Origin of the sequence: Bradyrhizobium sp. 154, assembly GCF_023073875.1 — a bacterium.
Taxonomy (GTDB): domain Bacteria; phylum Pseudomonadota; class Alphaproteobacteria; order Rhizobiales; family Xanthobacteraceae; genus Bradyrhizobium.
The window spans coordinates 1-56,790 of record NZ_JADPKG010000076.1 but is presented as its reverse complement, the minus strand read 5'-3'; the positions used below and the strand labels follow the sequence as shown (position 1 = coordinate 56,790).

The following is a 56,790-nucleotide window of genomic DNA, read 5'->3' as shown; positions in this document are numbered from 1 at the left end:
CGCGGGCCGTTGCCGTAAATGTTATCGCCGATGATCGGCCAGCCGGTCGCGGCCGAATGCACCCGCAATTGGTGGGTCCGGCCGGTCACCGGTTCCATGGCGAGCCAGGCGAGGCCCGCGCCCCGGCCCATCACCTTCCAATTGGTGATCGCCTTCTGCCCTTCGGGATCCGGCTTCTGCCACCATCCGCGCTCGGCATTGAGGCGGCCGAGCGGCATGTCGATGGTGCCTTCATCTTCATCAGGGCCGCCCTCGACCACGGTCCAGTAGGTCTTGCCGATCTTGCCGTGCTTGAACAGCAGGCCGAGCGAGGCGGTGGCTTTGCGATGGCGGCCGAGCACGAGACAGCCTGAGGTGTCCTTGTCGAGCCGGTGAGCCAGCACCGGCGGCCGCGGCAGACCGAAGCGCAGCGCGTCGAAGGAGGCTTCGAGGTTCGCCCCGCCCTTGGGGCCGCGATGCACCGGCAGGCCGGCCGGCTTGTCGATGACCAGCATCAAGCCGTCGCGATGGAGCACGCGGGCCAAAATCTCATCAGCGGTCAATTCGGGAACATCGAGCAATTGCAAGACTTTCGTTTAATCGTCGGAACGGCTAACACACCCCCACCATGAACGATACCTCCGAGACCCCCAAGCTGAGCTGGTGGCGCCGCCTGTCCGACGGGCTGAAGCGCACCTCGTCCTCGCTCGGGACCGCGGTCGCCGATCTCGTCACCAAGCGCAAGCTCGATCGCGCCATGCTCGACGACATCGAGGACGTGCTGCTGCGCGCCGATCTCGGCACGCAAGTCGCAGTGCGGATCGCGGATGCCGTCGGTACGGGGCGCTACGACAAGGCGATCTCGGCGGACGAGGTCAAGGACGTGGTCGCCACCGAGGTCGAGAAGGTGCTCGCGCCGGTGGCGAAGCCGCTCGAGATCGATGCGGGCAAGAAGCCGTTCGTCATCCTCGTGGTCGGCGTCAACGGCTCCGGCAAGACCACCACCATCGGCAAGCTGTCGCAAAAATTCGCCTCCGAAGGCCGCAAGGTGATGCTGGCTGCCGGCGACACCTTTCGCGCGGCGGCGATCGAACAGCTCAAGGTCTGGGGCGAGCGCACCAAGACGCCGGTCATCGCCGGCGCGCAAGGCTCGGATTCGGCGAGCCTTGCCTTCAGCGCGCTGACGGCAGCAAAGGAGCAGAGCGCCGACGTCCTCCTGATCGACACCGCGGGTCGGCTTCAGAACAAGGCCGAACTGATGAACGAGCTCGAGAAGGTCGTGCGCGTCATCCGCAAGGTGGATGCCACCGCGCCGCATGCGGTGCTGCTGGTGCTGGATGCCACCGTCGGCCAGAACGCGCTGTCGCAGGTCGAGGCCTTTCACCGCACCGCCGGGGTCACCGGCCTCGTGATGACCAAGCTCGACGGCACCGCGCGCGGCGGCATCCTGGTGGCGCTGGCGGAAAAATTCAAACTGCCGGTGCATTTCATCGGCGTCGGCGAGGGCGTCGACGATCTCGCGCCCTTCACCGCGCGCGATTTCGCCCGCGCGATCGCCGGAATCGAAAGTTGAGAATGGACAAGACCCAGCCGCATCCGTTGTTCAAGCTTGCGACCGAGCTCGGTCCGCTGCTCGTGTTCTTCTTCGTCAATGCCAGGTTCAACCTGTTCGCCGCGACCGGTGCCTTCATGGTGGCAATCGTGGCGGCGATGGCCGCGTCCTATATGGTGACGCGGCACATCCCGATCATGGCGATCGTGACGGCCGTGATCGTGCTGGTGTTCGGCACGCTGACCCTGGTGCTACACGATGAGACCTTCATCAAGGTCAAGCCGACCATCATCTACGGCCTGTTCGCCGCGATCCTCGGCGGCGGCCTGCTGTTCGGCCGCTCCTTCATTGCCGTGATGTTCGATCAGGTGTTCAATCTGACGCCGCACGGCTGGCGCATCCTGACGCTGCGCTGGGCGCTGTTCTTTGCCGGCATGGCGGTGCTGAACGAGATCATCTGGCGCACCCAGAGCACGGACTTCTGGGTGAACTTCAAGGTCTTCGGCGTGACGACGCTGACCATGATCTTCGCCGTCGCCCAGTTGCCGCTGACCAAGCGCTACCACCTTGCGCCGGCGTCGCTGGAAGCGAGCGAGGCCGAGGCGGGAGATGTGAGCAAGGGCTAGGGCGAAACGTCGCCCCACGTACCGCTGTCATTCCCCGCGCAAGCGGGGAATTCAGTACGCCGCGGCTTCTCCGTATACTGCTGACGTCTCTGGAATACTGGATCGCCCGATCAAGTCGGGCGATGACAGTTGAGTGTGTCGCACGAGAGCGCGGAGCTAGCTCCCCGCTTTCAACGCCTTCTCCAGCTGCGGCAATAACACGGTGCGCAGATTGTCCGGCGTGATCGGTCCAACCAGCTTGTAGACGATGGTGCCCTCGGGGCCGACGACGAAGGTCTCCGGCACGCCATAGACGCCCCATTCGATCGAGGCGCGGCCGTTGGCGTCCACGCCGACGCGGCTGAACGGGTTGCCATAGCGCCCGAGGAAGCGCCGCGCGTTGTCGGCCGCGTCCTTGTAGTTGATGCCGACGAGCTGGAAGCGCTTGTCCTTGGCGAGCTCGGTCAGCAGCGGCGCCTCGTCATGGCAGGGCACGCACCAGGACGCCCAGACGTTGACGAGGCTGACCTTGCCCTTGAACGCGGCGGGATCGAGCCCCGGCACCGGCGCATTGTCAGCCTGCAATCCTTCGAGCGGCGGCAGCAGGGTTTGCGGCGCAGGCCGTCCGATCAGCGCGGACGGAATCCGCGAGGGATCGCCGCTGCCGAGCCGAAACCAGAACAGCAGGGCCAGCGCGATGAAGGCGATCAGCGGCAGCACCATCAGGAAGGTGCGACGCTGCTGCGTCGCCTGGCTCGATGGATTGCTCATGATCTGTCCGTCGCGCTGCGGCCGGAGCGGCGGGTAACGCCGCTGCGATCGAGCTCGCGCAGGCGCGCAATCTGGCTGCGGTAGTCGAGCATGACCCAGCCGATCAGGAGCACGACCACGAGGGCCGCTGCGGCATAGGACATCACGATGAACGACGCGTATGGGCCGAGCGTTATCATCACGCAGCCCCAGCTTCTTTTGACGCGTTTTCTTCACGCGAACCGGCGCTTAACTCGCTCGAAAACGCGACGCGGCTCGCCTGCACCATCTGCAGGGAGCGGACACGGCGGCGCAGGATCTCGTTGCGCATCGCAGCTAAGTGCAACGTGACGAACAGCAGCGTGAAGGCGATCGCCATCACCAGCAGCGGGATCAGGAACGATTTGTCGAGTGCCGAGCCGCCGATGCGCATCACCGAGGCCGGCTGATGCAGCGTGTTCCACCAATCGACGGAAAACTTGATGATGGGCAGGTTGATGGCGCCGACCAGCGTCAGCACCGCGGCGGCGCGTGCCGCGCGCGAGGGATCGTCGACCGCGCGCCACAGCGCCATCAGGCCGAGATACATCAGGAACAGGATCAGCACCGATGTCAGCCGCGCGTCCCATTCCCAATAGGTGCCCCACATTGGCCGTCCCCACAGCGAGCCGGTGAGCAGCGCGAGGAAGGTGAAGGCGGCGCCGATCGGCGCTGCCGCTTTGGCGGCGACATCGGCGAGCGGATGCCGCCATACCAACGTGCCCAGCGAGGCGATGCTCATGACGCCCCACACGAACATCGAGAGCCAGGCATTGGGCACGTGGATGAACATGATCTTCACCGTCGCGCCCTGCTGATAATCGTCGGGCGCAAGCGCTGATTGGTACAGGCCGATGGTGAGCAGGATGACGGTCGCAGCCGCAAGCCACGGCAGCAGGCGCGCTGTTAGTGCGAGGAACCGCGTGGGATTGGCGAGGTCGATCAGCGTCATGGTTATTGTGATAATGATCCGGGAGCGCTCAGGCAATCAGCACGAAAGTGCGTCGCGAGAGTTGATGGGGGTCAAGGTGAGGCGAGCTCATCTCAGTCGAGTCCATGCCGCAGGCTCGCCGCCGCCGCGAAAGGGCCGACGACGAGGCTGACCAGCGACACTGCGCAGAGGATCGAGAACGGCGCGCCGAACGTCATGGGACCGACGATCACCGCCTGCGAGGCCGCGACCCCGAAAATCAGCACCGGAATCGACAGCGGCAGCACCAGCACGGCCATCAAAAGCCCGCCGCGATGCAGCGTCACCGCCAACGCCGCGCCGATCATGCCGGTGAAGGTGAGCGCCGGGGTGCCTGCCAGCAGCGTCAGCGCCACCGCGCCGGTTGCGACCATGTCGAGGTTGAGCAAAAGGCCGAGCACCGGGGTTGCGACAATCAGCGGCAGGCCGGCGGCCAGCCAGTGCGCCAGCGCTTTCGCAGCGCAGGCCAGTTCCAGCGGCGTCCGGCTCATCGTGATCAGGTCGAGCGAGCCGTCCTCATGATCGGCCATGAACAGCCGGTCCAGCGTGAGCAGGCTCGCCAGCAGCGCACCGAGCCACAGGATGGCCGGCCCGAGCCGCGACAGCAGCGCCAGATCCGGGCCCACCGCGAACGGCATCAGCACCACCACGGTGAGGAAGAACAGCACGCCAATCAATGCCCCGCCGCCGACGCGAAGCGCGATCCGGATGTCCCGGCGGATGAGCGCGGCAAGGGCGGTCATGGGGGGCTTCCTTCGAGGCCGCGCCCATGCATGGCCGGCTGGCGCCACGGGCAAACTGCGCTCCCTCCCCCCTTGTGGGGGAGGGCTGGGGAGGGGGGTAGCCCCGGGCGGGATGCTCGTCGGAAGCGAACTGCGGGCAACAGAGCGCTCGCCACTTCAACGCTAGAACCGAAAGGCCGCGCCGTGTGGCACCCCCCTCCCGGACCCTCCCCCACAAGGGGGGAGGGAATGGAGAGAGCCGTGCCCAGCCGCTCGGAAAGCTGAGGGTCGGGTCCGATCACGCCATACCCCCGATCCGCAGCTCGCGCGAGTCGATCCCCAGCGGGGCGTGGGTGGCGGCGATGATGAGGCCGCCGCTTGCCAAGTGCTCTCGCATCAATCCGGAAAACATGTTCTGACCGCCGGCATCCAGCGCCGTGGTCGGCTCGTCCAGCAGCCAGACCGGGCGGCGCACCGTCAGCAGCCGGGCCAATGACAACCGGCGGCGCTGGCCCGCGGAGAGGAAGGCGGCCGGCAGGTGGGTGGCGTGGTCGAGGCCGACCTTGGTGAGGCTCTCGGCGGCATCGCAGCGCTCGCCGCCGAGAAAATCAGCCCAGAATGCCAGATTTTCCGTCACACTCAGCGCCGGCTTCAGTGCATCGCGATCGCCGAGATAATGGCACTGCTCCGGCAGCGTCAGCTCGCCATCGCCCCCGTCCAGCGCGATCGTCCCGCCGGCCGGAATGAGCAGGCCGGCGATCAGCCGCAGCAGCGAAGTCTTGCCCGATCCGTTGCGGCCGACGACCGCCAGGGCTTCGCCCGAGGCGGCCGCAAAATCGAGGCTGGCGAACACCTCGCGTCCGCCCCGCACGCATCTGAGTCCGCTGCCGGAAAGCCGCATCTCGCTTCGTTTCAACCCGCTCAAAGCCGGGCCTCAGGAAATCTTGGGGTAGCGCATGGGAATTTTTGGCTCGCGAATTGCTGCGGCACGATTGTGGCTGTGGCGGCGCGGTTAGAAAGCTTCTATAAGCCCGGAACTACTTGATGCAGCAACTCAACCTGCCCCTGCAAGCGGCCCAGCCTGATACGCTGACGGTGTTAAAATACCCTGCCGGGTATAACTAGCAATTGGGATTCCTACATGACCTCGCTCGACAGCTTCAAATGCAAAAAGACCCTCAAGGTCGGCGCCAAGACCTATGTCTATTACAGCCTGCCCACGGCCGAGAAGAATGGTCTGAAGGGAATTTCGAAACTTCCCTATTCGATGAAGGTCCTGCTCGAGAACCTGCTGCGCAACGAGGACGGCCGCTCGGTCAAGAAAGAAGACATCGTCGCCGTCTCGAAATGGCTGCGCAAGAAGTCGCTGGAGCATGAGATCGCATTCCGCCCGGCGCGCGTCCTGATGCAGGACTTCACCGGCGTGCCCGCGGTGGTCGACCTCGCCGCGATGCGCAACGCGATGCAGAAGCTCGGCGGCGAGCCGGAGAAGATCAATCCGCTGGTCCCCGTCGATCTCGTCATCGACCATTCCGTGATCGTGAACTTCTTCGGCGACAACAAGGCTTTCGGCAAGAACGTCACCGAGGAATACAAGCAGAATCAGGAGCGCTATGAGTTCCTGAAGTGGGGCCAGAAGGCGTTCTCGAACTTCTCCGTCGTGCCGCCCGGCACCGGCATCTGCCACCAGGTCAATCTGGAATATCTGGCCCAGACGGTCTGGACCAAGAAGGAAAAGATGACGGTCGGCAAGAAGACCGGCACCTTCGAGGTCGCTTATCCCGACTCGCTGGTCGGCACCGATTCCCACACCACCATGGTCAACGGCCTGGCCGTGCTCGGCTGGGGCGTCGGCGGCATCGAGGCGGAAGCCTGCATGCTCGGCCAGCCGCTGTCGATGCTGCTGCCCAACGTCGTCGGCTTCAAGCTGAAGGGCGCGCTGAAGGAGGGCGTCACCGCGACCGACCTTGTGCTGACCGTGACGCAGATGCTGCGCAAGCTCGGCGTCGTCGGCAAGTTCGTCGAGTTCTTCGGCCCCGGTCTCGACCATCTCTCCGTCGCCGACAAGGCGACCATCGCCAACATGGCCCCTGAGTATGGCGCGACCTGCGGCTTCTTCCCGGTCGACGCCGCCGCGCTCGACTATCTCAAGACCTCCGGCCGGGCCTCGGCGCGCGTTGCGCTGGTGCAGGCCTATGCGAAGGCGCAAGGGCTCTTCCGCACCGCCAAATCGCCCGACCCGCTGTTCACGGAAACGCTGACGCTCGACCTCGGCGACGTCGTGCCGTCGCTGGCCGGCCCGAAGCGCCCCGAAGGCCGCATTGCGCTGCCCACGGTCGCGGAAGGCTTTTCGCTCGCGCTCAGCAGCGAGTACAAGAAGGCCGAGGAGCCTGCGAAGCGCTTCCCCGTCGAAGGCAAGAATTTCGATCTCGGCCATGGCGACGTCGTGATCGCCGCGATCACCTCGTGCACCAACACCTCGAATCCGAGCGTCCTGATCGGGGCCGGCCTGCTCGCACGCAATGCGGCAGCGAAGGGCCTCAAGGCGAAGCCGTGGGTGAAGACCTCGCTTGCCCCGGGCAGCCAGGTAGTCGCGGAATATCTCGCCAATTCCGGCCTTCAGGCCGACCTCGACAAGGTCGGCTTCAACCTGGTCGGCTTCGGCTGCACCACCTGCATCGGCAATTCCGGTCCGCTGCCGGAGGAGATCTCGAAGTCGATCAACGACAACGGCATCGTCGCGGCCGCCGTGCTCTCCGGCAACCGCAATTTCGAGGGCCGCGTCTCGCCGGACGTGCAGGCGAACTATCTGGCCTCGCCGCCGCTGGTCGTCGCCTACGCGCTCGCGGGCAGCGTGACCAAGAACCTCGCCACCGAGCCGCTCGGCGAAGGCAAGGACGGCAAGGCGGTGTACCTGAAGGACATCTGGCCGACGACGAAAGAAATCAACGCCTTCATGAAGAGGTTCGTGACCGCGTCGATCTTCAAGAAGAAGTATGCCGACGTGTTCAAGGGCGACACCAACTGGCGCAAGATCAAGACGGTCGAGAGCGAGACCTATCGCTGGAACATGAGCTCGACCTACGTGCAGAACCCGCCATATTTCGACGGCATGAAGAAGGAGCCGGAGCCGGTCACCGACATCGTCGAGGCGCGCATCCTCGCCATGTTCGGCCACAAGATCACCACCGACCACATCTCGCCGGCCGGCTCGATCAAGCTCACCTCGCCCGCGGGCAAATATCTCAGCGAGCACCAGGTGCGCCCTGCCGACTTCAACCAGTACGGCACGCGCCGCGGCAACCACGAAGTCATGATGCGCGGCACCTTCGCCAACATTCGCATCAAGAACTTCATGCTGAAGGGCGCCGACGGCAACATTCCGGAAGGCGGTCTGACCAAGCACTGGCCCGACGGCGAGCAGATGTCGATCTACGACGCCGCGATGAAGTACCAGGAAGAGAAGGTGCCGCTGGTGGTGTTCGCCGGCGCCGAATATGGCAACGGCTCCTCGCGCGACTGGGCCGCAAAGGGCACGCGCCTGCTCGGCGTTCGCGCGGTGATTTGCCAGAGCTTCGAGCGCATCCACCGCTCGAACTTGGTCGGCATGGGCGTGCTGCCGCTGACCTTCGAGGAGGGCACCTCGTGGCAGTCGCTGGGTCTCAAGGGCGACGAGAAGGTCACGCTGCGCGGCCTCGTCGGCGACCTCAAGCCGCGCCAGAAGCTGACCGCCGAGATCGTCTCCGGCGACGGTTCATTGCAGCGCGTTTCGCTGCTTTGCCGCATCGATACGCTGGACGAGCTCGACTACTACCGCAACGGCGGCATTCTGCACTACGTGCTGCGCAAGCTCGCGGCCTAAGCGCGGATTTGTGAACGATGGCTCACTGCGAAGTGAGTAGAAGCCTGAACGAAGGCGGCCTATCAAAAGGCCGCCTTCGCGCGTTTGCGGCACGTTTCGGATGGGCCCGGCCGGTGGAAAACCTCCTCCTGGACGGTTGCCTGGAAGGACGAATGTGCCGCGCCCCGTAAGACTACGGTGACCATCAGGCGATAAGATTCCCTCTCACAAGCAATGGTGTGCGGCGTTCGACATGACAACAATGACGGCTTCTCATCCGGTTTCACGTTGGTCCAGTGCCCTCTGGTCGGGTGCTCTCGGCATCTGTGCGATCGTCGCCGTCATCCGCCCCGCCGAGGCTGATCCCCGCGCCGTTGTCGAATTGTTTACCTCGCAGGGTTGCTCGTCCTGTCCGCCCGCCGACAAGATCATCGGCGATCTGTCCAAAGATCCCTCGGTCATCGCGTTGAGCATGCCGATCGACTATTGGGACTATCTCGGCTGGAAGGACACGCTGGCGGATTCACGCTTCTCTGCACGGCAGCGTGCCTACTCGCGCGTGCGCGGCGACCGTGAGGTCTACACGCCGCAGGTCGTCGTCAATGGCTCGACCCATGTCATCGGCAGCGATCGGACCGGCATCGAGAATGCAATCGGTAAGACCGACAAGGGCACGGGAGTGATGAGCGTGCCGGTGACGATGTCGCTTGCGGGCAAGCAGATCAACGTCTCGGTGGCCGGGAGCAACGAGCCCACGGTCTCGCATGGCGAGGTCTGGATCTGCTCGATCGCCAAGTCGGTGCCCATCACGATCACCCGCGGCGAAAATCGCGGACAGCAGGTCACCTATCACAACGTCGTACGCAACCTGCTGAAGGTCGGCGACTGGACCGGCCGTCCGGAAAGCTGGACGGTGCCGATCGAGAATCTCACGCGCGATGGCGTCGACGGCGCGGTGGTCTATGTCCAGGATGGCAGCCGAGAGAAGCCGGGCCCGATGCTGGGCGCGGCGTACACGTCGCTGCACTGATTTCTTGGCGTCGTACTCTGCTTTCAATCCTCATGGTGAGGAGCGCGCCCTTGCGCGCGTCTCGAACCATGAAAGGCCCCCCGCTGATGCAATGGGCCTCCATCCTTCGAGACGCCGCGCAAGAGCGCGGCCTTCAGGATGAGGAGAGACAGCTTTTGTGCGGATCATAGAGTGCGAATCAGAGACAAGTTCGCAGGACCAGGAACATCCCGATCCAAACAAAAAAGGACCAACTTGCGTTGGCCCTCCTTGCCGTGCGTACAGACCCGATCCTGTCGACCCCGGGGGGCTGGGGGCTGAGGAATCCGGAACCGAAGGACCGGGTCAACGCACGTAAGTCTTTTCGCAATGCAGGGCGGCAGTCGCTAGGCGGAAAAGCGGCGATACTATGATTCCTGCTAACGATGCCGTGACGGTTTGCCGCGACAGAGTTCCACCGCTGCGTGTGTTCGGATCCGCAACCGATTCCATTGGTTGAGCAAGGGAGCCCCTTGCGGCGCGGTACGGTTGGCGCGATCATGCAATTGTCATGAGCGCAGTTCCCGGGACGGTCTTCGGGGATGCGGGGTCATGTCGCGCGATCAGGAGGCGCTTCCCATGAGTCTGATGTCGGAGGATGCCGCTCCGAGCGAGCAGCGCGCGGCGACGCGCCCCGCCGCTGCGACGCCGCTGCCGAACCGGGTGACGTTCAACCGCCTCGAACTGCACCGGATTCTCAATCTCTATGGCCGCATGGTCGCCGACGGCGAGTGGCGCGACTACGCCATCGACTTCCTGAAGGACCGCGCCGTGTTCTCGGTCTATCGCCGCGCCTCGGAAGTGCCGATCTATCGCATCGAGAAGGACCCGCGGCTCGCGCGCAAGCAGGGCATGTACAGCGTGATCTCGGCGACCGGCCTGATCCTGCGCCGCGGTCACGAGCTCGAGCGCGTGCTGCTGGTGATCGATCGCAAGCTGGCGGTGGTGTAGGCGGCGTCGGGTGGGCGCAACGCGCCTACTTCCCCGGCACCGTGCTTGCACCCTCGCCGAGGGCGCGCTGCATCATCACCGTATCGAGCCAGCGGCCGAATTTCAGCCCGACATTGGGATGCGTGCCGATCATCTTGAAGCCGCTCTTGGCGTGAACGCCGATCGAGCCGGCATTGGCGGAATCGCCGATCACCGCGATCATCTGCCGAAAGCCGCGCGCCTCGCATTCGGTGATCAGCCGCTCCAGCAGCAGAGAGCCGACACCGCGGCGGTGGAACGAGGGATCGAGATAGATCGAATTCTCCACCGTGAAGCGGTAGGCCGGCCGCGGCCGGTAGGCACCGGCATAGGCATAGCCGGCGACGCGACGATCAAGGATCGCCACGAAATAGGGATAGCCGCCGTCGATCAGTGCGCGATAGCGGCGCGTCATCTCGGCAACATCGGGCGGCTCCAACTCGAACGTCGCGGTGCCCTCGCGGACGGCCTGCTGGTAAATGGCGGTGATGGCGGGAAGATCGGCCTCGAGCGCGGGCCTGATTTCGGGTGCGGACATGGCGGCAAGATTAGAGCCTTCCCGCGGCCGCTGGAAGAGGGCAGGGCTGCTTCCCAGCCGTCATTGCAGGCGCAGCAGCCTCGATCTTCTCCGCTGTCATGCCCCGCCTAGTGCGCAATTGCGCACGGGGGCGGGGCATCCAGTACGCCGCGGCTCCTCGGCTTATCACGAACGTCTCTGGATACTGGATCGCCCGCCGGAGCCCGTCATCGGGCCCGCCAAAGGCGAGACCCGGTGGCGGGCGACGACACCGGGTATGTGACGACATCTGCCCCAAACAAAAACCCCGGCCTTTCGGCCGGGGCTGATGTCGTTCTCTCAGCCTATCGCTTAATCGCGCTGGCCGAGGAGCTGCAACAGCAGCGTGAACAGGTTGATGAAGTTCAGGTACAGCGATAGCGCGCCGGTGATGGCCGCACGCTCTGCGATGTCACCGCCGGCCGAGGCGTAGCCGTAGATGTAGTCGTTCTTCAGCCGCTGGGTATCCCAGGCGGTGAGGCCCGCAAACACCAGCACGCCGACCACCGACACGATGAACTGCAGCATCGAGCTCGCCAGGAACAGGTTGACCAGGCTCGCGATGACGATGCCGATCAGGCCCATGAACAGGAACGAGCCCATGCCAGTCAGGTCACGCTTGGTGGTGTAGCCGTAGAGGCTCAGCGCACCGAAGGTGGCTGCGGTGATGAAGAACACCCGCACGATCGAGGTGTGCGTGAACACCAGGAAGATCGACGACAGCGAGATGCCCATCAGCGCCGAGAAAACCCAGAACAGGATCTGGGCAGTCGAGGGTGCCAGACGGTTGATGCCCGCCGAGATCACGAACACCATCGCGAGCGGCGCCAGCATGAACAGCCACTTCAGGGGGCTCACGAACATCGCGTAGCCGAACGGCGTCAGGAACAGCTTGCCGACGCGGACGGCTTCCGGCGTCGGGACATCCGTCACGGCGGCCATGTAGACGCCGAGCGCCGCCAGGCCCGTGATGGCCAGGCCAATGCTCATGTAATTGTAGATGCGCAGCATATAGGCGCGCAGGCCGGCATCGACCGTCGCGGCGTCAACACGCCCGGCGGCCCTGCCGAAAGGAGAAGCGTAGTTACGGTCTAGGTCCGACATGGTCGAATTCCCGTTGGTTGGTCCGGTCCGGCACGAGGGTCGCCATGCCGCCGGTTCGTCAGTTCTATCTCGGATACCGATGCCAGCCGACTAAATTCTGGCTCACAATCGGGGCTCCGAACCCACTCGATATGTGGGAAACTAACACATTCACCGCAACCGTCCACGCGCGGCCGAATGTCGCCCTCGGCCACAATCCTGACGGGAGGACGTGGTTAACCGCAGGAATCGTGCGATTCCGCTCCCGCGCGGTCAGCCGCTACCTTTTGTCACAAATTCCGCAACACCGTCGCGGGCTTTTTGTTCAATGCCAGCAACGTGCCGGCGAGCCCGAGCCCGACCGTGACGACGAGCGCGGCCGCGACCACGCCGGCCGCGCTGCCGGCCTGCCAGACGAAACTCAGCGTCATCAGCCGCGTCACGATCATCCAGGCCGCGATGCTGCCGGCGATCACGCCGAACAAGGCGGTGGCGAGCCCGATCAGGAGGTATTCGAGTGCATAGGCGCCGAGCAGCCGCAGCCGCGTCGCGCCCAGCGTCTTCAGGATCACCGCATCATAGACCCGGTGGCGATGACCAGCGGCGAGCGCCCCGCCGAGCACCAGGATCGCCGAGATCAGGGTCACGGCGCTGGCGCCGCGGATCGCCAGCGCCAGGTTGGTCACCACCGAGCCGACCGTCTCCATCACCTCGCGCACGCGCACGCTGGTCACCATCGGATAGGCATCCGCCACCTGCTTGATGATCTGGCCGTCGCCCGCAGCATTGCCGTCGGCTTCAGTCAACGTTGCGATATGGGTATGCGGCGCGCCCTTGAAGGCGTTGGGCGAGAACACAAGGACGAAGTTGATACCGAGGCCCTGCCAGTCGATGGTGCGCAGATTGCCGATTTTAGCCGGGATGTCGCGGCCGAGCACGTTGACCACGACCTCGTCGCCAAGCTTGAGGCCGAGACCGTCAGCAATCTTCTTTTCCATCGAGACCAGCGGCGGGCCGGAATAGTCGGCGCTCCACCATTCGCCCTCGACCACCTTGGAACCCTTCGGCAGCTCGCCGGTGTAGGTCAGGCCACGGTCGCTCTGCAGCACCCATTCGGAATCGGTGGAGGGCTTGAGCTCCTCGGCGCGCAACCCGCGCGCGCCGACGATGCGGCCGCGCAGCATCGGCACGTCCTCGACCTTGGCGCCGGGAGCGATCTGGCGCAGATAACCGTCGAACTGCTCGGCTTGCGCGCTCGGGATGTCGATGAAGAAGAACGATGGCGCCTGATCGGGGAGCGCGGCCAGAAACTGCCGACGCAAATTGCCGTCGATCTGGGTGATGGTGACAAGCACGGCGAGCCCGAGCCCCAGCGACAGCACGACGGACGGCGTCAGCGCGCCCGGCCGGTGGATGTTGGCGATGGCGAGCCGCAGCATCGGCAGCTGCGTTCGCGGCAGCCGCCGAGCGATGGCCATCAGCAAGGCGGCGATGCCGCGCAGCAGGGCGAACACGACGATGGAGGACGCCACGAACACCGCGGCGATGCGCTTGTCGAATGAGAGACCGATCACGACGGCAACGAGCAGGACGATCACAACGCCCATGAACACGAGGTAGCCCAGGCGCGGCCGGTGCCATTCGGAGCTGATGGTGTCGCGGAACAGCGCGGCCACGGGCACGTCGTGGACGCGGCCGAGCGGCCAGAGGCCGAAGGCCAGCGCGGTGAGCAGGCCATAGATGAAGGACAACGCGAGCTCGTCGGCATGCACGGCCGGCACGACCGGCAGCGGCAACAGCTTGCCGAACAGGCCGACGATGGCGAAGGGCATCGCGGCGCCGAGCGCAAGGCCGATCGCCGAGCCGATCGCAGCGAGCAGGATCACCTGCGCGAGATAGATGCCGAACACGTCGCGGCCCGTGGCGCCGACGGCTTTGAAGGCCGCGATCACCTCGAGCTTCCGGTCGATATGACTCTTCACGGCATTGGCAACCCCGACGCCGCCGACCAGCAGCGCGGCGAGCCCGACCAGCGTTAGGAATTGGGTGAAACGATTGATGTTGCGCTCGAGCTGCGGCGAGGCGTTGGAGCGGCTGCGGATCTCCCAGCCGGCCTGCGGCGCGGCATTGCGCGCATCGGTGATGAAAGTCTCGGTGGCGCGTTCGTTGTTGGCGGCGTCAGGCAGCTTCACCCGGTAGACCCAGCGAACCAGGCTGCCCGGCTGGATCAGGCCGGTGGCGTGCAGGCCCGCCTCGCTGATCAGGAAGCGCGGGCCGAAGCCGATGCCGCCGGCGAGCTTGTCCGGTTCGGCCTCGACGGTGCTGCGGATCTCGAACGTCGCCGAGCCGATGGTGACGCGGTCGCCGGTCTTGAGCGACAGCCGCGCCAGCAGCGTCGGATCGGCGGCAGCGCCGAACGCGCCGTCGCGCATCGCCAGCAGCTCGGACATCGGCAGCGGCGGCGCAAGTTTCAGCTGGCCGAGCATCGGATAGCTGTCGTCGACCGCCTTCATCTCGACCAGCGCCAGCTTGCCGTCCGTCGAGCGCGCCATGCCGCGCAAGGTCGCGGCGGTCGACACGGTGCCGCGCGAGCGCAGGAAGGCGACTTCTTCCGGCTTGGCCTCGCGCTGGAACAGCACGAACGAAACGTCGCCGCCGAGCAGGGTGCGGCCTTCGCGGGCAAGACCGTCGGAGAGGCTCGCCGAGACCGAGCCGACGCCGGCGATCGCCATCACGCCGAGCGCGATGCAGGCGATGAAGACGTAGAAGCCGCGCAGGCCGCCGCGCAATTCGCGCAATGCGTAGCGCAGCGAGAGCGCGACGCCATTAGGCCTCGCCAACGGTTCGGCAGCCGTGCTCATGCCGGCGCAGTCTGGGTGTCGATGCGCCCGGAGCGCAGGCGGATCACGCGATCGCAGCGGTGCGCGAGCGAGGAATCGTGCGTGACCAGCACCAGCGTCATGCCGCGCTCGGCATGCTTGCTGAACAGGAGATCGACGATCTGCTGTCCGGTGGCCTCATCCAGATTGCCGGTCGGCTCGTCGGCGACGAGGATGGCGGGATCGGGCGCCAGCGCGCGCGCGAGCGCAACGCGCTGCTGCTCGCCGCCGGAAAGCTGCGTCGGATAATGATGCAATCGATCGCCGAGCCCGACCGATTGCAGCTCCTGCGCCGCACGCCTGGCGGCGTCCGGATTGCCGGCGAGCTCGAGCGGCACCGCAACGTTCTCCAGCGCCGTCATGGTCGGGATCAGATGGAAGGATTGGAAGACGATGCCGACCTGGCGGCCGCGGAAGCGGGCCAGCGCGTCCTCGTCGAGGGCATTGAAAGGCGTACCATTGACCACCACCTCTCCGCTATCAGGACGCTCCAGCCCGGCCATCACCATCAGCAGCGTGGATTTGCCCGAGCCTGACGGGCCGATCAGGCCGATCGTTTCGCTGCGGCCCACACGCAGGCTGATATCCTTGAGGATGTGAACGCGTGCCGCACCCGTGCCCAATGAGAGATTGACGTTGGAGATGGCGATGGTGTCCGGCGCGGTGCCGGCGAGCGAAGAGGTTTCGATGCGAGTGTCCATGGTCCGGTCATATGGCAACTCCGCTGGCGCGGTCGAGAGGCGTTACGGATTGTTCATGCACATAGCCGTGTTGATGCTCGCTTTGATGACGGTCGTCACGACGGCTTCGGCCGGGGGGCAGAAGCCGATCAAGCTCGTCGTGCTGGGCGATTCCTTGAGCGCTGGTCTCGGCCTGCCGGCCCAGGAGGCATTCCCGACGAAACTCCAAAAAGCCTTGCAAGCCAAAGGCATAACGGTCGACATGGTCAATGCCGGGGTGTCCGGCGACACCTCCTCCGGCGGCCGCGATCGGCTGGACTGGTCGGTGCCTGAAGGAACCGAGGGCGTCATCGTCGAACTCGGCGCCAACGACGCGTTGCGGGGCATCGATCCCGATTTGACGCGCGCCGCGCTCAGCGACATCATCCAGCGGCTCAAGGGACGCAAGATCGCGGTGATGCTGTGCGGCATGCTGGCGCCGCCGAATTACGGCGCAGATTATGCCGCGCGCTTCAATTCGATTTATCCGGATCTGGCGAAGAAATTCGACGTGCCGCTCTATCCGTTCTTTCTCGACGCCGTCGCCGCCGACGCCAAGCTCAACCAAGCCGACGGCATCCATCCGACCGCGGGCGGCGTCGACATCATCGTCGACAGGATCATGCCTACGGTGGAGGCATTCATTGGCACGATCGCTGAGCAACGGCGTTGAAAAGCAGGCAATGCTAACCGTAATTCCCAGGGTTTTACCGGGGTGAGGTTGGCCAAGCTTCGCAGAGTCACACAACTGCGATAGGAATCAGGGTACCGGTGATTCGTCGCCGGCTCTAATTTGGATACCGTCCTTGCCTTGAGGGCTGTACCCAAGCATCGGGAGTGCGAAACGATGCCGCGTTTGTTCACGGGTCTGGAAATTCCGGCCGAGATCGGCCAGTCGCTTTCCAACTTGAGGGGCGGCCTTCCCGGCGCCCGCTGGATCGATCCCGAAAATTATCACGTCACCTTGCGCTTCATCGGCGATATCGACGGTGTCTCCGCCAACGAGATCGCCTCGATGCTGTTTCGCGTCGACCGCAAGCCGTTCGAGGTGAAGGTGCAGGGCCTCACGAGTTTTGGCGGCCGCAAACCGCGGGCAGTCGTTGCGACGATCGCGCCGAGCAAGCCGCTGATGGAATTGCAGGCCGAGCTCGAACGGATGATGCAGCGGATCGGTCTCGACCCTGAAGGCCGCAAGTTCATCCCGCATGTCACGCTGGCCCGGCTGCACGACGCCTCCGATCGCGACGTTGCCGACTATCTCTCGCTGCGCGGCTACTTCCCGAGCAAGGCGTTCATGGCGGAGCGTTTTGTTCTCTTCTCATCCCGCGCCTCCACCGGCGGCGGCCCGTATGTCGTCGAGGACGCCTACGAGCTGTGTGCGTAGGTCGCTCTTGTGCCCCGGCCGTAGAGCCGGGGCCCCGCGCTCCGCGTTGAACGAAATTTGGCGATGAACGAAACAGTGGGTCCCGGCCCAGCGCGTCCGGGACACGAATCCGCATACCCCGTCCACCAATTCACGGCTTGCAATTTCCGTCCTTCTCTGGCGGAAAGGGCCATGCTCTCGACCCCCAGTTCCTCATTCCGCGAAGCCTATCAAGCCCAGATCGCCTCCGGGGCGATCGAGCCTGATGCCGCGCAGGCCGAAATCGCCGAAGCCTATGCAGCGCTCGACCAGCGGCTCGCGGCTTACAAGCCCGCGCGCAAGCAGGGTCTGCTCAGCCGCCTGTTCAGCAGCGACAAGGACGAGGCGCCGCGCGGACTCTACATCCATGGCGAGGTCGGCCGCGGCAAGACCATGCTGATGGACCTGTTCTTTCAGCATTCCTCGGTCGAGCACAAGCGCCGCGCGCATTTCCACGAGTTCATGGCGGAGGCGCATGAGCGCATCTACGATTATCGCCAGAGCATCGCGCGCGGCGAGATCGCCGACGGCGACGTCATCGCGCTAACCGCGAGTGCGATCTTCGAGGAGAGCTGGCTGCTCTGCTTCGACGAATTCCACGTCACCGACATCGCCGACGCGATGATCCTCGGCCGTCTGTTCGCAAAATTGTTCGAGCTCGGCACCGTCGTGGTCGCGACCTCGAACGTCGCGCCCGACGATCTCTACAAGGGCGGCCTGAACCGGTCGCTGTTCCTGCCCTTCATCAAGCAGATCACCGATCACATGGACGTTGCGCGGCTCGACGCGCGCACCGATTTCCGCCTGGAGAAGCTTCAGGGCGTGCCGATGTGGCTGACACCGGCAGATGCCGATGCGGATGCCGCGCTCGACCGCGCCTGGTCGAAGATGAGCGGCGGCGCCAGATGCAAGCCGCGCGACATCTCAATCAAGGGACGCATCCTGCACGTACCATGCTCGGCCCATGGCATCGCGCGATTCTCGTTCGCCGATCTCTGCGAGAAGCCGCTTGGGGCATCGGACTACCTCAGGCTCGCGCAGGACTATCACACCATCCTGGTCGACCATATTCCAGTGATGGACGTCTCTCAGCGCAACGCCGCCAAGCGCTTCATCACGCTGATCGACACGCTCTATGACAATGCGGTGAAGCTGATGGCCTCGGCCGATGCCAACCCGATCGCGCTGTACCTTGCGACCGAAGGCAACGAGGCCAACGAGTTCAACCGGACCGCGTCACGCCTGATCGAGATGAGCTCGGAATCCTATCTGGCGTTGCCTCACGGCCGCAAAGATTCCACCGCCAGCGGCTCGACCAAGGGTCTGGTAGAGACTTAAGTCCTATTTCTATCCTCCGGTCATTCCGGGGCGCGCGCCAGCGCGAACCCGGAATCTCGCGCTACAATTTCGAGATTCCGGGTTCGCCCGCGCAATGGCGCAGGCGCCCCGGAATGACGGCTTAGAGGCTGCTGGCCGGAATCGCGGCAAGCTCGACAATTGGGCATCCACCGACTTGAACGGGGGAGGCGAAAGGGATAACCACCCGTCTCAGTTTTCCCTCCTTACGTGTCTAAAGGACAGGCTCACATGGCGCGCGACAAGATTGCTTTGATTGGCTCCGGTCAGATCGGCGGAACGCTGGCTCACCTCATCGGCCTGAAAGAACTGGGCGACGTCGTGATGTTCGACATCGCCGAGGGTGTGCCGCAGGGCAAGGCGCTCGACATTGCGCAGTCCTCCCCGGTCGACGGTTTTGACGCGCATTATGCCGGTGCGAACTCCTACGAGGCGCTCGACAACGCAAAGGTCTGCATCGTCACCGCCGGCGTGCCGCGCAAGCCCGGCATGAGCCGCGACGACCTCCTCTCCATCAACCTCAAGGTCATGGAGCAGGTCGGCGCCGGCATCAAGAAGTACGCCCCCGACGCCTTCGTCATCTGCATCACCAACCCGCTCGACGCGATGGTCTGGGCACTGCAGAAGGCCTCGGGCTTGCCGCACAAGAAGGTCGTCGGCATGGCCGGCGTGCTGGATTCGGCACGCTTCCGCTACTTCCTGGCCGATGAGTTCAACGTCTCCGTCGAGGACGTCACCGCCTTCGTGCTCGGCGGCCATGGCGACACCATGGTGCCGCTGGTGAAGTACTCCACCGTCGCCGGCATCCCGCTGCCCGACCTCGTCAAGATGGGCTGGACCTCGCAGGCGCGTCTCGACGAGATCGTCGACCGCACCCGCAACGGCGGCGCCGAGATCGTCAATCTGCTCAAGACCGGCTCGGCCTTCTACGCCCCGGCGGCGTCCGCGATCGCCATGGCCGAGAGCTATCTGAAGGACAAGAAGCGTGTGCTGCCCTGCGCCGCCTACCTGAACGGCGAGTACAGCGTGAAGGATATGTATGTCGGCGTGCCCGTCGTGATCGGCTCCAAGGGCGTCGAGCGTGTGGTCGAGATCGAACTCGCCGGCAAGGACCGCGAGGCCTTCGACAAGTCGGTCGGCGCGGTGCAGGGCCTCGTCGCCGCCTGCAAGAAGATCGCCCCCGATCTTCTCGGCCGCTAAGCGCCAGCAATTCCCGCCGAAGTCCGAAAACCGGTCTTCGGCGGTTCCGTTTCCGGGGCCCGCGCATCGTGCCGGGCTTTCCGGTTCGGCAGTCCAGAGATCTCGAAGTCAAAGAATCCGGGTTGCAGTTCCTGTGGTATATGGTATGCCAGCCACAAGACTGAGGTGGGCCCTTGAGGTCACCGCCCGCGGGTTCAGGGAGCGACCATATGAATATTCATGAGTACCAGGCCAAAGCGCTGCTGAATGAGTTCGGCGTGCCAATTTCCAAGGGCGTGCCCGTCCTCAAGCCGGCCGACGCGGAAGCCGCCGCCAAGGCGCTGCCGGGTCCGGTCTGGGTCGTGAAGAGCCAGATCCATGCCGGCGGCCGCGGTAAAGGCAAATTCAAGGAAGCCAGCGCCGGCGACAAGGGCGGCGTCCGCATCGCCAAGTCGGCCGCCGAGGTCTCCGAATTCGCCAAGCAGATGCTGGGCGCGACGCTGGTGACCGTGCAAACCGGTCCCGCCGGCAAGCAGGTCAACCGCCTCTACATCGAGGACGGCTCCGACATCGACAAGGAATTCTACCTCTCGATCCTGGTCGATCGCGAGACCTCGCGCGTCTCCTTCGTGGTGTCGACCGAGGGCGGCGTCAACATCGAGGAGGTCGCGCACAACAGCCCTGAGAAGATCGTCACCTTCTCGGTCGATCCCGCGACCGGCGTCATGGGCCATCACGGCCGCACGGTGGCGAAGGCGCTGAAGCTATCAGGCGATCTCGCCAAGCAGGCCGAAAAGCTCACCGCGCAGCTCTACGCCGCCTTCGTCGCCAAGGACATGTCGATGCTGGAGATCAACCCGCTGGTCGTGACCAAGCAGGGCCAGCTCCGCGTGCTCGACGCCAAGGTCTCGTTCGACGACAACGCGCTGTTCCGTCATCCCGAGGTGCTCGCCCTGCGCGACGAGACCGAGGAAGATGCCAAGGAAATCGAGGCGTCGAAATACGACCTGAACTACGTCACCCTCGACGGCAACATCGGCTGCATGGTCAACGGCGCCGGTCTCGCCATGGCGACGATGGACATCATCAAGCTCTACGGCATGTCGCCGGCCAACTTCCTCGACGTCGGCGGCAGCGCCAGCAAGGAGAAGGTCGCGGCCGCCTTCAAGATCATCACCGCGGACCCCAACGTGAAGGGCATTCTGGTCAACATCTTCGGCGGCATCATGAAGTGCGACGTGATCGCCGAGGGCGTCACAGCCGCCGTCCGCGAGGTCGGTCTCAGCGTGCCGCTGGTGGTGCGCCTCGAAGGCACCAATGTCGAGCTCGGCAAGAAGATCATCCGTGAATCCGGCCTGAATGTGGTGCCGGCCGACAATCTCGACGACGCCGCGCAGAAGATCGTGAAGGCCGTCAAGGGAGGCTAAGGTCATGGCCCAGGACCATCTCGCCGCATCATCTCCGCTCCCCGAGCACGCGCGCCTCGCCGCGTTTGCCGGCGAATGGGATGGTGAAGAGATGGTCTTCCCGTCGCGCTGGACGGAGGGCGGACCGGCCACCTCTCACGTCGTCGCGCGGTTGGAGCTCAACGGGTTCTATCTGATCCAGGACTCGGTCCAGATGCGCGACGGCAAGCAGGTCTTCGCCACTCACGGCATCTTCACCTACGACCGCGACGATCGGACCTACAAATTGTTCTGGTACGACTCGCTCGGCTACACGCCGCCCTCGCCCGCCTCCGGCGGCTGGGTCGGCAAGACCCTGACGCTGGTGCGCGGCTCGCTCCGCGGCAATGCGCGCCACGTCTACGAGATCATCGACGACAATTCCTATTCGTTGAAGATCCAGTTCTCGCCGGACGCGGAAGGCTGGGCCGACGTGCTCACCGGCGTCTACCGCCGCATCCACTGACCTCTCACTCGTTAGTTCGCGAAAGCAGACCTCATGTCCATCCTGATCGACAAGAACACCAAGGTCATCTGCCAGGGCTTTACCGGCAAGAACGGCACCTTCCATTCCGAGGCCGCGATTGCCTATGGCACCAAGATGGTCGGCGGCACCTCGCCGGGTAAAGGCGGCGCGACGCATCTGGGCCTGCCGGTGTTCGATACCGTGCGCGAGGCGCGTGAGAAGACCGGCGCCGATGCGTCGGTGATCTACGTGCCCCCGCCGGGCGCGGCGGACGCGATCTGCGAAGCCATCGATGCCGAGATTCCGCTGATCGTCTGCATCACCGAAGGCATTCCGGTCGTCGACATGGTGCGGGTGAAGCGCTCGCTGATCGGTTCCAAGTCGCGCCTGATCGGGCCGAACTGCCCGGGCGTCATGACCGCGGGCGAGTGCAAGATCGGCATCATGCCGGCCAACATCTTCAAGACCGGCAGCGTCGGCATCGTCTCCCGCTCCGGCACTTTGACCTATGAAGCCGTGTTCCAGACCTCCCAGGAGGGCCTCGGCCAGACCACTGCCGTCGGCATCGGCGGCGACCCGGTTAAGGGAACCGAGTTCATCGACGTGCTGGAAATGCTGCTCGCCGATCCCAAGACCGAGTCGATCATCATGATCGGCGAGATCGGCGGTTCCGCCGAGGAGGACGCCGCCCAGTTCCTCAAGGACGAGGCCAAGCGCGGCCGCAACAAGCCGATGGTCGGCTTCATTGCCGGTGTCACCGCACCTCCCGGCCGCCGGATGGGCCACGCCGGCGCGATCATCTCGGGCGGCAAGGGCGACGCCGGTTCCAAGACCGAAGCGATGAAATCGGCCGGAATCCTGGTCTCTCCGTCGCCCGCACGCCTTGGTCATACGCTTGCCGAAAAGTTGAAGGGGTAATTCACTTCTTCGTATTTTTCCGGGCGAAGTTTCGCAGCAAATAGGGTAAAGGGTGCCTGTCGCGCCGAGCCTCTGCCGGGAGCTCGGCGCCAGCGCCGTTTGTTATGCGCGAACCGAAATCGCCAGGAACTCCAGTATGTCTCGCCAGGACGCGAACGCAGCCTTTGCCCTCTCATCCTTTTTGCAGGGCACCAACGCCACCTACATCGACGAAATCTACGCCCGCTACCAGAAGGATCCGTCCTCGGTCGACCCCGAGTGGCAGGAGTTCTTCAAGAGCCTGAATGACCAGCCCGGCGACATCAGCAAGAACGCCGAAGGTCCTTCCTGGGAGCGCGCCAACTGGCCGCTGACCCCGCAAGACGAGCTGACCTCCGCTCTCGACGGCAACTGGGCCGAGGTCGAGAAATCGGTCGGCAACAAGATCGCCGCCAAGGCGCAGGCCAAGGGGGGCGGCCTATCTTCCGCCGACCTGCTCCAGGCCACGCGCGACTCCGTCCGCGCCCTGATGCTGATCCGCTCCTACCGCATGCGCGGCCACTTCCATGCCAAGCTCGATCCGCTCGGCATCGAAGCCCCGCGCAATCGCGAAGAGCTCGACCCGCGCACCTACGGCTTCAGCGAAGCCGATTTCGACCGCAAGATCTTCCTCGATCACGTGCTCGGTCTCGAATACGGCACGCTGCGCGAGATCACCGCGATCTGCGAGCGCACCTACTGCCAGACCCTCGGCGTCGAGTTCATGCACATCAGCAATGCCGCGCAGAAGGCCTGGATCCAGGAGCGCATCGAGGGGCCGGACAAGGAGATCTCGTTCACCCGCGAAGGTCGCCGCGCCATCCTGATGAAACTGATCGAAGCCGAAGGCTTCGAGAAATTCTGCGACACCAAGTTCACCGGCACCAAGCGCTTCGGCCTCGACGGCGGTGAATCGCTGATTCCCGCGCTGGAGCAGATCATCAAGCGTGGCGGCAATCTCGGCGTGAAGGAGATCGTGCTGGGCATGCCGCATCGCGGCCGCCTCAACGTGCTGACCCAGGTGATGGGCAAGCCGCACCGTGCACTGTTCCACGAATTCAAGGGCGGCTCGGCCAATCCCGATGCAGTCGAAGGCTCCGGGGACGTCAAGTATCACCTCGGCGCCTCCTCGGACCGCGAGTTCGACGGCAACCGCATCCACCTGTCGCTGACGGCGAACCCCTCGCATCTCGAGATCGTCGATCCCGTCGTGCTCGGCAAGGTCCGCGCCAAGCAGGACCAGCACGGCGATCCGCCGGATATGCGCATCTCCGTCATGCCGCTGCTGATGCACGGCGACGCGGCGTTCGCTGGCCAAGGTGTCGTTGCCGAATGCTTCGGTCTGTCGGACCTGAAGGGCTACCGCACCGGCGGCTCCGTGCACTTCATCGTCAACAACCAGATCGGCTTCACCACCTATCCGCGTTACTCGCGCTCGTCGCCCTACCCGTCAGACGTGGCGAAGATGATCGATGCGCCGATCTTCCACGTGAACGGCGACGATCCGGAAGCGGTCGTGTTCGCGGCCAAGGTTGCTACCGAGTTCCGGCAGAAATTCCACAAGCCCGTCGTTATCGACATGTTCTGCTACCGCAGGCATGGCCATAACGAGGGCGACGAGCCGGCCTTCACCCAGCCGGTGATGTACAAGAGGATTGCCGCCCATCCCTCGACGCTGGAGCTCTACTCGCGGCGTCTGATCAGCGAAGGCGTGATCACCGAGGGCGAGGTCGACAAGGCCAAGGCCGACTGGCGCGCCCGGCTCGATGCCGAGTTCGAGGCCGGCACGTCCTACAAGCCGAACAAGGCCGACTGGCTCGACGGCAAATGGGCGGGCTTCAAGATCGCCGACCAGGAAGAGGATGCGCGCCGCGGCGTCACCGGCGTCGACCTGCCAATCCTCAAAGACATCGGCCGGAAGATCACCAAGGTGCCGGACGGCTTCCGGGTCCACCGCACCATTCAGCGTTTTCTGGAAAATCGCGCCAGGGCGATCGAGAACGGCGTCGGCATCGACTGGGCGACCGGCGAGGCGCTGGCGTTCTGCACGCTGCTTCACGAACACCATCACGTCCGCCTGTCCGGACAGGATTCCGAGCGCGGCACGTTCTCGCAGCGTCACTCCGTCCTGATCGACCAGGAAGACGAGAGCCGCTACACGCCGTTCAACCATCTGGGCACCGAGCAGGGCCATTACGAGGTCATCAACTCGCTGCTGTCTGAAGAGGCCGTGCTCGGCTTCGAATACGGCTATTCGCTCGCGGAGCCGAACACGCTGACGCTGTGGGAAGCCCAGTTCGGCGACTTCGCCAACGGCGCGCAGGTCGTGTTCGACCAGTTCATCTCCTCGGGCGAGCGCAAATGGCTGCGCATGTCCGGTCTCGTCTGCCTCTTGCCGCATGGCTATGAGGGCCAGGGACCGGAGCACTCCTCGGCACGTCTCGAGCGTTATTTGCAGATGTGCGCCGAAGACAACATGCAGGTGGTCTATCCGACCACGCCGGCGAACTACTTCCACGTGCTGCGGCGTCAGCTCCACCGCGAGATCCGCAAGCCGCTGATCATGATGACGCCGAAATCGCTGCTGCGCCACAAGCGGGCGGTGTCGCGTCTCGAGGAGCTGGCGAAGGGCACGACTTTCCACCGCATCCTCTATGATGACGCCCAGATGCTGCCGAACGAGGCGATCAAGCTCGTCCCTGACGACAAGATCCGCCGCATCGTGCTCTGCTCCGGCAAGGTCTATTACGACCTCTATGAGGAGCGCGAGAAACGCGGAATCGACGACATCTATCTGATGCGCGTCGAGCAGCTCTATCCGGTGCCGCTGAAGGCGCTGGTGGCCGAGCTGTCTCGCTTCAAGAAGGCCGAAGTGATCTGGTGCCAGGAAGAGCCCCGCAACATGGGAGCCTGGCACTTCATCGAGCCCTATCTGGAATGGGTGCTGAACCAGGTGAACGGCGCGAGCCGGCGTCCGCGTTATGTCGGTCGTGCCGCCTCGGCCGCGACCGCCACGGGTCTGATGTCCAAGCATCAGGCGCAGCTGAAGGCGTTCCTGGACGAAGCACTGAGCTGAACTTTTTGAACTGTGTCATGCCCCGCCTCGTGCGCGACTGCGTACTGGGGTGGGGCATCCAGTACGCCGTGTCGTCCGTGCAGCATACGCACGCCCGGTTTGCTGGCTGGCTTGCTTTTCGCAGGCGATGACATCCGCACTTATGACCGCATTGGCGATCTCCTTAAGGAAAAGACCATGACTGAAATTCGTGTGCCGACGCTCGGCGAATCCGTCACCGAGGCCACCATCGGCCGCTGGTTCAAGAAGGCCGGCGACCCCGTCGCCGTGGACGAGCCCTTGGTGGAGCTCGAGACCGACAAGGTCACCATCGAGGTCCCGGCGCCCTCCGCCGGCACGCTGAGCGAGATCATCGCCGCCGATGGCGCGACCGTTGCAGTCGGTGCGCTGCTCGGTCAGATCACGGAAGGCGCAGGTGCTGCAAAGCCGGCCGCTGCTGCCGCGAAGCCCGCCGCTGCTGCTCCTGCGGCCGCTGCCGCCGCTCCTGCAGCAGCCTCGGCCGCGAAAGCGCCGCCGGCCGATGCGCCGCTCGCCCCCTCGGTGCGCAAGCTGTCGGCCGAGACCGGCATCGATGCCTCGACCGTTCCGGGCTCCGGCAAGGACGGCCGCGTCACCAAGGGCGACATGCTCGCCGCGATCGAGCGTGCGGCGTCCGCGCCGACCCCGGTCAACCAACCCGCCGCCGCCGTGCAGGTGCGCGCGCCGTCGCCGGCCGATGACGCCGCCCGCGAAGAGCGCGTCAAGATGACCCGCCTGCGCCAGACCATCGCGCGCCGCCTCAAGGACGTGCAAAACACCGCCGCCATGCTCACGACCTTCAACGAGGTCGACATGACCAACGTCATGGCGCTGCGTGCCCATTACAAGGATGCGTTCGAGAAGAAGCATGGCGCCAAGCTCGGCTTCATGGGCTTCTTCACTAAGGCCGTCGTGCAGGCGCTGAAGGACATTCCCGCCGTCAACGCCGAGATCGACGGCACCGACCTGATCTACAAGAACTACTACCACGTCGGCGTCGCCGTCGGCACCGACAAGGGTCTCGTCGTGCCCGTGGTGCGCGACTGCGACCACAAGTCGATCTCCGACATCGAGAAGAGCATCGCCGATTTCGGCCGCCGTGCCCGCGACGGCCAGCTCAAGATCGACGAGATGCAGGGCGGCACCTTCACCATCACCAATGGCGGCATCTACGGCTCGCTGATGTCGACCCCGATCCTGAACGCGCCGCAGTCCGGCATTTTGGGCATGCACAAGATCCAGGAGCGGCCGATGGTCGTCGGCGGCAAGATCGAGGTCCGCCCGATGATGTATCTGGCGCTGTCCTACGATCACCGCGTCATCGACGGCAAGGAAGCCGTGACCTTCCTGGTCCGCGTCAAGGAGAGCCTGGAAGATCCGGCACGCCTGGTGCTCGATCTCTGATTCCCGTTGCTCTGCGAGCGCCGTCGCCATTCGCGGCGGCGCGTGTCGAACCATGGAGGCGCGCATGACGGATAAGGTCGTTGTCATTACCGGCGGCAGCCGCGGCATCGGGCGGGCGACCGCGCTTGCGGCGGCCGCGCGCGGCTTCCGCGTCGTGGTCGGCTATGCCAGCAACAAGATTGCCGCGGACGAGGTGGTCGCGCAGATCGAGGCTGGTAACGGCAGTGCCATCGCCGTGAAATGCGATGTCGCGGAGGAAAGCGATATCCTCGAACTGTTCAAGCAAGCCGACAAGTTCGGCACGCTCGGCGCGCTCGTCAACAATGGCGGCATCGTCGGCAAGAGCGGCGTGCGCGTCGACGAGATGTCGGCCGAACGCATCCAGCGCGTGATGGCCGTGAACGTCACCGGCTCCATTCTCTGCGCGCGCGAGGCGGTGAAGCGGATGTCGACCAGGCACGGCGGCAAGGGCGGTGTCATCGTCAACCTGTCATCCGTCGCGGCAAAGCTCGGAGCACCCAACACCTACGTCGATTACGCCGCGTCCAAGGGCGCGGTCGATTCCTTCACCGTCGGCCTCGGCTATGAGGTCGCAGGCGAAGGCATCCGCGTCGCCGCGATCCGCCCCGGCCTGATCGACACCGAAATCCACGCCGCCGGCGGCGAGCCCGACCGCGCCCATCGCCTGGCCCATCTGGTGCCGATGAAGCGCGTCGGCACCGCCGAGGAAATCGCCAACGCCATCGTCTGGCTGATCTCGGACGAGGCCTCCTACGTCACCTCCGCCATTCTCGATGTGTCCGGCGGGCGCTGACACATTCTCATCACGCTCATCACGCTAAACCTACGGGACTTTCTCTCATGGCTACCTACGATCTCGTCGTCATCGGCACCGGACCGGGCGGATATGTCTGCGCGGTGCGTGCAGCCCAGCTCGGCATGAAAGTCGCCGTGGTCGAAAAGAACGCTACCCTCGGCGGCACCTGCCTCAATGTCGGCTGCATGCCCTCCAAGGCGCTGCTGCACGCGTCCGAGATGTTCGAGGAAGCCGGCCATTCCTTCGCGAAAATGGGCGTGAGCGTTTCCGCGCCGAAGCTCGATTTGCCGGCGATGATGAACTTCAAGCAGCAGGGCATCGACGGCAACGTCAAGGGCGTCGAGTTCCTGATGAAGAAGAACAAGATCGACGTGCTCCAGGGCACCGGCAAGATTTTGGGGACCGGCAAGGTCGAAGTCTCCGCCGACGGCAAGTCGCAGACAGTCGAGACCAAAAACATCGTGATCGCCACCGGCTCGGACATCGCGCGTCTCAAGGGCATCGAGATCGACGAGAAGCGCATCGTGTCCTCGACCGGCGCGCTGTCGCTGGACAAGGTGCCCGGCAGATTGCTGGTTATTGGTGCGGGCGTGATCGGGCTCGAACTTGGCTCTGTGTGGCGCCGGCTCGGATCCGAAGTCATGGTGGTCGAATTCCTCGATCGCATTCTGCCCGGCATGGACGGCGAGGTCGCACGGCAATTCCAGCGGATCCTTGAAAAGCAGGGATTTGCATTCAAGCTGGGTTCGAAGGTCACCGGCGTCGAAGCCAACAGCAAGGCATTGCTCGCGAAAATCGAGCCGGCCGCCGGCGGTGCCGCCGAGACCATCGAGGCCGATGTCGTTCTGGTCTGCATCGGCCGCACGCCCTACACTGACGGGCTCGGCCTGAAGGAAGCCGGTGTCGCGCTCGACGCACGCGGCCGCGTCCAGATCGATCCGCACTTCGCCACCAGCCTGAGGGGCGTGTACGCCATCGGCGACGTGGTTGCAGGCCCGATGCTCGCGCACAAGGCCGAGGATGAAGGCGTTGCGGTTGCAGAGATCATTGCGGGCCAGGCCGGCCACGTGAACTACGAAGTCATTCCGGGCGTCGTGTATACCACGCCGGAAGTATCCTCCGTCGGCAAGACCGAGGAGGAACTGAAGCAGGCCGGCGTCGCCTATACCGTCGGCAAGTTTCCCTTTACCGCCAACGGTCGCTCCAAGGTCAACCAGACCACTGACGGCTTTGTGAAGATTCTCGCAGATGCGAAGACCGATCGCGTGCTCGGCGTGCACATTATCGGCCGCGAAGCCGGCGAAATGATCCATGAAGCGTGCGTTCTCATGGAGTTTGGTGGCAGTGCGGAGGATCTCGCCCGCACCTGCCACGCCCACCCGACCCGCTCGGAAGCGGTCAAGGAAGCCGCGCTTGCGGTCGGCAAGCGGGCCATCCATATGTAGTCCAAGGCCCGAGCCGAATCGGGCGGGACAACACATGCTGCGCCGCCTTCTTCAACCGGTCTGGGTCCTGCTTGCGATCGTCTTCCTGATCGAAGCCTGGCTGTGGGACCATCTCGAGCCGATCGTTGCAAAAGTCGTCGCGGCGATCCCGCTCGCGCGCTTCAAGCAATGGCTGACGGAGCGCGTCGATGCGCTATCGCCGGCCATGACGCTGATCGTGTTTGCGGTCCCGATCATCCCGCTGTTTCCGCTCAAGCTGGTCGGCCTGTGGCTGCTCGCGCACGAATACTGGACGAGCGCGGTGTTCACCATCGTCTTCGCGAAGATGCTCGGCCTCGGCGTCACCGCCTTCGTGTTCGACGTGACGCGCCCCAAACTGTTGGAGATGCACTGGTTCGAGCGGCTCTACGAACTGGTGTTGAAGGTGCGCGCCAAGGCCGCCGCGCTGGTCGACCCGGTCAAGCGGCGCATCCGCGAGCTGATCGCCGGCAACGGCGAGGGATGGTCCTCCCGCACTCTCCGCCTGATCCAGCGCTTCCGCAAAAGCGTGCACGAAGCGCGATAGCTGCTCGCCTCATATTCGGTGCCATCTCCACAGACTCACTGTCATTGCCCGCGAAGGCGGGCAATCCAGTATCCAGAGACGTCGGTGATTGAACCGAGACGTCGCGGCGTACTGGATGGCCCGGTCCCGTCTCCGCCAAGGCTACGCCGGGGCCACAAGGGTACTCGGCCGGCCGGAGCTTTAGCCAAGGCGGCAAGCCGGGGCATGACAGCGGAATGTGTGGCGACGGATTCGCTGCGCCATCGTCACGCGCCGCCCTCAATGCAAATGCAATAGATGCGGCCACCACAGGCCGAGCGCGGTCATGATCAGACCGGCAATCGTCAGCACGCCACTGACATAGGCGAGCGCGAACATGCCGGTGATGATGGTGGCCGAGGCCAGCACGATGCCGATCTGGAAGGCGGCCGAGGCCAGCTCGAAGTGATGGTACTTCGCGGTCGCCTCGTCGCGATCGTGCTCGGCATGCTTGGCCTTCTCGGCGAGCTGCTCGGTGCCCTCGCCGGTCTCGGGCTCGGAGCGGTAGCGCTGCGCGGTCTTGGTCCAGTCGTCGACCTGTTTCTGCACCGTCGCCTTCATGGCCTCGTCGGTCGTGCCGCCCAGCGTCAGCTTGCCCTGTTCTGCCGCGGTCACCACCACGGTGCGGCGGATGCTCTTGGCCTGGAAGAACGCCCAGAGATTGGCAGCCTCGACGTTCTTGCTGATCGATTCGGTCTGGGCGCCCTTGCCCAGCGTTTCCGAGATCGCCAGGAACAGCGCCAGAACCGCGATCAGGAGCGCGATCTTCTTGTTCGAGCCGGACGCGTGTTCAGCGTGCTCGGCATGCTCCATGCTTTCATGTGCGCTCATGATGTCCCTCCTGCCTCGGTTCCCCACGATTGACCGAACCGCGTGCGCCGCGCAAGAGGCAAGCACGTTATGACGTCAGTGTGTCAGCGCCGCGGATGCGCGCTGGCATAGACTTCGAGCAGCCGCTCGGAATCGATGCCGGTATACACCTGTGTGGTCGAGAGCGAGGAATGGCCGAGCAATTCCTGAATCGCGCGCAGATCGCCGCCGCGCGAGAGCAGATGCGTGGCGAAGGAATGGCGGAGCGCGTGCGGGGTGGCGCTGTCGGGCAGGCCGAGCGCGCCGCGCAGCCGCTCCATCGCGAGCTGGATGATGCGGGGGCTCAAGGGCCCGCCGCGCGCGCCGACGAAGATCGGGCCCTCGGGGGGCAGCGGATACGGGCACATCGCAACGTATTCCTGCACCAGCGCGAGCACGTTTTGCAGCACCGGCACCATGCGGGTCTTGTTGCCTTTGCCGGTGACGACGAGCACGTCGCCCTCGCCCGGTCGCGGCACCTCGCGACGCTTCAGGCCGAGCGCTTCGGAGATGCGCAGGCCCGAGCCATACAGCAGCGCCATCACCGCAGCATCGCGCGCCAGAATCCAGGTCTCGCGTTCCTCGCCGGCGCGCTCGTCGGCATCGGCAAGCCGTTTGGCCGACGCCATCGGCAGCGGCTTTGGCAGGCTTTTTGCGACTTTCGGCGCGCGGATCGCGGAGAGCGCGCCGACCTTGCCCTTGCCTTCGCGCTCGAGGAAGCGGCCGAACGAGCGCAGGCCTGCGAGCGCGCGCATCAGCGAGCGACCGGCAATATCGTCGGCCCTGCGCATCGCCATGAAGGCGCGCACATCAGTGGCTTCCAGCGCGGCGAAGCGCTCAAGCGTGACGCGCTCGCCCCAATGGGAGCAGAGGAAATCCAGGCATTGCCGCAAGTCGCGGCCATAGGCCTCCAGCGTCTTCGGCGACAGCCGCCGTTCGGCGCCGAGATGCGACAGCCAGCGCGCCATCTCTTGCGCGACCGAGGGATCGGCGCTGGCGAGTTCGATGGATGGGGCGGCCGCTTTGCTCATGCACTCTGGACGTGGTGATTCCGCACAGTATATCGCATCACACCCGTTTATCGTTCGCTAAGGCCGCCCCAGGGCGCTAGCCTTGAGGCGTCCTAAGGTTCCGATTCTCCCTCCAAGCCAGCTCATGGATCATTCGTCGCGCAGCACGTCCGCCCCCGCCACTGCGACCCGCATGGTCGACGTGCTGGTGCCGGTCGCGCTCGACCAGACCTATTCCTACAAGGTGCCGCGCGGGATGGAGCTGAAGGCCGGCGATCTCGTCGGCGTGCCGCTCGGGGCGCGCGAGGTACTGGCCGTGGTCTGGGCCGAAAACGCCAATCCCGATCCGCGCCTGCATAACCGTCTCAAGGACGTCAGCGAGAAGCTCGACATCCCGCCTTTGAAGGGCGAGCTGCGCGCGGTCGTCGATTGGGTCGCCAATTACACGCTGAGCCCGCGCGGCATGGTGCTGCGCATGTGCCTGCGCATGGGCGAAAATCTCGGCCCTGAACGGATGCGCGCCGGCGTGCGGCTGGTTGGCGATCCGCCGAAGCGCCTGACGCCGGCGCGGCAGCGCCTGATTGCGGTGCTGTCGGACCGGCTGCTGCACGGCAAGTCCGAGGCCGCCAAGGAAGCGGGCGTCTCGGCCGGCGTGATCGACGGCCTCGTCGACGAAGGCACGCTCACGGTCGAACCGATGCCGCCGCCTCCGCCGCCGCCGGCACCCGATCCGGATTTTGGCCGGCCGGATTTCACACCGCTCCAACGCGCGGCGGTCGATACGATGCGCGCGCTCGCGGCCAACGGCACCTTCCACGTCGCGCTGCTCGACGGCGTCACCGGCTCGGGCAAGACCGAGGTTTATTTCGAAGCCGTGGCGGAAGCCATTCGTCGCGGAAAACAGTCGCTGATCCTGATGCCGGAGATTGCGCTCACTGGCCAATTCCTCGACCGCTTCGCGCAGCGCTTCGGCGTTCGGCCGCTGGAGTGGCATTCGGAGCTGACGCCGCGCACCCGTGCGCGCAATTGGGCGGCGATCTCCGCGGGCAGCGCGCCGGTCGTGGTCGGCGCGCGCTCGGCGCTGTTCCTGCCTTATGCCAATCTCGGCCTCATCGTCGTCGACGAAGAGCACGACCAGGCCTACAAGCAGGACGATGGCGTGCATTACCACGCCCGCGACATGGCGGTGGTGCGCGCGCATATCGCCAAAATACCGGTCGTGCTGGCCTCCGCGACGCCCTCGGTCGAGTCCGAGGTCAATGCGCGCAAGAACCGCTATCAGCGCATCGCGCTGCCCTCGCGCTTCGGCGGCCAGCACATGCCGCATATCGAGGCGATCGATCTCCGCCGCGAGCCGCCGGCGCGCGGCCGCTTCATCTCGCCCCGGCTTGCGGGCGAGATCAAGATCGCGATCGAGCGGCGCGAGCAGGCTCTCTTGTTCCTCAATCGCCGCGGCTATGCGCCGCTGACGCTGTGCCGTGCCTGCGGCCATCGCTTCGCCTGCACCATCTGCGATGCCTGGCTGGTCGATCACCGCTTTCGTCAGCGCCTCGTCTGTCATCACTGCGGTTTCTCGATGCCGCGCCCGCACGTCTGCCCGAACTGCTCTGCGGAGGAATCGCTGGTCGCCGTCGGCCCAGGTGTCGAGCGCTTGCAGGAGGAGGCGGCCGCGCTGTTCCCGGACGCGCGCACCATGGTGCTGTCGAGCGATCTCATCACCTCGATCGAGACGATGCGCAGCGAGCTTGCCGAGATCGCGGAGGGTCGTGTCGACATCATCATCGGCACGCAGCTCGTCGCGAAGGGGCACAATTTCCCGCGGCTCAATCTGGTCGGCGTGGTCGATGCGGATCTCGGCCTCTCCAACGGCGACCCGCGCGCGGCAGAGCGCACCTGGCAATTGCTCAACCAGGTGATAGGCCGCGCCGGACGCGAGCAGGGCCGCGGCGTCGGCTATCTCCAGACCCACCAGCCCGATCATCCCGTGATGAAGGCGCTGATCGCCTGCGACCGCGAGGCCTTTTACGACAGCGAGATCGACCTGCGCGAGAAGACGCTCTATCCGCCGTTCGGCCGGCTCGCCAGCCTGATCATCTCGGCAGGCGACCGGCCGAGCGCGGAAGGCTTTGGCCGCTGCCTGGTGGCGCTGGCGCCACGAGACGAGCGCGTGGTGGTGCTGGGGCCGGCGGAAGCACCGCTCGCGGTCATCAAGGGCCGCTACCGCTTCCGCATCCTGGTGAAATCGGCGCGCGGCTTCGATCTGTCGGATTATCTGCGGAACTGGCTCGCCGTGTGCCCGAAGCCGACGGGCAATCTCAAGCTCGAGGTCGACGTCGATCCGCAGAGCTTTTTGTAGGCGCTGTGCGCACTCTTTCCACGTCGTTGCGAGGAGCGAAGCGACGAAGCAATCCAGAGTCTTCCCGCAGAAAATTTTCTGGATTGCTTCGCTGCGCTCGCAATGACGGCGCGGGAGGGGTGCGCGCCTCCACCCTCGTTGCGCGCCCCAGAATGACGGCGACGCCAACAAAAAAGCCCGCGGTCCCCCAAGACCGCGGGCTTGCTTCACGCGCGCATCAAACTGATGAAAACTGCGCGGCTGAGATGAGGCGCTGGTTCGCGCGTTAGGAGACGACTTCCGCGGTGACGCGGCCGACGCCGGCGCCGGTCAGGCCGATGGCGCGGGCAGCGCCGGTGGAGAGGTCGAGCACGCGGCCGCGAATGAACGGGCCGCGGTCATTGATGGTGACGATGACGCTCTGCCCGCCATGGGTGACGCGCAGCTTGGTGCCGAACGGCAGCGAACGGTGCGCGGCGGTCATGGCGTTCTGGTTGAAGCGCTGGCCCGAAGCAGTCTTGCTGCCGGATTCGTTGCCATAATAGGAGGCGATGCCGGAGAAGCTGCGGCCCGTGCCCGACGACGGCGTCATCGACGCATTGGCGTTGCGCCAATCGGAGCTCGCGTTGGTATCGTTCTGGGCGTGGTGGCGGTGATGATGATGGTGATGCCGGTGATGTCTGGATTTGGCGGAAGCCTCGGTGGCAGTTCCACCGATGAAGAGAGTTGCGGCAACAAAAGCGATCGCCGTGCGCGGCCGGGTCGCAAAGCCCAGCGTCTTCAAAGACAGCATTTAGTGGTCCCTAAGCTAGTATTGCCACATATGTGGCTAGTGGAGCCCCCATCAGTTTGTGAGCGGTATGGCGTTTCCTTTCGCAATGCGGCGTGAATTGGGCAGTAAATCCGCTCTGTGTCGTCATGAAACATCTTGTTACCTGTGCCGATATTCGGTCGATGTTCCGCAATCCTTTGTTTTATCAATTCATTAACTAATCGATTACTTGGGAATACTGTAAAATGAAGTCATTTCCGCCAGCGTTTAGAATTGGGTAAGTATTCGGCTCATGGAACTGACGCGGCGGGATTCACGCCTTAGCGATCCGTGTTCATGGCCGGTATGCGCTAAGGGCAGGAACGAATGGGTGCCGAGCCGCCGCGAGGCTCACGGCAATTCCGTGATGCGGGAGCTCATCGTCACGCCATCGTGGCGTGCGACGAACTGGCGACAGATCCTCATGCCTTTAATTTGGCGTCATGTTGCACCTGCGCGCCTGCTATGTTAGCAAAGCCGCGATTTTAACGAGCCCGGCACCTCCCGTGCTGTTCGAAAAATCGAAGTCCCGCTTGAATTCCAAGGGCTTGGATCGCTAGGCGCCGCTTCGTGGCGACGGTTTTTCCCTTGCGAGTTTGACAGCAAAAAGAGCGCGTCTGTGGCTGCAGAAGATACGTCCGTTTCCGGTGTGTCCGGCCGTTATGCAACGGCCTTGTTCGAACTGGCCCGCGACCAGAAAGTGGTCGACGAAGTCAAAGCCGATCTTGAGAAATTCGAGGCCCTGCTGACCGAGAGCGCCGATCTCAATCGCCTCGTCCGCAGCCCGGTGTTCGCGGCTGACACCCAGTCCAGGGCCTTGTCGGCCGTCCTGACCAAGGCCGGCATCGCCGGCATCTCCGCCAATTTCCTGAAGGTGCTGACCGCCAACCGCCGCCTGTTCACGGTGTCGGACGTCATCCGCGCCTACCGCGCCCTCGTCGCCAAGTTCAAGGGCGAGACGACGGCCGATGTCACCGTCGCGGAAACGCTCTCGGGCAAGAATCTCGACGCCCTCAAGGTTGCCCTGAAGTCGGTGACCGGCAAGGACGTCGCGCTGAACGTGAAAGTCGATCCCTCGATCATCGGTGGCCTTGTCGTCAAGCTGGGCAGCCGCATGGTTGATAGTTCGCTTCGCACCAAACTCAATTCGATCAAGCACGCGATGAAAGAGGCAGGCTGATGGACATCCGCGCCGCGGAAATTTCCGCGATCCTCAAGGACCAGATCAAGAATTTCGGCCAGGAAGCTGAAGTCTCCGAAGTCGGACAGGTGCTGTCCGTCGGCGACGGTATCGCCCGCGTCTACGGTCTGGACAACGTCCAGGCCGGTGAAATGGTCGAGTTCGAGAACGGCACCCGCGGCATGGCGCTGAATCTGGAGACCGACAACGTTGGTGTCGTTATTTTCGGTGCCGACCGCGAGATCAAGGAAGGCCAGACCGTCAAGCGCACCCGCGCCATCGTGGACGCGCCGGTCGGCAAGGGCCTGCTCGGTCGCGTCGTCGACGCGCTCGGCAATCCCATCGACGGCAAGGGCCCGATCCAGGCCGACAAGCGCATGCGTGTCGACGTCAAGGCGCCCGGCATCATTCCGCGCAAGTCGGTGAACGAACCGATGGCGACCGGCCTCAAGGCGATCGACGCGCTGATCCCGATCGGCCGCGGCCAGCGCGAGCTGATCATCGGCGACCGCCAGACCGGCAAGACCGCGATCGCGCTCGACACCATCCTGAACCAGAAGCCGCTCAATGCGCAGCCGGACGAGAACATCAAGCTGTACTGCGTCTACGTCGCGGTCGGCCAGAAGCGTTCGACCGTTGCCCAGTTCGTGAAGGTGCTGGAAGAGCAGGGCGCGCTCGAATACTCGATCGTCGTCGCCGCCACCGCCTCGGATCCGGCACCGATGCAGTACATCGCGCCGTTCACCGGCTGCACCATGGGCGAGTACTTCCGCGACAACGGCATGCACGCGGTCATCATCTATGACGATCTGTCCAAGCAGGCCGTCGCCTACCGCCAGATGTCGCTGCTGCTGCGCCGCCCGCCGGGCCGCGAAGCCTATCCGGGTGACGTGTTCTATCTGCACTCCCGCCTGCTCGAGCGCGCGGCGAAGCTGAACAAGGACCAGGGCTCGGGCTCGCTGACCGCGCTGCCGGTCATCGAAACCCAGGCCAACGACGTGTCGGCCTACATTCCCACCAACGTCATCTCAATCACTGACGGCCAGATCTTCCTGGAAACCGATCTGTTCTTCCAGGGCATCCGTCCTGCGGTGAACGTCGGTCTGTCGGTGTCGCGCGTCGGCTCCTCGGCTCAGACCAAGGCCACCAAGAAGGTCGCCGGCAAGATCAAGGGCGAGCTCGCGCAGTACCGCGAAATGGCGGCGTTCGCGCAGTTCGGCTCCGACCTCGACGCCTCGACCCAGCGCCTGCTCAACCGCGGCTCGCGTCTCACCGAGCTCCTGAAGCAGCCGCAGTTCTCGCCGCTGAAGATGGAAGAGCAGGTCTGCGTGATCTGGGCCGGCACCAACGGTTACCTCGATCCGCTGCCGCTCAACAAGGTGCGCGCGTTCGAGGACGGCCTGCTCTCGCTGCTGCGCGGCAAGCACGTCGACATCCTCAACGTGATCCGCGACAGCCGCGATCTCTCCGACGACACCGCTGCCAAGCTGAAGTCGGTGGTCGAGGGCTACGCGAAGTCTTTCGCATAAGAAGGCCGTCAGGGCCGGGCTAAGGCGCGAAGCGCGTCTTCGCATCTAAAGTCCCGGCCAATCCACGCCTTCGCGTGGGTTATGAAGACGTGGATGCCCCGGGACAAGCCCGGGCATGACGATTGGGATAGGCTAGCGGCTTGATCGTAAGGGTCGAACCGCCGGGGTGAACGAAGAATGGCGTCACTTAAAGACATGCGCGTCCGCATCGCCTCCACCAAGGCGACGCAAAAGATCACCAAGGCCATGCAGATGGTCGCGGCGTCGAGATTGCGCCGCGCCCAGCAAGCGGCCGAAGCGGCGCGGCCCTATGCCGACAAGATGAGCGCGGTGATCGCCAATATCGCCAGCGCCGCCGCGGGCTCGCCCGGCGCGCCGGCATTGCTGGCCGGCACCGGCAAGGACCAGGTTCACCTGCTGCTCGTCTGCACCGGCGAGCGCGGCCTGTCCGGCGCCTTCAACTCCTCGATCGTGCGCCTGGCGCGCGAGCGCGCGCAGGCGTTGATCGCGCAAGGCAAGGAAGTGAAATTCTTCTGCGTCGGCCGCAAGGGCTATGAGCAGCTCCGCCGCCTGTTCGACAAGCAGATCGTCGAGCACATGGATCTGCGCAGCGTCCGCCAGCTCGGCTTCATCAATGCCGAGGACATCGCCAAGAAGGTTCTGGCGCGTTTCGACAACGGCGAGTTCGACGTCTGCACGCTGTTCTACGCGCGCTTCCGTTCGGTGATCGCGCAGATCCCGACCGCCCAGCAGATCATTCCGCTGACCGTGGAAGAAAAGGCGGCGAACGCGCCGGCGACATCCTATGAATACGAGCCGGAGGAGGACGAACTCCTCTCCCGCCTATTGCCGCGCAATATCGCGGTGCAGATCTTCCGCGCGCTGCTCGAAAACAATGCCTCGTTCTACGGCGCGCAGATGAGTTCGATGGACAACGCCACCCGCAACGCCGGTGAAATGATCCGCAAGCAAACCCAGATCTACAACCGAACCCGTCAAGCCCAGATCACCAAGGAGCTGATCGAGATCATCTCCGGCGCCGAGGCGCTCTGACGCACCAATTAAACGACGGTCGTTCAAGTACAGAATTTCGAAGGAGAGCTTCATGGCTACAGCAGCTAACCCGGTCGGTCGCGTCACCCAGGTCATGGGCGCCGTCGTCGACGTTCAGTTCGAAGGCCACCTCCCGGCCATTCTCAATTCGCTGGAAACCAAGAACGGCAATATCCGTCTGGTACTCGAAGTTGCGCAGCATCTCGGCGAGTCCACCGTGCGCACGATCGCGATGGACGTGACCGAAGGTCTGGTGCGCGGCCAGGAAGTGACCGACACCGGCCAGCCGATCGCGGTTCCGGTGGGCGCCGGCACGCTCGGGCGCATCATGAACGTGATCGGCGAGCCGATCGACGAAGCCGGCCCGATCCAGTCGGAAGGCAAGCGCGCCATCCACCAGGAAGCGCCAACCTACACCGATCAGTCGACCGAAGCTGAAATTCTCGTCACCGGCATCAAGGTCGTCGATCTCTTGGCCCCGTATGCGAAGGGCGGCAAGATCGGCCTGTTCGGCGGCGCCGGCGTCGGCAAGACCGTGCTGATTCAAGAGCTGATCAACAACGTCGCCAAGGCGCACGGCGGTTACTCCGTGTTCGCCGGCGTCGGCGAGCGGACCCGCGAGGGCAACGACCTCTATCACGAGTTCATCGAATCCAAGGTCAACGCCGATCCGCACAATCCGGATCCGAGCGTGAAGTCGAAATGCGCGCTGGTGTTCGGCCAGATGAACGAGCCGCCGGGCGCCCGCGCCCGCGTCGGCCTCACCGGTCTGACTGTCGCCGAGCACTTCCGCGACCAGGGCCAGGACGTGCTGTTCTTCGTCGACAACATCTTCCGCTTCACGCAAGCCGGCTCGGAAGTGTCGGCGCTGCTCGGCCGTATTCCTTCGGCGGTGGGTTATCAGCCGACGCTCGCCACCGATATGGGCGCGCTGCAGGAGCGCATCACCACCACGCAGAAGGGCTCGATCACCTCGGTGCAGGCCATCTACGTGCCGGCCGATGACTTGACCGACCCGGCGCCGGCGACCTCGTTCGCGCATTTGGACGCCACCACCGTGCTGTCGCGCGCGATCTCGGAAAAGGGCATCTACCCCGCGGTCGACCCGCTCGACTCGACCTCGCGCATGCTCTCGCCGCTCGTCGTCGGTCAGGAGCACTACGACACCGCGCGCCAGGTCCAGCAGGTGCTCCAGCGCTACAAGTCGCTGCAGGACATCATCGCCATTCTCGGCATGGACGAGCTCTCGGAAGAGGACAAGCTGACGGTGGCCCGTGCCCGCAAGATCGAGCGCTTCCTGTCGCAGCCGTTCCACGTCGCCGAAATCTTCACGGGTTCGCCGGGCAAGTTCGTCGACCTCGCCGACACCATCAAGGGCTTCAAGGGCCTGGTGGAAGGCAAGTACGACCACCTGCCGGAAGCTGCCTTCTACATGGTCGGCACCATCGAAGAAGCCGTCGAGAAGGGCAAGAAGCTCGCCGCTGAAGCGGCTTAAGCATTCTCATCTCGTCATCGCCGGGCTTGACCCGGCGATCCATCGAGAGCGTTTTGATGGATGGACCCGCGGGCCAAGCCCGCGGGTGACAAGCGGAAAAAACGGATAGCTCATGGCCACCTTTCACTTCGATCTCGTCTCTCCGGAAAAGCTCGCCTTCTCGGGCGAGGTCGACCAGGTCGACATCCCCGGCGTCGAGGGTGACTTCGGCGTGCTGGCGGGACATGCGCCGGTCGTCGCTGCGATCCGCCCCGGCATTCTCACCGTGACCACGGGCGGCAGGCACGAGAAGGTCATCGTGCTCGGCGGCCTTGCCGAAGTCTCTGAAAGGGGCCTGACTGTGCTCGCCGACGTCGCGACGTCGCTGGCCGAGCTCGATCGTGCGCAGTTCGCCGAGACGATCGCGGAGATGGAAGAGAATCTGAAGGAGCACGAAGGCAGCGAGCTCGATCACGCCATCGAGCGGCTGGACCACTTCAAGAGCATCCAGCACCAGCTCAACTCCACGGCTATGCACTAAGCCCCGGGGCACTGCTCCGGGGCTCAAGCCTAGAATTCGTGAACAGATTCAGCGCTCGTCACACCGTGGCGGGCGCTGAAGCTTTGCTGCACCGCGCCGTGCGCGCCTAGTTTAGCTGGCCCAATGCCGACGCAAATCGCGAAGGCACCGATGACGCCGCCGAGTGCCACGCGGCGATGGCGCCGATGTCGGCACCTTCACCATTCGATTGCGCTTTGCTGCCGATTCTACCCGACACTTCAAAGGCTTCACACTAACCACAGTGCATCGCGCCGAAGGTGCTCGGCTACTGTGCATGGGGTTGTTTTCGCAGTTTTAGTTTCCGAACCCCGCAAACTGCCGTGCCACGGCGCGGTAGACGTCGCGGCGGAACGGGACCACGAGGTCGGCGACGCGGTCGAGGCGCTCCCAGCGCCAGGCGTCGAATTCCGCCGGCTGGCCGTTCCGCGGCGTCAGCGGATCGATCTCGTCGTCACGCCCGGTGAAGCGCAGCGCGAACCATTTTTGGCGCTGGCCACGGAATTTCGCCAGCCGGTGCGTCTGCGGTCCGTCGTAAGGTGGGAATTCGTAGGTGAACCAGTCGGTCTCGCCGAGATAGTCGGCGCTGACGACGTTGGTCTCCTCCCAGAGCTCGCGCATCGCCGCATCGCGCAGATTCTCGCCCTCATCGACGCCGCCCTGCGGCATCTGCCAGTCGAGTCCCGGCAGGATGATCTCGGGCCCGTCGCCCTTGAAGCGGTGGCCGATCAGCACGCGGCCATTGGCGTTGAACAGGGCGATGCCCACATTGGGGCGGTAGGGCTTTTCCGTCACGCGTGCATCTTTCGCTGTCACTCCGCGCGATGGATTAGCACCGAACCTGGAACGGCAACTCGAATTATTGATCCGCCAGCGCGGAAAATTCCATCACCACGCGTTCATAGACCGGACGCTTGAACGGGATGATCAAGCCCGGGAGGTTCTTCATCGGCTCCCAGCGCCAGCTCACGAACTCGGCCTTGTGGCCGCCACCGCCGGGCTTTTCGACATTGATCTCGCTATCCTTGCCGGTGAAGCGCACCGCGAACCATTTTTGGCGCTGGCCGCGGTAGCGGCCCTTCCAGGTGCGCCCGGCCACCGTGCGCGGAATGTCGTAGGTGAGCCAGTCCGGCACCTCACCGAGCCGCTCGACCGAGCGCACGCTGGTCTCTTCATAGAGCTCGCGCTTGGCGGCTTCCCAGGTGTCCTCGCCGGGATCGACGCCGCCCTGCGGCATCTGCCAGACATGGGCGTCGTCGACATGCTCGATGCCGCCGGCGCGGCGGCCGATGAACACCAGCCCCTTCGTGTTGATCAGCATCACACCGACGCAGGTCCGGTAGGGCAGATCCTCGTAACGCGCCATTCCGCCAGACCCCTCGCATGCTGTTGTCGGTAGGACCTGATGCGGCCCGCCGGGCACCCGTGCCGTACCAATTCGTTGATTTAGCTGGATTTTGATTTCAGCATCGCGGTTGTCAATGGCACCAAAAGGATACCCCGGTCGCCCAATGTCTTGGTCCAGACGCCGATGCGCTCGATCGAGACGGGCAGGGCCGAGGCAGTGCCGACAGCGGCGCCGCGCTCGCGCGCCGTCGCTTCGAGCTTGTTCAGGGCGCGGTCGATCTCGGTCGGCGTCGGCACCACGTCGATCGCGATGTCGCCCTTCCCGAACGGCATCGCTTGGTTGGCCGCGGCCTGGGACGCGATACTGCGGGGTGAGGAGCCGTCGTCGAAGAAGCCGAGCCCGCGCTTGGCCGCTTCGCGGATGATCGGCTGCATCGCCGGCTCGGTCGCGATGAAGCGAGCGCCCATGAAATTGGTGAGGCCGGCATAGCCTTGCATCCGGCTCAGGTGCCAGTACAGGCGGTCCATGTTCTGATCGGTGCTGAGCGAGGTCAGCAATGTTTGCGGCCCGGGATCGTTGTCGGGGAAGTCATAGGGCTCCATCGGGATCTGGAGGAAGACCTCGTGGCGCTGGGCGCGGGCCCGCTCAGCAAGCTTGCCAGGGTCGGACCCATAGGGTGTGAAGGCCAGCGTCACCGCAGGCGGCAGCTTCATGATCGCATCGGTGGTCTTGGCGGCGCCGACCCCCAGGCCGCCGATCACGATGGCGACCACCGGCATCTTTGCGGCCTTGGCGCGGTCGGCATCGGCCGCGTAGACGTTGAACGGCTTCAAGTCCCCGGCGACCACCGGGATCATGCCGTAGCGCGACTTCTCCAGCAGTTTTGGTTCGATCCCGGCCATAACAGGCGGCGGTGCCGAAGCCGCCCCGCCCTTGTCGGTGGCCTCGCCAGCGCCGATCACGACGTCATGGCGTGCGCCGGTGGAGCCGTCGATCATGGTGACGGTCTTCTGCTCACTGGGAGCGGCCTGCTTCGGCGTCTCCTTGGTCCTGCTGTCCTGACCGTGGCCGGCGGCGGCCGGCTTCTCTTCGGTAGCCTTGTCCGCTGTCTTGTCCGTTGTTGTGTCCGTTGTCTTGGGCTCGCGGATCGCGATCCGCATCATCGGCTCGCCGCCGAGCGGATCCTTGTTGAAGATGGCGAAGCCGGCAAAGGTGACCAGGAACAGGAGAAGCAGGACGGCAAGCAGCTGCATGGCCGTAAACGGCAGCCGCAGCCGGCGTTTCCGGCGCGGCTTGTCCTGTCCGAGCGGGGCGCTCAGATCATCGGCCGTTTCAGTCATGCGCGATCCCGAATCACTCGCAACGACGATACCACGCCGAGGTCAAGCGGCGGCAGGCCGGGATCGGCCGGGGGCATCAGGAGTTCCAAGCAAAAAGGGCGGCTTTTGCAGCCGCCCTTTGCAAGAAGTTCGTGTGAGCCGATTCTAGTTCGCCGCTTTGGGCTTGTCGGCGGCGGCCTTGTCGCCGCCCGGCGTCGGTGCGGCCGAGGCGCTGTTCTTGATGCCGTGGAGCAAATCGTCGGCAAGCTTGAGCGCCTTGTCGTCCTTGGCGTCCGGCGGGACGTAGGACTGCGAGCCGGTCTTCTCGTCGCCATCGTTCTTGAGGTGGCCGCGCAGCGACGCCTCGCCCTTGGTGTCGGTGCGGGACTTCAGCTCGTCCGGCACGTCCTGAAGCACTTCGATGTCCGGCACGATGCCCTTGGCCTGGATCGACTTGCCCGACGGCGTGTAGTAGCGCGCGGTGGTCAGCCGCAGTGCGCCGTTGCCGCTTCCGAGCGGAATGATGGTCTGCACCGAGCCCTTGCCGAACGAGCGCGTGCCGACGATGGTCGCCCGCTTGTGGTCCTGCAGCGCGCCGGCGACGATCTCGGAGGCCGAGGCCGAGCCGCCATTGACCAGCACGATGACCGGCTTGCCCTTGGTGAGGTCGCCCGCATGCGCGGTACGGCGCTGGGTCTCCTCGGCATTGCGGCCGCGGGTCGACACGATCTCGCCCTTCTCCAGGAAGGAGTCGGAGACGGTGACCGCTTCCTCCAGCAGGCCGCCCGGATTGTTACGGAGATCGATGATGTAGCCCTTCAGCTTGTCGCCGATCTGGTTCGAGAGATTGCCGATCTCGCGCTTCAGGCCTTCGGTGGTCTGCTCGTTGAAGGTGGTGATGCGGATATAGGCGATGTCGTCGGCTTCGACGCGCGCGCGCACCGAGCGCACGCGGATGTTGTCGCGCACCAAGGTGACGTCGAGCGGATTGTCCTGGCCCTTGCGGATGATCTTGAGCTTGATCTTGGTGTTGACCGGACCGCGCATCTTCTCGACCGCCTGGTTCAGGGTCAGGCCCTGCACCGCCTCGTCGTCGAGATTGGTGATGATATCGTTGGCCATGATGCCGGCGCGCGAGGCCGGTGTGTCGTCGATCGGCGAGACCACCTTGATCAGGCCGTCTTCCATCGTGACCTCGATGCCGAGGCCGCCGAACTCGCCGCGGGTCTGCACCTGCATGTCACGGAAGCTCTTGGCGTCCATGTAGCTCGAATGCGGATCAAGGCCGGTCAGCATGCCGCTGATCGCGGATTCGATCAGCTTGGTGTCGTCGGGCTTCTCGACATAGTCGGAGCGCACGCGCTCGAAGACGTCGCCGAACAGATTGAGCTGGCGATAGGTGTCCGCGGTGGCGGCTCGCGCGCTGGAGCCCATGAACACGGCGCGCGGTTGGGTCACGAACAGCGTCAGCGCCGCGCCGGTGGCCGCGCTGAGGAGGATTACTGAAGTCTTGCGCATCATCCGCGAACCTTCTCGCCTTCATTTGCGGCCCACCATGGGCCTGGATCGATTGGAGTGCCGTCTTTGCGGAACTCGACATACAGCACAGGTTGACTCGCGTTAGTGGCGAGAATGGAGGCGACCTGAGAGGTCGACCCCATGGTCGCGACCGGCTCCCCCGTGAGCACAAACTGTCCGATGTTGACCGAAATGCGCTCCATCCCGGCGATCAGGACATGATACCCGCCCCCGGCATTGAGGATCAAGAGTTGTCCATAGCTGCGGAAGGGGCCGGCATAGACCACCCAGCCGTCACACGGCGTTGTGACCTGAGAGCCGGGCTTGGTGGCCAGTGAAATGCCCTTCTGGACCCCGCCGATCCCGTCGGAACCACCAAAGTCCCTGATCTTGTTACCATTCACCGGAAGAGGCAGGAGCCCCTTTGCCGACGCGAAGGCAATCGCGGGCGTGGTCCGGGACCGGTCCTTGAAAGCGCCCGGGCCGGACTTGGCGCTGGCGGCCGCCTTCGCCTCGGCCTGCTTTGCCGCTTCGGCCGCCTTCTCAGCGGCCTTGGCGGCGCTTTGCAGATCCTGCTCCATCTTGGTGATCAGGCCCTGGAGATCGCCGACCTGCTTTGACAGCATGATCGCGCGCGAATTCTCGGCGTCGAGGTCCTTTTCCCGCGCCGCCTGCTGGCGCTGCCGCTCGTCGACCAAAGCAGTGAGCCGGCTCTGGTCGTTGCGAACCCGGTCGCGGTCGAGGGCGAGCTGGTCGCGTTCGGTGGCGATGTTCTTGCGCAGGGCGACGAGCTCGCCGAGGTCGCCGGCGATCTTCTCGGCGCGGCCGCGCAACTCCGGCACGACGGCGCCCAGCAGCATCGCGGTGCGCAGCGACTGCAGCGCATCTTCGGGGCGCACCAGCAGCGCGGGTGGCGTGCGCCTTCCGGCGCGCTGCAAGGCGGCCAGCACTTCGACGATGTCGGCGCGGCGCGAATCGAGCGAGGCGCGCATCTGTTGCTCGCGGCCGTTCAGCGTCCGCAGCCGGGCTTCGGCTTCGTCGATCTTGGTCTCGACGGTGCGCACATTGGCGGCGGTGTCGATCAGCTGCTGATTGAGTTGAGTGCGGTCCTGGCCGAGCGCGGTGATCTCGGCCTTGAGCTTGGCCTGCGCTTCCTCCGCGCTCTTCTGCCTGGCGCGCGCGGCCTCGAGCTCCTGCTCGCGCTGCTTGATTACATCGGGCGAGACAGCCGCGGTCTGCGGCGGCGTCGCCGTCTGAGCGTGCGCGAGGCTTGTGCCTGCGAGGCCAGTGATCAGCAGCAGGTTGAGAATCGGCGCACGCATCTCGTCGGCAAAGGTGCTCGTTGTGGCGCGCATCACGCGCGGTGATAGGGGTGGCCGGCCAGAATGGTGGCGGCCCGATAAAGCTGTTCCAGAAGCATGACGCGGACCATTTGGTGCGGCCAGGTCGCAGAGCCGAACGCGATCGCGAGCTTGGCCTTACGGCGCAATTCGGGCGAAAGTCCGTCCGCCCCTCCGATCACGAAGATAGTATGTCCGGCGCCTTCGTCCCGCCAGCGCGCCAGATGCCGTGCGAATACGGTGGAGTCCAGATTCTGACCGCGCTCGTCCAGCGCCACCAGGACCGCCTTCTCCGGAATATGGGCCGAGATCGCCGCGGCCTCTTCAGCCATCCGCGTTGCTGCGTCGCGCGCCCGGCTCTCCGCAAGTTCGTAAATCGAGAGGTCGCGAAATCCGAGCTTGCGGCCGGCCTCGGCGAACCGCTCGAAATAGCGATCGGCAAGCTCCCGTTCGGGGCCCTGCTTCAGCCGGCCCACCGCAATGACAGCAACACGCATGATGGCTTCAGCGTCGTGTTTTCAAGGTCGCGCGCATCAGACGCGCGCACGACGCTAGCATGCGCGTCAGCCGATTCGAAATCGGCTCGTCAGGCCTCTAGATCGCCTTCGCCGCCCCTGGGCCCTGCGTGTACAATCGCTCGAGATTGTAGAACTCGCGGACCTCGGGTCTGAACACGTGCACGATCACGTCGCCGGAATCGATCAGCACCCAGTCGCAATTGGGCAAGCCCTCGACATGGATGTTCTTGATGCCGTTTTCCTTGAGGCTTTTGGTGACGTTTTCCGCGATCGCGCCAACGTGCCGGTTAACCCGGCCGGTGGTAACGATCATGTAGTCGGAGTACGCCGATTTGCCGCGAAGGTCGATTGTGACCGTCTCTTCCGCCTTCATGTCCTCGAGGCGGGAGAGGATCAGGCTCAGCGTCTTGTCGGCGTCGGGTTGCGCCTTCAAGGCAGCTTTGGACGATGTTTTACGCGTAGGCTTAGCAACCTTGGGTAAAACAGACTTGGACAATACAGATGTGGCCAGGGACCATTCCTTTCACTGTATCGCGAACGCCGAATCCGGCGCTCACCGGTTACACTACATCATGTGGGGTTAAGGGTTTCAATATGCCAGAGAGCCTCAAATCCACACACTCCGTCTCACTTCGTACCTTTTCTCACTTCGTACCTTTCCAGCTCCCGTCCGGGTTCCGCAGGCCCGTCGACGAGAGATTCAGCTTCAATCCGGTCAGGAACACCCAGGCCGGCGCCGGCCGATCCGCAAGCAGTGCCGCCTTATTCTCGGGCAAGCGGTAGCGCGCCAGTGCCTTGGCGGCAGGAGAGGCGAGGGCACGAAAACTTTGCGGCGGGCGATCGATGACCGCAATCGGCACCTGGGCGGCGATCCGCCGCCAGTCCTGCCAACGGTGGAATTGAGCGAGGTTGTCGGCGCCCATGATCCAGACAAAGCGCAAGCCGGGTAAACGGCGGCGCAAGATGTTGATCGTGTCGATAGTGTAGCGCGTGCGAATGACGGATTCGAGACAGCTCACCTCGATCCTGGGATCGGCCGCGACGTCACGCGCCGCCTGCATGCGCGCGCCGACCTCATGCAGCGTGCCGTTCTCCTTGAGCGGATTGCCTGGCGTCACCAGCCACCAGACGCGATCGAGCTGTAATCGCTTCAGCGCGAATTGGCTGATTGCGCGATGGGCCTGGTGCGGCGGATTGAACGAGCCGCCGAGCAGGCCGACGCGCATGCCCTGGGTGTAGGGCGGGATCGCTTGCGCCACGAAGCGCGGCACGACGAAATTGTTGCTCAATGCCCGCCCCGAGCGGCTACGGCCGCGTCTGCCCGGTGCCGAGGACCCGGTATTTGAAGCTCGTCAGCTGCTCGGCGCCAACAGGTCCGCGGGCATGGAAGCGGCCGGTGGCGATGCCGATCTCCGCACCGAAGCCGAACTCGCCGCCATCGGCAAACTGCGTCGAAGCGTTGTGCAGCACGATCGCGGAATCGACCTCGCTCAGGAATTTCTTCGCGGCGACCTCGTCCGCGCTCACGATGGCGTCGGTGTGATGCGAGCCGTGGTTCCGGATGTGCGCGATCGCGCCGTCGACGCCGTCGACCACTTTCGCTGCGATGATCGCATCGAGATATTCAGTATTCCAATCGTCTTCGCTGGCAGGCTTTACGCGTGCGTCGGTCTTCTGCACCGCATCGTCGCCGCGCACTTCGCACCCGGCATCCAACAGCATCTCGACCAGCGGCTTCAGGCTCCTTGCGGCTCCCGCACGATCGACCAGCAGCGTCTCGGCGGCGCCGCAGACACCGGTGCGGCGCATTTTTGCGTTGAGCACGATCGATTTTGCCATGGCGAGGTCGGCGCTGGCATCGATGTAGACGTGATTGACCCCTTCGAGATGCGCGAACACCGGCACGCGCGCTTCCTGCTCGACGCGCGCGACGAGGCTCTTGCCCCCGCGCGGCACGATCACGTCGATCGCGCCATTCAATCCTGACAGCATCATGCCGACCGCCGCGCGGTCGCGCGTCGGCACCAGCGTGATCGCGGCTTCGGGCAGGCCGGCTTCGCGCAGGCCTTGCACCAGGCATTCATGGATGGCGCGGCAGGAGCGGAAACTGTCGGAGCCGCCGCGCAGGATCACGGCATTGCCGGACTTCAGGCACAGCACGCCGGCATCGGCCGCAACATTCGGCCTGCTCTCGAAGATCACACCGACGACGCCGAGCGGCACGCGCACGCGCTCGATGGTCATGCCGTTCGGCCGCTGCCAGCTTTCAGTAACGACACCGATCGGATCGGCAATGCCGCGCACGGTGCTGATGCCCTCCGCCATCCCTGCGACGCGCGCCGGCGTCAGCGTCAGGCGGTCGATGAAGGAGGCGGTCGCGTTGCCGGAGGCGCGGGCTTCAGCGACGTCCTCGGCATTGGCGGCGAGGATCGCCGCAGCGTTGCCGCGGATCGCCCGCTCCATGGCTTCCAGCGCCCGGTTCTTCTGCTCCGGCAGCGCCAGCGCGAGCACGCGCGCGGCTGCGCGGGCACGGGTACCGAGATCGGACATCAGCGCCTGGAGATCGGCATTGCCGTCAACGGCTTTGAGGGGGGCGGCCATGGGAGTCAACCTTCTGCTAAGGCGGTGTCCTAGCACGGAAATCCTGCGTCTGCGAAGGGCGGGGACGGTATGGCTGGTCTCCCGGCGAACTGGTGCAACAAGGCCATTGGCCCAACCGCGATGTCATGGCCGGGCTTGACCCGGCCATCCACGCCTTTTGCGGCTCGAAGAACGTCGATGCCCGGGACAAGCCCGGCCTGACGGCAAAGGCCTTAACCGCCCACCACCAGGTCGTCGCGGTGGATCATCTCCGACCGCCCGCTGATGCCGAGGATCGCCATCACGTCCGGGGACGAGCGGCCCTTGATCCGCTCGGCGACTTCGGCGTCATAGGCGATCAGGCCGCGGCCGACCTCGCTGGCATCGGGACCGCGCACGATCACGGCGTCGCCGCGGGCGAACTGGCCCTCGACCTTGATCACGCCGGCCGGCAACAGGCTGGCGCCGGCGCGCAGCGCCGTCACCGCGCCCGCATCGATGGTCAGCGTGCCCTTCGGCTCCAGCGTGCCCGCGATCCAGCGCTTTCGCGAGGTGATGGGATTGGCCGGCGTCAGAAACCAGGTGCAGCGGCCGCCATCGGCGATGGCCTGGAGGGGGTGCTCGATCTTGCCGGAGGCGATCAGCATGTGCGTGCCGCCCGTGGTGGCGATCTTGGCCGCCTCGACCTTGGTGCGCATGCCGCCGCGCGATAGCTCGGACTCGGCGTCCCCGGCCACCGCCTCGATCTCTGAGGAGATGCTCTCGACCACAGGAATGAGTGTTGCGTTCGGGTTGTTCTTGGGCGGAGCATCGTAGAGGCCATCAATGTCGGACAGCAGCACCAGCAGGTCGGCGCTCGCCATGGTGGCGACGCGCGCGGCAAGGCGGTCATTGTCGCCGTAGCGGATCTCGTTGGTGGCCACCGTGTCATTCTCGTTGATCACGGGGATGGCGCGCCATTCCAGCAGCTTGCCGATGGTGGAGCGCGCATTGAGATAGCGGCGGCGCTCCTCAGTGTCCTGAAGCGTCACCAGGATCTGGCCGGCTTCGATGCCGTGCGCGCCGAGCACTTCCGACCAGATTCGCGCCAGCGCAATCTGGCCGACGGCGGCGGCGGCCTGGCTCTCCTCGAGCTTCAGCGGGCCGCGCGGCAATTTGAGGCGGCTGCGGCCGAGCGCGATCGAACCGGAGGAGACCACCAGCACATCGCGGCCCTCGCGGTGCAGCTTGGCCATGTCGTCCGCCAGCGCCGCGAGCCAGGACGCGCGCACCTCACCCCTGTCGGAATCGACCAGCAGCGCGGAGCCGACCTTGACGACGATACGGCGGAATTGACTGAGTTCGGGGCTGGCCATGTGGGTAGATGTGTTGGCGCTGGATGCGATTGTTCGGAAAACGGCGGAGCAGACGGCGCCGATGAGCCCTGCTTTTGCAGCAGGACGGTGACGGGCGCAAGGCAGCCGCCATGGTAAACGGCGAATGTCGGCCTTGTGTCGGGCGTCCGCCCGGCTCTAATTGCGGTCAACGATAAAGGGCCGAAGAGGAAACGAATGGATCGCCGCAAATTCATGGCCGGATGTCTCGGGCTGCCGCTGCTGGCGCAGGCGGGTGGGGCGCAAGCGCAGGCCGGGCTCACAAAGATCATCTTCCCGTTCGCAGCGGGAGCAGGCGGCGACACGCTGTGCCGGCTGATCGCGCTGGAGATGGCGCCGGTGCTGCAACGGACCATCGTGGTCGAGAACCGCACCGGCGGCGACGGGCTGATCGGCATCAAGGCGGTCAAAGGCGGCAGTCCCGACGGCAGCATGGTGCTGGTGACGACGGGGCCGACCATGTATCTGCTGCCGATGGTGGAGACGACGCCGAGCTTCGACACGGCGAAGGACTTCTTGCCGGTGTCGCTCTTGGCGCGGTTCGAATTTGCGCTGGTGATCAACCCGGCGGTCGACGCCACTGATTTCAAGAGCTTTGTGACATGGCTGAAGGCGCATCCGGACAAGACCTCGTTCGGGGTGCCCAACAATGGCACCATCCCACATTTCATGGGCTCCAAGCTCGAGAAGGACCTCGGCATTCCCCTGACCCGCGTGCCCTATCGCGGCAGCGCACCCATCCTCAACGACATCGTCGGCGACCACATCTCGTTCGGCATCACCACGTTGGCCGATGCTCTGCCGCAACATCGTGCCAAGGGCGTGAAGATCATCGCGGTCGCGAGCGCGGAACGATCGCCGTTTGCACCAGACGTTCCGACGCTGAGGGAGAGCGGCATCGATCTTGTCGCCGACGCCTGGTACGGCATGTGGCTTCCGGCGGGCAGCCCGCAGGAGTTCGCGAGCAAGCTCGGCGCCGCCGCGCGCGCCGCGCTCGCCAAGCCCGAGGTGAAGGAGAAGCTGACGGCGATCGGGCTCATTCCGGTCGGGTCGACACCGGAAGGCTTGACGAAAGAGCTCGCAGCAAGCATCGCGTTATGGCAACCGATCGTGAAGGCGACGGGATACAGGATCGAGAATTAAGGCGTTGCTCGCACAACGCACCCCGCCGTCATGGCCGGGATTGATTCGGCCATCCATGCGCTTCCGCGCTCGACGCAAGACGTGGATGCCCGGCACAAGCCCGGGCATGACGAGCTGAGCGAGCAGCGCGCTCTCTATCCCTCATCCTGAGGCGCCGCAAAGCGGCGTCTCGAAGGATGAAAGGCCCGCGCTGTCGCAGCGAGGCCTGCATGGTTCGAGACGGCGCTTCGCGCCTCCTCACCATGAGGGGCTTAGAGCTTCCCTCGCTGCGCAATGCCGTCCTTGATCGTCGCCAGTTCGGCTTCGTCCCAGACGCCGATCAGAATGCCGCCCTTCACCTGGAGCTGGTTGTCCGCATAGGCCGCGATCTTCTCGCGCGGCGTCGTGATGTGGTCGTTCGGATGCAGCGCCCAGTCGAACAGCTCGGCCTGCAACCGCGCGATGATGCCGGCGCAACCGGGGTCATCGCCGCGGTCCACAAATTCGTCCGGATCGGTTTCGAGGTCATACAGCATGGGGCGGAAGCCGGAGGCGTGGATATATTTCCAGCGGCCGTCGAACACCATGAACAGGCGGCAGCGCTCGATGGGCTGGTTCAACTTCAGCCGCACATCCTGCATGGCGTAGTCATATTCGGAGAACGCCACACTGCGCCAATCTGATGGCGTGCGGCCGCGCAGCAGCGGCAGCAGCGAACGCCCTTCGAGAATGTGTCCCGGCACCTTGCCACCGAAATAGTCGAGGAAGGTCGGCGCGAGGTCGATCGCCTCGACCAGTGCATCGCTACGTGTGCCGCGCGTGGCGTCGGCCTCTTGCGACGGATCGATCACGATCAGCGGAATCTTCGCTGATTGCTCGTGGAACAGGTCCTTCTCGCCCATCCAGTGATCACCGAGATAATCGCCGTGATCGGAGGTGAACACGATCATGGTTGTCTCCAACAGGCCGCGCGCCTCCAGGAACTTCATCAGCACGCCCATCTGGTCGTCGATCTGGGTGATCAGGCCCATATAGGTCGGGATCACTTTCTCGCGGGCATCGTCGCGCGCCATGTTGCGGGAGTAGCGCATGTCCATGTAGGCGCCGAACACCGGATGCGGATTCTGGCGCTCGCGCTCGGAGCGGATCACCGGAATCATGTCTGACGTCGAATACATGCTGGCGTAGGGCTCTGGCGCGATATAGGGCCAGTGCGGCTTGATGTAGGACAGATGCAGGCACCACGGGCTGCCATCGGTCTCGGCCTCGGTGATGAAGTCCATCGCACGCCGCGTCATGTAGGGCGTCTCGGAGTGCTCGTCCGGCACGCGCGCGGCCTTGTCGGCATGCACCAGCAGCCAGCCGTTCTGCAACGAGCCGTCGTCGGCCGCGCCGGAATTGGCCCAATGCTCCCAAGGATTAGTAGCCTCAAAGCCCTGCTGGCGCAGATATTCATCGTATTTCGGGCGCGGCCGACCGGTCGGGTGCAGGCCGTCATCACGCTCGTAAGGTTCAAAGCCGCATTCGGAGACATGCACGCCGATGACTGATTTCGGCGGGATGCCGAGCGCCTTCATGCCTTCCAGATCGGGCGCCATGTGGGTCTTGCCAACCAGCACGTTGCGCACGCCGATCTTGTTGAGGTGATCGCCGAGCGTGGGCTCGCCGACGCGCAAGGGCCAGCCATTCCAGTGCGAGCCGTGCGAGCGCATGTAGCGTCCGGTGTAGAACGACATCCGCGACGGACCGCAGATCGGCGACTGCACGTAGGCCTTGGTGAAGAGCACGCCGCGCTTGGCCATGGCGTCGATGTTGGGCGTCTTCAGCGTGGGATGGCCGGTGCAGCCGAGATAGTCATAGCGAAGCTGGTCGCACATGATCCAGAGAACGTTCTTCGCGCCCGCCATGCGTCTCGCTCCTGACTTCGTTTGCTGGATATTGCGCTATCGATGCCGCGAAGAAAACCTCTCCCGAAGGGAGAGGTCGGCATCGGCCGACCTTGGCGGCCGTACTTAGCAGAACGCCGAAGCAAGCTTCGGCTACGGCGCCGGGTGAGGGGTCCGCTCTCTTGTCGGACGTTGGCCCGCTGCGCAGAGGTGTGGAGGGAGCGCGTCGCTCTCCTCAAGCCGACCACGGCTCCGCTTCGGCGGCGCTCTTGGCCTTGGCGGAGACCGGGTTCTCGCCGATCACGTCGGCCAGCGCGCGCAGCGCTTCCTTGACGCCCTGGCCGGTCACGGCGGACAGCAGCAGCGGCGTCTTCTTGGCGGCGCGCTTCAAGCGGTCCTTCTGCTTTTTCAATTCGTCCGGCTCGACCGCATCGATCTTGTTGAGCGCGACGATCTCGATCTTGTCCGTGAGCTGGCCGCCATAGGCATCGAGCTCGGTCCGCACCGTCTTGTAGGCCTTGCCGGCATGTTCGCAGGTCGCGTCGACAAGATGCAGCAGCACGCGGCAGCGTTCGACATGGCCGAGGAAGCGGTCGCCGAGACCGGCGCCTTCATGCGCGCCTTCGATCAGACCCGGAATGTCCGCCAGCACGAATTCGCGGCCGTCGGCATTCACGACACCGAGCTGCGGATGCAGCGTGGTGAAGGGATAGTCGGCGATCTTCGGCTTTGCTGCGCTGACCTTGCTGAGGAAGGTCGACTTGCCGGCATTGGGCAGGCCGACGAGTCCGGCATCCGCGATCAGTTTCAGCCGCAGCCAGATCCAGCGCTCCTCGCCGGGCTGGCCGGGATTGGCGTTGCGTGGGGCGCGGTTGGTCGAGGTCTTGAAATGCGCGTTGCCGAAGCCGCCATTGCCGCCCTCGGCAAGGACGAATCTTTCGCCGACCTTGGTGAAGTCGTGGATCAGCGTCTCGCGGTCTTCGTCGAAGATCTGCGTGCCCATCGGCACTTTCAGCACGATGTTCTTGCCATTGGCGCCATGGCGGTCCGAGCCCGAGCCATTCTCACCCTTCTGGGCTTTAAAATGCTGCTGATAGCGATAGTCGATCAGCGTGTTGAGGCCATCGGCGACCTCGATAATGACATTGCCGCCGCGGCCGCCATTGCCTCCGGAGGGGCCGCCGAATTCGATGAACTTCTCGCGGCGGAACGCCACGCAGCCGTTCCCGCCGTCACCGGAGCGGATATAGACCTTTGCTTCGTCGAGGAATTTCATGGGCCATAGGTAGGCCAGCCGATCCCGCGCGGCAACCCGAACTTCTCCGTCAATCGGCCGAATTTCGGCGATTTTGCCCCGTGCTTAACCCGCTGGTCGCCGCCGGATCAGGAATTTCTGCGTGCCCTCCAGCACTAGCTCCTTGCGCTGGTTGAACACGGTGCTTCTGAGCGTCACGGCGCCGGTCGTGCGCCCCGGCACCAGCTCGGTGATTTCAAGCGTGGGATAGATGGTATCGTCGGCGAACACGGGCTTGAGGAACCGGCTTGATTGCTCGAGGAAGCCGACCAGCGACTCCTCGACCATGAACGGAAACAGGCCGGCCCCTGGCGCGGTGTGAATCAAGGTCTGAAAGCCGTGGGCGAGCAGATGCGGCATGCCGCGGCTGCGGCAATATTCCACGTCGTAGTGCACCGGATGAGTGTCGCCGCTCGCGGTCTGGAACGCCGCGAACACGGCGGACGTCTGGGTGCGGCTGGGCAGCACGAAGCGCTCGCCGAGGACGAAATCCTCAAACCAGCGTTGCGTGGGGATCATGCGGTGCTGGGAGGGATCGAAGTCGGTCATGCGCTACACCATTCGGAACGGACCCGGTGCATGATCCCTATCGCGCTCCGCGCAGTGCGACAATGCGTTCAATTCACCAGAGGTGGACTTGTCCGGCGCGCCCACGCGATTAAAACGACGCAAATGCCCTTCTTCAAGTCTCTCTCCGCCTATGACGACCGCTCGGCACGGCTCGCCGGCATCGCCTTGATGGTGCTGTCGATCTTCCTGTTCTCGTTCGGCGACGCCATGGGCAAGTTCCTGGTCGGCACCTATTCGGTGGGGCAGCTCTTGTTCCTGCGCGCCTGCGCGGCGCTGCTCTTGCTGTCGCCGCTGATCTGGCGGCAGCGTCGCCAATTCCTGGAGCTGGAGCGGCCGCGGCTGCAGCTGTTTCGCGTCGTGCTGTCGACGCTGGAGGTGGCCGCCTTCTTCCTCGCGACCGTCTATCTGCCGCTCGCCGACGTCATCACTTATTATCTGGCCGGCCCCATCTTCGTCACCGCGATGTCGGCGATCTTTCTGGGCGAGCGGGTCGGCTGGCGGCGCTGGACCGCGATCCTGATCGGTTTCTGCGGCGTCTTGATCGCGCTGCGGCCATCCGCGCAGACCGTAAGCCTGCCGGCGCTGATCGCGCTCGGCGGCAGCCTGTCGTTTGCGACGCTGATGCTGATCACGCGCAGCCTGCGCAAGACGCCTGACATCGTGATGGCGTCCTCGCAATTCATCGGCACGTTTTCGCTGGGGGCCGTGCTCTCTGCATTTCACTGGGTGCCGCCGACATCGGGCAGCCTCCTGATCTTCGCACTGGCGGGATGCGTCTCGGTCACCGCGCTGTTCTGCGTCAACCGCTCGCTCAAGCTCGCGCCGGCCAGCGTCGTGGTGCCCTACCAATATTCGATGATCGTCTGGGCCGTGATCTTCGGCTTCGTCGTGTTCGGCGACGTGCCTGAGGTCGCAACGCTCGTCGGCGCAGCCATCATCATCGGTGCCGGGTTCTATATCTACTTGCGGGAGCGCGATCTCGGGCGTGAAAGCGCAGAAGTGAATCCGCCGGCTTGATCCCCACCCTCCCCTGGAGGGGGAGGGTCGCTACGCATGCAGCGAAGCGCAATGCGTAGCGGGGTGGGGTGACGCTCTCTCCGCATTGAACGCTACCCGAGTGGGGAGATCACCCCCCGCTCGCGCTTCGCGCGATCGACCCTCCCCCTCCAGGGGAGGGTGATTCGCCGGTCCAAACCGGCTACATGGGTAACAGACTAGACCGGCGACATGGGTAACAGGTCAACTATTCGGCAAGGAGGGCTTGCCGATGGCTTGGAAGGAGA

At 64.6% G+C, this 56,790-nt stretch carries 51 protein-coding genes (1 of these 51 only partly in view); 25 read left to right on the top strand and 26 right to left on the bottom strand.

The genetic code is table 11. From position 1 onward, the window contains the following. Positions 1–560, bottom strand: the 5' portion of a protein-coding gene (locus IVA92_RS18465; RefSeq protein WP_247281266.1) for an RNA pseudouridine synthase. It extends 142 nt beyond the left edge of the window; 560 of the gene's 702 nt are visible here — the first part of the coding sequence; the start codon lies at positions 558–560; the stop codon falls past the left edge of the window. Positions 561–607: 47 nt separating this feature from the next. Between IVA92_RS18465 and ftsY the strand changes: the two genes are divergently transcribed. Continuing rightward, a complete protein-coding gene (gene ftsY / locus IVA92_RS18460) occupies positions 608–1,552 on the top strand; it encodes a signal recognition particle-docking protein FtsY (protein WP_247281261.1) in 945 nt (314 codons plus the stop codon). A gap of 2 nt (positions 1,553–1,554) precedes the next feature. Beyond that, complete coding sequence (locus IVA92_RS18455; protein WP_247281260.1) at positions 1,555–2,157, top strand: septation protein A; 603 nt, start codon at positions 1,555–1,557, stop codon at positions 2,155–2,157. Positions 2,158–2,313: 156 nt separating this feature from the next. On the opposite strand, the gene IVA92_RS18450 is transcribed toward IVA92_RS18455, so the two are convergent. The 5 genes from IVA92_RS18450 to ccmA all read right to left on the bottom strand — a co-directional run bounded on the left by IVA92_RS18450 (position 2,314) and on the right by ccmA (position 5,518). Beyond that, positions 2,314–2,907, bottom strand: a complete 594-nt coding sequence (locus IVA92_RS18450; protein ID WP_247281259.1) for a DsbE family thiol:disulfide interchange protein — start codon at positions 2,905–2,907, stop codon at positions 2,314–2,316. After that, entirely contained in the window at positions 2,904–3,089 is a 186-nt protein-coding gene (ccmD, locus tag IVA92_RS18445) for a heme exporter protein CcmD (protein ID WP_247281258.1), read from the bottom strand. Before ccmD ends, IVA92_RS18450 begins: the two co-directional genes overlap by 4 nt. After that, positions 3,086–3,877 (bottom strand): heme ABC transporter permease, encoded by a 792-nt coding sequence (locus IVA92_RS18440; RefSeq protein ID WP_247281257.1) that lies wholly within the window; start codon positions 3,875–3,877, stop codon positions 3,086–3,088. The genes ccmD and IVA92_RS18440 overlap by 4 nt, the downstream gene beginning before the upstream one ends. Before the next feature lie 92 nt (positions 3,878–3,969). Then, entirely contained in the window at positions 3,970–4,638 is a 669-nt protein-coding gene (gene ccmB, locus IVA92_RS18435) for a heme exporter protein CcmB (RefSeq protein ID WP_247281256.1), read from the bottom strand. A gap of 277 nt (positions 4,639–4,915) precedes the next feature. Then, a complete protein-coding gene (gene ccmA, locus IVA92_RS18430; RefSeq protein ID WP_247281255.1) occupies positions 4,916–5,518 on the bottom strand; it encodes a heme ABC exporter ATP-binding protein CcmA in 603 nt (200 codons plus the stop codon). 240 nt (positions 5,519–5,758) lie between these two features. On the opposite strand from ccmA, the gene acnA reads away from it, so the two are divergent. The 3 genes from acnA to IVA92_RS18415 all read left to right on the top strand — a co-directional run bounded on the left by acnA (position 5,759) and on the right by IVA92_RS18415 (position 10,457). Next, on the top strand, positions 5,759–8,479 hold the full coding sequence (gene acnA / locus IVA92_RS18425) for an aconitate hydratase AcnA (protein ID WP_247281254.1): 2,721 nt from the start codon (positions 5,759–5,761) through the stop codon (positions 8,477–8,479). Between the two features lie 232 nt (positions 8,480–8,711). Continuing rightward, positions 8,712–9,488 carry a DUF1223 domain-containing protein gene (locus IVA92_RS18420; RefSeq protein WP_247281253.1) on the top strand — a complete coding sequence of 259 codons (777 nt, stop codon included), beginning with the start codon at positions 8,712–8,714 and terminating at the stop codon, positions 9,486–9,488. Positions 9,489–10,085: 597 nt separating this feature from the next. Further along, entirely contained in the window at positions 10,086–10,457 is a 372-nt protein-coding gene (locus IVA92_RS18415) for a DUF2794 domain-containing protein (protein ID WP_247281252.1), read from the top strand. Positions 10,458–10,482: 25 nt separating this feature from the next. Here the strand turns inward: IVA92_RS18415 and IVA92_RS18410 are convergent, their stop codons facing one another. From IVA92_RS18410 to IVA92_RS18395, 4 genes are all read right to left on the bottom strand, one after another. After that, complete coding sequence (locus IVA92_RS18410) at positions 10,483–11,013, bottom strand: GNAT family N-acetyltransferase (RefSeq protein ID WP_247281251.1); 531 nt, start codon at positions 11,011–11,013, stop codon at positions 10,483–10,485. A gap of 330 nt (positions 11,014–11,343) precedes the next feature. Continuing rightward, positions 11,344–12,135 (bottom strand): Bax inhibitor-1/YccA family protein, encoded by a 792-nt coding sequence (locus IVA92_RS18405; RefSeq protein WP_247281250.1) that lies wholly within the window; start codon positions 12,133–12,135, stop codon positions 11,344–11,346. Between the two features lie 269 nt (positions 12,136–12,404). Further along, the gene (locus IVA92_RS18400) at positions 12,405–14,975 is read right to left on the bottom strand and encodes an FtsX-like permease family protein (RefSeq protein WP_247281249.1); all 2,571 of its coding nucleotides are present in this window, start codon (positions 14,973–14,975) and stop codon (positions 12,405–12,407) included. After that, the gene (locus IVA92_RS18395) at positions 14,972–15,694 is read right to left on the bottom strand and encodes an ABC transporter ATP-binding protein (RefSeq protein ID WP_247281248.1); all 723 of its coding nucleotides are present in this window, start codon (positions 15,692–15,694) and stop codon (positions 14,972–14,974) included. The genes IVA92_RS18400 and IVA92_RS18395 overlap by 4 nt, the downstream gene beginning before the upstream one ends. Positions 15,695–15,749: 55 nt before the next feature. On the opposite strand from IVA92_RS18395, the gene IVA92_RS18390 reads away from it, so the two are divergent. From IVA92_RS18390 to IVA92_RS18335, 12 genes are all read left to right on the top strand, one after another. Beyond that, positions 15,750–16,385, top strand: a complete 636-nt coding sequence (locus tag IVA92_RS18390; protein ID WP_247281247.1) for an arylesterase — start codon at positions 15,750–15,752, stop codon at positions 16,383–16,385. A 174-nt stretch (positions 16,386–16,559) separates the two neighbouring features. Then, a complete protein-coding gene (gene thpR, locus IVA92_RS18385; protein WP_091893084.1) occupies positions 16,560–17,096 on the top strand; it encodes an RNA 2',3'-cyclic phosphodiesterase in 537 nt (178 codons plus the stop codon). Positions 17,097–17,267: 171 nt separating this feature from the next. Then, positions 17,268–18,452 (top strand): cell division protein ZapE, encoded by a 1,185-nt coding sequence (gene zapE / locus IVA92_RS18380; RefSeq protein WP_247281246.1) that lies wholly within the window; start codon positions 17,268–17,270, stop codon positions 18,450–18,452. A gap of 249 nt (positions 18,453–18,701) precedes the next feature. Beyond that, positions 18,702–19,670 carry a malate dehydrogenase gene (gene mdh / locus IVA92_RS18375; RefSeq protein WP_247281245.1) on the top strand — a complete coding sequence of 323 codons (969 nt, stop codon included), beginning with the start codon at positions 18,702–18,704 and terminating at the stop codon, positions 19,668–19,670. 209 nt (positions 19,671–19,879) lie between these two features. Then, entirely contained in the window at positions 19,880–21,076 is a 1,197-nt protein-coding gene (gene sucC / locus IVA92_RS18370; RefSeq protein WP_247281244.1) for an ADP-forming succinate--CoA ligase subunit beta, read from the top strand. Between the two features lie 4 nt (positions 21,077–21,080). Continuing rightward, a complete protein-coding gene (locus IVA92_RS18365) occupies positions 21,081–21,560 on the top strand; it encodes a DUF1579 family protein (protein ID WP_247281243.1) in 480 nt (159 codons plus the stop codon). Positions 21,561–21,593: 33 nt separating this feature from the next. Then, positions 21,594–22,478, top strand: a complete 885-nt coding sequence (sucD, locus tag IVA92_RS18360) for a succinate--CoA ligase subunit alpha (protein ID WP_247281242.1) — start codon at positions 21,594–21,596, stop codon at positions 22,476–22,478. Between the two features lie 136 nt (positions 22,479–22,614). Beyond that, positions 22,615–25,572, top strand: a complete 2,958-nt coding sequence (locus IVA92_RS18355; protein ID WP_247281241.1) for a 2-oxoglutarate dehydrogenase E1 component — start codon at positions 22,615–22,617, stop codon at positions 25,570–25,572. A gap of 177 nt (positions 25,573–25,749) precedes the next feature. Then, on the top strand, positions 25,750–26,994 hold the full coding sequence (gene odhB / locus IVA92_RS18350) for a 2-oxoglutarate dehydrogenase complex dihydrolipoyllysine-residue succinyltransferase (protein WP_247281240.1): 1,245 nt from the start codon (positions 25,750–25,752) through the stop codon (positions 26,992–26,994). A gap of 64 nt (positions 26,995–27,058) precedes the next feature. Then, positions 27,059–27,808 carry an SDR family oxidoreductase gene (locus tag IVA92_RS18345; RefSeq protein WP_247281239.1) on the top strand — a complete coding sequence of 250 codons (750 nt, stop codon included), beginning with the start codon at positions 27,059–27,061 and terminating at the stop codon, positions 27,806–27,808. A 47-nt stretch (positions 27,809–27,855) separates the two neighbouring features. After that, entirely contained in the window at positions 27,856–29,256 is a 1,401-nt protein-coding gene (gene lpdA / locus IVA92_RS18340; RefSeq protein ID WP_247281238.1) for a dihydrolipoyl dehydrogenase, read from the top strand. Between the two features lie 34 nt (positions 29,257–29,290). Next, positions 29,291–29,821, top strand: a complete 531-nt coding sequence (locus tag IVA92_RS18335) for a hypothetical protein (protein ID WP_247281237.1) — start codon at positions 29,291–29,293, stop codon at positions 29,819–29,821. Between the two features lie 258 nt (positions 29,822–30,079). Here IVA92_RS18335 and IVA92_RS18330 read toward each other — a convergent pair whose 3' ends face one another. After that, positions 30,080–30,670, bottom strand: coding sequence for a DUF4337 domain-containing protein (locus IVA92_RS18330; RefSeq protein ID WP_247281236.1), 591 nt, complete (start codon positions 30,668–30,670; stop codon positions 30,080–30,082). 83 nt (positions 30,671–30,753) lie between these two features. Continuing rightward, entirely contained in the window at positions 30,754–31,719 is a 966-nt protein-coding gene (locus tag IVA92_RS18325; protein WP_247281235.1) for a tyrosine recombinase XerC, read from the bottom strand. Between the two features lie 124 nt (positions 31,720–31,843). Here IVA92_RS18325 and IVA92_RS18320 point away from each other — a divergent pair, with 124 nt between their 5' ends. Further along, a complete protein-coding gene (locus tag IVA92_RS18320; RefSeq protein WP_247281234.1) occupies positions 31,844–34,054 on the top strand; it encodes a primosomal protein N' in 2,211 nt (736 codons plus the stop codon). A gap of 265 nt (positions 34,055–34,319) precedes the next feature. On the opposite strand, the gene IVA92_RS18315 is transcribed toward IVA92_RS18320, so the two are convergent. Then, on the bottom strand, positions 34,320–34,826 hold the full coding sequence (locus IVA92_RS18315; RefSeq protein WP_247281233.1) for a septal ring lytic transglycosylase RlpA family protein: 507 nt from the start codon (positions 34,824–34,826) through the stop codon (positions 34,320–34,322). Between the two features lie 637 nt (positions 34,827–35,463). Between IVA92_RS18315 and IVA92_RS18310 the strand changes: the two genes are divergently transcribed. The 5 genes from IVA92_RS18310 to IVA92_RS18290 all read left to right on the top strand — a co-directional run bounded on the left by IVA92_RS18310 (position 35,464) and on the right by IVA92_RS18290 (position 40,621). Continuing rightward, a complete protein-coding gene (locus IVA92_RS18310; protein WP_247281232.1) occupies positions 35,464–36,024 on the top strand; it encodes a F0F1 ATP synthase subunit delta in 561 nt (186 codons plus the stop codon). After that, positions 36,024–37,553 (top strand): F0F1 ATP synthase subunit alpha, encoded by a 1,530-nt coding sequence (gene atpA / locus IVA92_RS18305; protein ID WP_247281231.1) that lies wholly within the window; start codon positions 36,024–36,026, stop codon positions 37,551–37,553. Before IVA92_RS18310 ends, atpA begins: the two co-directional genes overlap by 1 nt. 177 nt (positions 37,554–37,730) lie before the next feature. Next, positions 37,731–38,606, top strand: a complete 876-nt coding sequence (locus IVA92_RS18300; protein WP_247281230.1) for a F0F1 ATP synthase subunit gamma — start codon at positions 37,731–37,733, stop codon at positions 38,604–38,606. A 52-nt stretch (positions 38,607–38,658) separates the two neighbouring features. Continuing rightward, a complete protein-coding gene (gene atpD, locus IVA92_RS18295) occupies positions 38,659–40,101 on the top strand; it encodes a F0F1 ATP synthase subunit beta (RefSeq protein WP_247281229.1) in 1,443 nt (480 codons plus the stop codon). A 112-nt stretch (positions 40,102–40,213) separates the two neighbouring features. Next, positions 40,214–40,621 (top strand): F0F1 ATP synthase subunit epsilon, encoded by a 408-nt coding sequence (locus IVA92_RS18290; protein ID WP_247281228.1) that lies wholly within the window; start codon positions 40,214–40,216, stop codon positions 40,619–40,621. A gap of 315 nt (positions 40,622–40,936) precedes the next feature. On the opposite strand, the gene IVA92_RS18285 is transcribed toward IVA92_RS18290, so the two are convergent. The 10 genes from IVA92_RS18285 to proB form a co-directional block, all read right to left on the bottom strand. Then, positions 40,937–41,434: an RNA pyrophosphohydrolase gene (locus IVA92_RS18285; protein ID WP_247281227.1), complete on the bottom strand. Its 498-nt coding sequence runs from the start codon at positions 41,432–41,434 to the stop codon at positions 40,937–40,939. A gap of 64 nt (positions 41,435–41,498) precedes the next feature. Next, positions 41,499–42,005: an RNA pyrophosphohydrolase gene (locus IVA92_RS18280; protein ID WP_247281226.1), complete on the bottom strand. Its 507-nt coding sequence runs from the start codon at positions 42,003–42,005 to the stop codon at positions 41,499–41,501. An 80-nt stretch (positions 42,006–42,085) separates the two neighbouring features. Then, positions 42,086–43,327: a divergent polysaccharide deacetylase family protein gene (locus IVA92_RS18275; RefSeq protein WP_247281225.1), complete on the bottom strand. Its 1,242-nt coding sequence runs from the start codon at positions 43,325–43,327 to the stop codon at positions 42,086–42,088. A 144-nt stretch (positions 43,328–43,471) separates the two neighbouring features. Continuing rightward, positions 43,472–44,827: a S41 family peptidase gene (locus IVA92_RS18270; RefSeq protein WP_247281224.1), complete on the bottom strand. Its 1,356-nt coding sequence runs from the start codon at positions 44,825–44,827 to the stop codon at positions 43,472–43,474. After that, entirely contained in the window at positions 44,824–46,146 is a 1,323-nt protein-coding gene (locus IVA92_RS18265; RefSeq protein ID WP_247281265.1) for a peptidoglycan DD-metalloendopeptidase family protein, read from the bottom strand. Before IVA92_RS18265 ends, IVA92_RS18270 begins: the two co-directional genes overlap by 4 nt. A gap of 32 nt (positions 46,147–46,178) precedes the next feature. Then, positions 46,179–46,661: a 23S rRNA (pseudouridine(1915)-N(3))-methyltransferase RlmH gene (gene rlmH / locus IVA92_RS18260; RefSeq protein WP_247281223.1), complete on the bottom strand. Its 483-nt coding sequence runs from the start codon at positions 46,659–46,661 to the stop codon at positions 46,179–46,181. Between the two features lie 97 nt (positions 46,662–46,758). Then, positions 46,759–47,115 (bottom strand): ribosome silencing factor, encoded by a 357-nt coding sequence (gene rsfS / locus IVA92_RS18255; RefSeq protein ID WP_024338888.1) that lies wholly within the window; start codon positions 47,113–47,115, stop codon positions 46,759–46,761. A gap of 211 nt (positions 47,116–47,326) precedes the next feature. Continuing rightward, the gene (locus tag IVA92_RS18250; protein WP_247281222.1) at positions 47,327–47,971 is read right to left on the bottom strand and encodes a nicotinate-nucleotide adenylyltransferase; all 645 of its coding nucleotides are present in this window, start codon (positions 47,969–47,971) and stop codon (positions 47,327–47,329) included. Positions 47,972–47,987: 16 nt separating this feature from the next. Continuing rightward, a complete protein-coding gene (locus IVA92_RS18245) occupies positions 47,988–49,283 on the bottom strand; it encodes a glutamate-5-semialdehyde dehydrogenase (RefSeq protein WP_247281221.1) in 1,296 nt (431 codons plus the stop codon). A gap of 212 nt (positions 49,284–49,495) precedes the next feature. After that, on the bottom strand, positions 49,496–50,617 hold the full coding sequence (proB, locus tag IVA92_RS18240; protein ID WP_247281220.1) for a glutamate 5-kinase: 1,122 nt from the start codon (positions 50,615–50,617) through the stop codon (positions 49,496–49,498). Between the two features lie 195 nt (positions 50,618–50,812). Here proB and IVA92_RS18235 point away from each other — a divergent pair, with 195 nt between their 5' ends. Beyond that, positions 50,813–51,778, top strand: coding sequence for a Bug family tripartite tricarboxylate transporter substrate binding protein (locus tag IVA92_RS18235; RefSeq protein WP_247281219.1), 966 nt, complete (start codon positions 50,813–50,815; stop codon positions 51,776–51,778). A gap of 251 nt (positions 51,779–52,029) precedes the next feature. Here IVA92_RS18235 and IVA92_RS18230 read toward each other — a convergent pair whose 3' ends face one another. From IVA92_RS18230 to IVA92_RS18220, 3 genes are all read right to left on the bottom strand, one after another. Beyond that, complete coding sequence (locus IVA92_RS18230) at positions 52,030–53,664, bottom strand: alkaline phosphatase family protein (protein WP_247281218.1); 1,635 nt, start codon at positions 53,662–53,664, stop codon at positions 52,030–52,032. A 214-nt stretch (positions 53,665–53,878) separates the two neighbouring features. Further along, positions 53,879–54,919, bottom strand: coding sequence for a GTPase ObgE (gene obgE, locus IVA92_RS18225; RefSeq protein WP_247281217.1), 1,041 nt, complete (start codon positions 54,917–54,919; stop codon positions 53,879–53,881). Between the two features lie 84 nt (positions 54,920–55,003). Next, positions 55,004–55,486, bottom strand: a complete 483-nt coding sequence (locus IVA92_RS18220) for a MaoC family dehydratase (RefSeq protein ID WP_247281216.1) — start codon at positions 55,484–55,486, stop codon at positions 55,004–55,006. Positions 55,487–55,609: 123 nt separating this feature from the next. Between IVA92_RS18220 and IVA92_RS18215 the strand changes: the two genes are divergently transcribed. Then, positions 55,610–56,524, top strand: a complete 915-nt coding sequence (locus IVA92_RS18215) for a DMT family transporter (RefSeq protein ID WP_247281215.1) — start codon at positions 55,610–55,612, stop codon at positions 56,522–56,524. Positions 56,525–56,790: the final 266 nt, after the last annotated feature.

What these genes read in the sequence shown, in the direction of transcription:
- IVA92_RS18290 (WP_247281228.1), top strand. Translation starts at nt 40,214, where the DNA reads ATGGCCACCTTTCACTTCGATCTCGTCTCTCCGGAAAAGCTCGCCTTC.
- IVA92_RS18320 (WP_247281234.1), top strand. Translation starts at nt 31,844, where the DNA reads ATGGATCATTCGTCGCGCAGCACGTCCGCCCCCGCCACTGCGACCCGC.
- zapE (WP_247281246.1), top strand. Translation starts at nt 17,268, where the DNA reads ATGCTCTCGACCCCCAGTTCCTCATTCCGCGAAGCCTATCAAGCCCAG.
- atpA (WP_247281231.1), top strand. Translation starts at nt 36,024, where the DNA reads ATGGACATCCGCGCCGCGGAAATTTCCGCGATCCTCAAGGACCAGATC.
- IVA92_RS18415 (WP_247281252.1), top strand. Translation starts at nt 10,086, where the DNA reads ATGAGTCTGATGTCGGAGGATGCCGCTCCGAGCGAGCAGCGCGCGGCG.
- IVA92_RS18270 (WP_247281224.1), bottom strand. Translation starts at nt 44,827, where the DNA reads ATGATGCGCAAGACTTCAGTAATCCTCCTCAGCGCGGCCACCGGCGCG.
- IVA92_RS18315 (WP_247281233.1), bottom strand. Translation starts at nt 34,826, where the DNA reads ATGCTGTCTTTGAAGACGCTGGGCTTTGCGACCCGGCCGCGCACGGCG.
- sucC (WP_247281244.1), top strand. Translation starts at nt 19,880, where the DNA reads ATGAATATTCATGAGTACCAGGCCAAAGCGCTGCTGAATGAGTTCGGC.
- ftsY (WP_247281261.1), top strand. Translation starts at nt 608, where the DNA reads ATGAACGATACCTCCGAGACCCCCAAGCTGAGCTGGTGGCGCCGCCTG.
- IVA92_RS18345 (WP_247281239.1), top strand. Translation starts at nt 27,059, where the DNA reads ATGACGGATAAGGTCGTTGTCATTACCGGCGGCAGCCGCGGCATCGGG.
- mdh (WP_247281245.1), top strand. Translation starts at nt 18,702, where the DNA reads ATGGCGCGCGACAAGATTGCTTTGATTGGCTCCGGTCAGATCGGCGGA.
- IVA92_RS18220 (WP_247281216.1), bottom strand. Translation starts at nt 55,486, where the DNA reads ATGACCGACTTCGATCCCTCCCAGCACCGCATGATCCCCACGCAACGC.
- lpdA (WP_247281238.1), top strand. Translation starts at nt 27,856, where the DNA reads ATGGCTACCTACGATCTCGTCGTCATCGGCACCGGACCGGGCGGATAT.
- IVA92_RS18325 (WP_247281235.1), bottom strand. Translation starts at nt 31,719, where the DNA reads ATGAGCAAAGCGGCCGCCCCATCCATCGAACTCGCCAGCGCCGATCCC.
- IVA92_RS18400 (WP_247281249.1), bottom strand. Translation starts at nt 14,975, where the DNA reads ATGAGCACGGCTGCCGAACCGTTGGCGAGGCCTAATGGCGTCGCGCTC.
- odhB (WP_247281240.1), top strand. Translation starts at nt 25,750, where the DNA reads ATGACTGAAATTCGTGTGCCGACGCTCGGCGAATCCGTCACCGAGGCC.
- IVA92_RS18300 (WP_247281230.1), top strand. Translation starts at nt 37,731, where the DNA reads ATGGCGTCACTTAAAGACATGCGCGTCCGCATCGCCTCCACCAAGGCG.
- ccmB (WP_247281256.1), bottom strand. Translation starts at nt 4,638, where the DNA reads ATGACCGCCCTTGCCGCGCTCATCCGCCGGGACATCCGGATCGCGCTT.
- IVA92_RS18265 (WP_247281265.1), bottom strand. Translation starts at nt 46,146, where the DNA reads ATGCGTGCGCCGATTCTCAACCTGCTGCTGATCACTGGCCTCGCAGGC.
- thpR (WP_091893084.1), top strand. Translation starts at nt 16,560, where the DNA reads ATGCCGCGTTTGTTCACGGGTCTGGAAATTCCGGCCGAGATCGGCCAG.
- proB (WP_247281220.1), bottom strand. Translation starts at nt 50,617, where the DNA reads ATGGCCAGCCCCGAACTCAGTCAATTCCGCCGTATCGTCGTCAAGGTC.
- IVA92_RS18275 (WP_247281225.1), bottom strand. Translation starts at nt 43,327, where the DNA reads ATGACTGAAACGGCCGATGATCTGAGCGCCCCGCTCGGACAGGACAAG.
- acnA (WP_247281254.1), top strand. Translation starts at nt 5,759, where the DNA reads ATGACCTCGCTCGACAGCTTCAAATGCAAAAAGACCCTCAAGGTCGGC.
- IVA92_RS18420 (WP_247281253.1), top strand. Translation starts at nt 8,712, where the DNA reads ATGACAACAATGACGGCTTCTCATCCGGTTTCACGTTGGTCCAGTGCC.
- sucD (WP_247281242.1), top strand. Translation starts at nt 21,594, where the DNA reads ATGTCCATCCTGATCGACAAGAACACCAAGGTCATCTGCCAGGGCTTT.
- IVA92_RS18215 (WP_247281215.1), top strand. Translation starts at nt 55,610, where the DNA reads ATGCCCTTCTTCAAGTCTCTCTCCGCCTATGACGACCGCTCGGCACGG.
- rlmH (WP_247281223.1), bottom strand. Translation starts at nt 46,661, where the DNA reads ATGCGTGTTGCTGTCATTGCGGTGGGCCGGCTGAAGCAGGGCCCCGAA.
- IVA92_RS18450 (WP_247281259.1), bottom strand. Translation starts at nt 2,907, where the DNA reads ATGAGCAATCCATCGAGCCAGGCGACGCAGCAGCGTCGCACCTTCCTG.
- IVA92_RS18455 (WP_247281260.1), top strand. Translation starts at nt 1,555, where the DNA reads ATGGACAAGACCCAGCCGCATCCGTTGTTCAAGCTTGCGACCGAGCTC.
- atpD (WP_247281229.1), top strand. Translation starts at nt 38,659, where the DNA reads ATGGCTACAGCAGCTAACCCGGTCGGTCGCGTCACCCAGGTCATGGGC.
- IVA92_RS18355 (WP_247281241.1), top strand. Translation starts at nt 22,615, where the DNA reads ATGTCTCGCCAGGACGCGAACGCAGCCTTTGCCCTCTCATCCTTTTTG.
- IVA92_RS18440 (WP_247281257.1), bottom strand. Translation starts at nt 3,877, where the DNA reads ATGACGCTGATCGACCTCGCCAATCCCACGCGGTTCCTCGCACTAACA.
- IVA92_RS18410 (WP_247281251.1), bottom strand. Translation starts at nt 11,013, where the DNA reads ATGTCCGCACCCGAAATCAGGCCCGCGCTCGAGGCCGATCTTCCCGCC.
- IVA92_RS18405 (WP_247281250.1), bottom strand. Translation starts at nt 12,135, where the DNA reads ATGTCGGACCTAGACCGTAACTACGCTTCTCCTTTCGGCAGGGCCGCC.
- IVA92_RS18280 (WP_247281226.1), bottom strand. Translation starts at nt 42,005, where the DNA reads ATGGCGCGTTACGAGGATCTGCCCTACCGGACCTGCGTCGGTGTGATG.
- IVA92_RS18335 (WP_247281237.1), top strand. Translation starts at nt 29,291, where the DNA reads ATGCTGCGCCGCCTTCTTCAACCGGTCTGGGTCCTGCTTGCGATCGTC.
- IVA92_RS18395 (WP_247281248.1), bottom strand. Translation starts at nt 15,694, where the DNA reads ATGGACACTCGCATCGAAACCTCTTCGCTCGCCGGCACCGCGCCGGAC.
- IVA92_RS18245 (WP_247281221.1), bottom strand. Translation starts at nt 49,283, where the DNA reads ATGGCCGCCCCCCTCAAAGCCGTTGACGGCAATGCCGATCTCCAGGCG.
- obgE (WP_247281217.1), bottom strand. Translation starts at nt 54,919, where the DNA reads ATGAAATTCCTCGACGAAGCAAAGGTCTATATCCGCTCCGGTGACGGC.
- IVA92_RS18235 (WP_247281219.1), top strand. Translation starts at nt 50,813, where the DNA reads ATGGATCGCCGCAAATTCATGGCCGGATGTCTCGGGCTGCCGCTGCTG.
- IVA92_RS18390 (WP_247281247.1), top strand. Translation starts at nt 15,750, where the DNA reads ATGCACATAGCCGTGTTGATGCTCGCTTTGATGACGGTCGTCACGACG.
- IVA92_RS18365 (WP_247281243.1), top strand. Translation starts at nt 21,081, where the DNA reads ATGGCCCAGGACCATCTCGCCGCATCATCTCCGCTCCCCGAGCACGCG.
- ccmA (WP_247281255.1), bottom strand. Translation starts at nt 5,518, where the DNA reads ATGCGGCTTTCCGGCAGCGGACTCAGATGCGTGCGGGGCGGACGCGAG.
- IVA92_RS18330 (WP_247281236.1), bottom strand. Translation starts at nt 30,670, where the DNA reads ATGAGCGCACATGAAAGCATGGAGCATGCCGAGCACGCTGAACACGCG.
- IVA92_RS18230 (WP_247281218.1), bottom strand. Translation starts at nt 53,664, where the DNA reads ATGGCGGGCGCGAAGAACGTTCTCTGGATCATGTGCGACCAGCTTCGC.